Annotated in this window: 36 protein-coding genes (2 of these 36 cut by a window edge); 18 read left to right on the forward strand and 18 right to left on the reverse strand. The window is 71.5% G+C overall.

The features are described from left to right. From C3492_RS25415 to C3492_RS25430, 4 genes are all read left to right on the forward strand, one after another. Positions 1 to 5821 carry the 3' portion of a protein kinase gene (locus C3492_RS25415; RefSeq protein ID WP_103814368.1) on the forward strand. Its footprint begins 521 nt before the window's first position, so 5821 of the gene's 6342 nt are visible here — the last part of the coding sequence; its start codon lies beyond the left edge, outside the window; it ends in the stop codon at positions 5819 to 5821. Between the two features lie 41 nt (positions 5822 to 5862). Continuing rightward, positions 5863 to 8823, forward strand: coding sequence for a DEAD/DEAH box helicase (locus C3492_RS25420; RefSeq protein WP_103814370.1), 2961 nt, complete (start codon positions 5863 to 5865; stop codon positions 8821 to 8823). Continuing rightward, positions 8823 to 13010, forward strand: a complete 4188-nt coding sequence (locus tag C3492_RS25425; RefSeq protein ID WP_103814372.1) for an Eco57I restriction-modification methylase domain-containing protein — start codon at positions 8823 to 8825, stop codon at positions 13008 to 13010. The genes C3492_RS25420 and C3492_RS25425 overlap by 1 nt, the downstream gene beginning before the upstream one ends. Positions 13011 to 13141: 131 nt before the next feature. Next, entirely contained in the window at positions 13142 to 14788 is a 1647-nt protein-coding gene (locus tag C3492_RS25430; RefSeq protein ID WP_103814374.1) for a hypothetical protein, read from the forward strand. Between the two features lie 29 nt (positions 14789 to 14817). Here the strand turns inward: C3492_RS25430 and C3492_RS25435 are convergent, their stop codons facing one another. Together C3492_RS25435 and C3492_RS25440 are read right to left on the reverse strand one after the other, a co-directional pair. Continuing rightward, positions 14818 to 15009 (reverse strand): DUF397 domain-containing protein, encoded by a 192-nt coding sequence (locus C3492_RS25435; protein WP_103814376.1) that lies wholly within the window; start codon positions 15007 to 15009, stop codon positions 14818 to 14820. After that, the gene (locus C3492_RS25440) at positions 15006 to 15893 is read right to left on the reverse strand and encodes a helix-turn-helix transcriptional regulator (protein WP_103814525.1); all 888 of its coding nucleotides are present in this window, start codon (positions 15891 to 15893) and stop codon (positions 15006 to 15008) included. The genes C3492_RS25435 and C3492_RS25440 overlap by 4 nt, the downstream gene beginning before the upstream one ends. Before the next feature lie 310 nt (positions 15894 to 16203). On the opposite strand from C3492_RS25440, the gene C3492_RS25445 reads away from it, so the two are divergent. Beyond that, positions 16204 to 16653, forward strand: coding sequence for an ATP-binding protein (locus C3492_RS25445; RefSeq protein ID WP_103814378.1), 450 nt, complete (start codon positions 16204 to 16206; stop codon positions 16651 to 16653). A gap of 49 nt (positions 16654 to 16702) precedes the next feature. Here C3492_RS25445 and C3492_RS25450 read toward each other — a convergent pair whose 3' ends face one another. Together C3492_RS25450 and C3492_RS25455 are read right to left on the reverse strand one after the other, a co-directional pair. Further along, positions 16703 to 19276 carry a hypothetical protein gene (locus C3492_RS25450; protein ID WP_103814380.1) on the reverse strand — a complete coding sequence of 858 codons (2574 nt, stop codon included), beginning with the start codon at positions 19274 to 19276 and terminating at the stop codon, positions 16703 to 16705. 93 nt (positions 19277 to 19369) lie between these two features. Then, entirely contained in the window at positions 19370 to 20674 is a 1305-nt protein-coding gene (locus tag C3492_RS25455) for a hypothetical protein (RefSeq protein WP_103814381.1), read from the reverse strand. A gap of 185 nt (positions 20675 to 20859) precedes the next feature. Between C3492_RS25455 and C3492_RS25460 the strand changes: the two genes are divergently transcribed. From C3492_RS25460 to C3492_RS25470, 3 genes are read left to right on the forward strand one after another with little or no spacing between them, the layout of a single operon-like run. After that, on the forward strand, positions 20860 to 22677 hold the full coding sequence (locus C3492_RS25460; RefSeq protein WP_103814383.1) for an AAA family ATPase: 1818 nt from the start codon (positions 20860 to 20862) through the stop codon (positions 22675 to 22677). Further along, positions 22674 to 23927, forward strand: a complete 1254-nt coding sequence (locus tag C3492_RS25465; RefSeq protein ID WP_258055882.1) for an McrC family protein — start codon at positions 22674 to 22676, stop codon at positions 23925 to 23927. The genes C3492_RS25460 and C3492_RS25465 overlap by 4 nt, the downstream gene beginning before the upstream one ends. 37 nt (positions 23928 to 23964) lie before the next feature. After that, complete coding sequence (locus C3492_RS25470; RefSeq protein WP_103814385.1) at positions 23965 to 26100, forward strand: UvrD-helicase domain-containing protein; 2136 nt, start codon at positions 23965 to 23967, stop codon at positions 26098 to 26100. A gap of 15 nt (positions 26101 to 26115) precedes the next feature. Here the strand turns inward: C3492_RS25470 and C3492_RS25475 are convergent, their stop codons facing one another. Further along, a complete protein-coding gene (locus C3492_RS25475) occupies positions 26116 to 27771 on the reverse strand; it encodes a class I SAM-dependent DNA methyltransferase (RefSeq protein ID WP_103814387.1) in 1656 nt (551 codons plus the stop codon). Between the two features lie 84 nt (positions 27772 to 27855). On the opposite strand from C3492_RS25475, the gene C3492_RS25480 reads away from it, so the two are divergent. The 7 genes from C3492_RS25480 (at position 27856) to sbnA (ending at position 40207) form a co-directional block, all read left to right on the forward strand. Then, positions 27856 to 29553 carry a TIGR04141 family sporadically distributed protein gene (locus C3492_RS25480; RefSeq protein WP_258055883.1) on the forward strand — a complete coding sequence of 566 codons (1698 nt, stop codon included), beginning with the start codon at positions 27856 to 27858 and terminating at the stop codon, positions 29551 to 29553. Positions 29554 to 29718: 165 nt separating this feature from the next. Beyond that, positions 29719 to 30645 carry an LLM class flavin-dependent oxidoreductase gene (locus C3492_RS25485; protein WP_219822091.1) on the forward strand — a complete coding sequence of 309 codons (927 nt, stop codon included), beginning with the start codon at positions 29719 to 29721 and terminating at the stop codon, positions 30643 to 30645. Positions 30646 to 31171: 526 nt separating this feature from the next. After that, positions 31172 to 33745, forward strand: a complete 2574-nt coding sequence (locus C3492_RS25490) for a Pls/PosA family non-ribosomal peptide synthetase (RefSeq protein ID WP_181140544.1) — start codon at positions 31172 to 31174, stop codon at positions 33743 to 33745. Positions 33746 to 33758: 13 nt separating this feature from the next. After that, a complete protein-coding gene (locus tag C3492_RS25495; RefSeq protein ID WP_103814391.1) occupies positions 33759 to 37034 on the forward strand; it encodes an amino acid adenylation domain-containing protein in 3276 nt (1091 codons plus the stop codon). A 41-nt stretch (positions 37035 to 37075) separates the two neighbouring features. Then, positions 37076 to 38080, forward strand: coding sequence for a TauD/TfdA family dioxygenase (locus tag C3492_RS25500; protein ID WP_103814393.1), 1005 nt, complete (start codon positions 37076 to 37078; stop codon positions 38078 to 38080). Then, positions 38077 to 39147 carry a 2,3-diaminopropionate biosynthesis protein SbnB gene (gene sbnB / locus C3492_RS25505; protein ID WP_103814395.1) on the forward strand — a complete coding sequence of 357 codons (1071 nt, stop codon included), beginning with the start codon at positions 38077 to 38079 and terminating at the stop codon, positions 39145 to 39147. Before C3492_RS25500 ends, sbnB begins: the two co-directional genes overlap by 4 nt. A 37-nt stretch (positions 39148 to 39184) precedes the next feature. Further along, positions 39185 to 40207, forward strand: a complete 1023-nt coding sequence (sbnA, locus tag C3492_RS25510; RefSeq protein ID WP_103814397.1) for a 2,3-diaminopropionate biosynthesis protein SbnA — start codon at positions 39185 to 39187, stop codon at positions 40205 to 40207. 9 nt (positions 40208 to 40216) lie between these two features. Here the strand turns inward: sbnA and C3492_RS25515 are convergent, their stop codons facing one another. The 9 genes from C3492_RS25515 to C3492_RS25555 all read right to left on the reverse strand — a co-directional run bounded on the left by C3492_RS25515 (position 40217) and on the right by C3492_RS25555 (position 50218). Then, positions 40217 to 41392: an MFS transporter gene (locus C3492_RS25515; RefSeq protein WP_103814399.1), complete on the reverse strand. Its 1176-nt coding sequence runs from the start codon at positions 41390 to 41392 to the stop codon at positions 40217 to 40219. Then, positions 41392 to 41895 carry a GNAT family N-acetyltransferase gene (locus C3492_RS25520; protein ID WP_103814401.1) on the reverse strand — a complete coding sequence of 168 codons (504 nt, stop codon included), beginning with the start codon at positions 41893 to 41895 and terminating at the stop codon, positions 41392 to 41394. Before C3492_RS25520 ends, C3492_RS25515 begins: the two co-directional genes overlap by 1 nt. A 1-nt stretch (position 41896) precedes the next feature. After that, positions 41897 to 43096, reverse strand: a complete 1200-nt coding sequence (locus C3492_RS25525) for an alanine racemase (RefSeq protein ID WP_103814533.1) — start codon at positions 43094 to 43096, stop codon at positions 41897 to 41899. Further along, positions 43093 to 44382, reverse strand: a complete 1290-nt coding sequence (locus C3492_RS25530; protein WP_103814403.1) for a DUF6271 family protein — start codon at positions 44380 to 44382, stop codon at positions 43093 to 43095. Before C3492_RS25530 ends, C3492_RS25525 begins: the two co-directional genes overlap by 4 nt. Then, positions 44379 to 45410, reverse strand: coding sequence for a phytanoyl-CoA dioxygenase family protein (locus C3492_RS25535; protein ID WP_103814405.1), 1032 nt, complete (start codon positions 45408 to 45410; stop codon positions 44379 to 44381). The genes C3492_RS25530 and C3492_RS25535 overlap by 4 nt, the downstream gene beginning before the upstream one ends. A gap of 103 nt (positions 45411 to 45513) precedes the next feature. Beyond that, positions 45514 to 47025: a glycoside hydrolase family 3 protein gene (locus C3492_RS25540; protein WP_103814407.1), complete on the reverse strand. Its 1512-nt coding sequence runs from the start codon at positions 47023 to 47025 to the stop codon at positions 45514 to 45516. Positions 47026 to 47033: 8 nt separating this feature from the next. Beyond that, positions 47034 to 47864: a carbohydrate ABC transporter permease gene (locus C3492_RS25545; protein WP_103814409.1), complete on the reverse strand. Its 831-nt coding sequence runs from the start codon at positions 47862 to 47864 to the stop codon at positions 47034 to 47036. Then, complete coding sequence (locus C3492_RS25550) at positions 47861 to 48859, reverse strand: carbohydrate ABC transporter permease (protein WP_181140545.1); 999 nt, start codon at positions 48857 to 48859, stop codon at positions 47861 to 47863. The genes C3492_RS25545 and C3492_RS25550 overlap by 4 nt, the downstream gene beginning before the upstream one ends. A gap of 78 nt (positions 48860 to 48937) precedes the next feature. Next, positions 48938 to 50218 (reverse strand): extracellular solute-binding protein, encoded by a 1281-nt coding sequence (locus tag C3492_RS25555; protein ID WP_030645154.1) that lies wholly within the window; start codon positions 50216 to 50218, stop codon positions 48938 to 48940. A gap of 302 nt (positions 50219 to 50520) precedes the next feature. Between C3492_RS25555 and C3492_RS25560 the strand changes: the two genes are divergently transcribed. After that, positions 50521 to 51339: a GntR family transcriptional regulator gene (locus tag C3492_RS25560; RefSeq protein ID WP_103814413.1), complete on the forward strand. Its 819-nt coding sequence runs from the start codon at positions 50521 to 50523 to the stop codon at positions 51337 to 51339. A gap of 27 nt (positions 51340 to 51366) precedes the next feature. Here the strand turns inward: C3492_RS25560 and C3492_RS25565 are convergent, their stop codons facing one another. The 3 genes from C3492_RS25565 to C3492_RS25575 all read right to left on the reverse strand — a co-directional run bounded on the left by C3492_RS25565 (position 51367) and on the right by C3492_RS25575 (position 53651). Then, entirely contained in the window at positions 51367 to 51957 is a 591-nt protein-coding gene (locus tag C3492_RS25565) for a DUF6299 family protein (protein ID WP_219822092.1), read from the reverse strand. 168 nt (positions 51958 to 52125) lie between these two features. Then, a complete protein-coding gene (locus C3492_RS25570) occupies positions 52126 to 52524 on the reverse strand; it encodes a RidA family protein (RefSeq protein WP_103814535.1) in 399 nt (132 codons plus the stop codon). Further along, entirely contained in the window at positions 52521 to 53651 is a 1131-nt protein-coding gene (locus C3492_RS25575) for an acyl-CoA dehydrogenase family protein (protein WP_103814415.1), read from the reverse strand. Before C3492_RS25575 ends, C3492_RS25570 begins: the two co-directional genes overlap by 4 nt. Positions 53652 to 53857: 206 nt before the next feature. Between C3492_RS25575 and C3492_RS25580 the strand changes: the two genes are divergently transcribed. Both C3492_RS25580 and C3492_RS25585 read left to right on the forward strand, forming a co-directional pair. Beyond that, positions 53858 to 55450, forward strand: coding sequence for an AMP-binding protein (locus tag C3492_RS25580; RefSeq protein ID WP_103814417.1), 1593 nt, complete (start codon positions 53858 to 53860; stop codon positions 55448 to 55450). Positions 55451 to 55465: 15 nt separating this feature from the next. Further along, entirely contained in the window at positions 55466 to 56278 is an 813-nt protein-coding gene (locus tag C3492_RS25585; protein WP_103814419.1) for a PaaX family transcriptional regulator C-terminal domain-containing protein, read from the forward strand. 27 nt (positions 56279 to 56305) lie between these two features. Here C3492_RS25585 and C3492_RS25590 read toward each other — a convergent pair whose 3' ends face one another. Further along, positions 56306 to 57671, reverse strand: partial view of a bifunctional salicylyl-CoA 5-hydroxylase/oxidoreductase gene (locus tag C3492_RS25590; protein WP_103814421.1) — the 3' portion only. 902 nt of this gene lie beyond the right edge of the window; only the last 1366 of its 2268 coding nucleotides appear in the window; its start codon lies off the right edge, out of view — the gene reads right to left on this strand; it ends in the stop codon at positions 56306 to 56308.

Below are 57671 nucleotides of genomic sequence, written 5' to 3' on the forward strand. Positions count from 1 at the left end.
CTCCGTCGTCGACGATCCCGACCAGACCCGGCTGACCAGCACAGGGGTCAGCGTCGGCACGGCCCGGTACATGGCACCCGAGCAGTTCCGCGCCGAGCGGGTCTCGGCACCGGCCGACCTCTACGCGCTCGGCTGCATCCTGTACGAGCTGCTGATAGGACGGCCGCCCTTCTCCGCCAGAACCCCCTACGAGCTCTCCGAGCAGCACCAGAACGAGAAGCCGCCGCGGCTCACCCTGGTGCGCCCGGACCTGCCCGCCGAGCTGGTCCGGCTGGTGGAACGGCTCTTGGAGAAGGATGCCGAGAACCGGCCGGAGAACGCGGCGCTGGTCCGTGAGGCGCTGGTCCCGCTCGCGCTCGCACCGGACGACACGGCCGCCCTCCTGGCTCCGCACTGGCAGGCGATGGACCCGGTGGCACGGCTGCGCGCCCTGCTCCCGGAGCCTGCCCCGGCCGCCCCCACGCCCGCGCCACGCAGGGGGCCGCGCCTGCCCGAGGCGATGGATGTCTTCGGCATCCATGCCGACCTGATCAACGAGTACGAGAACTTCACCAAGAGCGCGACGGTCATCCGGGACGCCCGGATCGCCGGCTTCGTCGAGGACGACCTGCGGGCGAAGTCGCAGTGGCCCGACCCGTGGCTGTCGCTGAACCCGTTCTTCGCCGACGGCGGCCAGGTCACCGACCTCGTGCGGGACGGAGTGCTGCACCCGAAGTGCGCGGAGATCTTCCAGGCCGGCAAGAAGGAGACCTCTGCGCGCCCTGACGGCCGCCCGCTGACCTTCCACCTGCACCAGCGGCAGGCGATCGAGGCCGCGCAGGCGGGCGACTCCTACGTGCTCACCACGGGCACCGGTTCGGGCAAATCGCTGTCGTACATCGTCCCGATCGTGGACCACGTGCTGAAGGAGCGTCAGGCGGCGGGTCCGGACGCGGGCGGCCGGGTGCGCGCGATCGTCGTCTACCCGATGAACGCGCTGGCCAACTCGCAGCTCGGAGAGCTGGAGAAGTATCTGCGCCACGGTTTCGGCAAGGGCCGCGAGCCGGTCACCTTCGCCCGCTACACCGGCCAGGAGTCCGACGAGGACCGCCGGCAGCTGCGCAAGAACCCGCCGGACATCCTGCTGACCAACTACGTCATGCTGGAACTGATGCTGACCCGGCCGGACGACCGGTCCAGCCTGATCCGCATGGCCGAGGGGCTGCAGTTCCTCGTCTTCGACGAGCTGCACACCTACCGGGGCCGGCAGGGCGCGGACGTGGCGTTCCTGATCCGCCGGGTACGTGAGGCCTGCCGCGCGTCCGCGACCCTGCAGTGCATCGGCACCTCGGCGACCATGTCCACCGAGGGTTCCTGGGAGGACCAGCAGCGCGAGGTGGCCAGGGTGGCCGGCCGCCTCTTCGGTACGACGGTGCTGCCGAAGCGGGTCATCGGCGAGACCCTGGTCCGGGCGACCGAGGAGGCCCCCGAGTCCGTGCCCGCCGAGCGGCTGCGGGTGCCGGCGGCGCCCCGCTCGTACGAGGCGCTGACCAAGGACCCCCTGGCCCGCTGGGTGGAATCCCGGTTCGGTCTGGAGCGCGAGGAGGGCACCGGACGGCTGCGTCGTTGCGCACCGGGCACCGTGGAGGAGGCGGCGGCCGAGCTCGCCGCGCAGTCCGGAGTGTCCGAGGAGAGCGTGCGCGAGGCGATCCGCACGACCCTGGAGGCAGGCGCGCAGGCCAAGCATCCGGTCACGGAGCGGCCGCTGTTCGCCTTCCGGCTGCACCAGTTCCTCTCCAAGGGCGACACCGTCTACACGACGCTCGAAGATCCGCTGACCCGGCCGCTCACCCGCACCTACCAGCTGGAGCAGCCGGACAGCGACGGCAAGCCCCTGTTCCCGCTGGCGTTCTGCCGGGAGTGCGGCCAGGAGTACCTGACCGTGTGGCGCACCGAGGACGGCGGAGCGTTCCGGTACGAGCCGCGCCGGGACACCTCGGCCTCGGGGGGCCGCGAGGGCGAGGGCTACCTGTACCTGGGCATGCCCGGCGAGGACTACGAGTGGCCGGCCGACCCGCAGAAGGCCGTGGACGACCGGCGACTGCCGGAGTCCTGGCTGGAGACGGACGCGCAGGGCGTGAGCGTCGTCAAGAAGTCCTACCGGCCGCGGCTGCCCAAGCGGGTCGTCGTGGACGCCCATGGAAACGAGTCGGGCGAGGGGCTGGTGGCGGCCTTCGTCCCGGCGCCGTTCCTGTTCTGCGTGCACTGCCAGGTCTCCTACGAGCAGACCCGCGGCCGGGACTTCGCCAAGCTGGCGACTCTCGACCAGGAGGGGCGCTCCTCGGCCGCCTCGCTGATCTCCGCGTCGATCGTGAAGTCCCTGCGGGCGGTGCCGGAGGAGAGCCTGAGCAAGGAAGCGCGCAAGCTCCTCACCTTCGTGGACAACCGGCAGGACGCCTCGCTCCAGGCCGGGCACTTCAACGACTTCGCCCAGGTGACCCAGTTGCGCGGCGCCCTCTACCAGGCCGCGCTGCGGGCGGGTGAGGAGGGACTGCGCCACGACGACCTCGCCGAGGCGGTCACCGAGGTCATGGGCCTCTCGCCCCGCGAGTACGCCTCCGGCACCGACCTGCCCCCCTCCATGGAGCGGCGGGCGACGAAGGCCTTCCGGGACGTCGTCGGTTACCGCCTCTACCGCGACCTGGAGCGGGGCTGGCGCATCACCATGCCGAACCTGGAGCAGACGGGTCTGCTGCGGATCGACTACGAGGACCTGCACTGGATCGCCGCCCGCGCCGAGCGCTGGCAGTCCACGCATGCCGTGCTGCGCGACGCCGACCCGGCCCTGCGCGAGGAGGTGGCCCGTACCCTGCTCGACTACATGCGGCGTGAACTCGCCATCGACGTGCAGTACTTCCGCGACGACTTCGACACCCTGCAGCGGGCGAGCGAGGAGCGCCTGACCGGGCCGTGGGTGCTGAGCGAGAGCGACCGGCCGACCGTCGGAACCGTCTACCCGTACGGTTCGCGGCCCGGCATGGAGCGCTCCGCGAAGTTCCTGTCGGCACGGGGCAAGTTCGGCAAGTACCTGCGGCGGAACATGCCGGAGCTGCGCGAGCCCTCCGCCTCCCTGGACGACGTACAGGCCGTCATCGAGGACCTGCTGAAGGTGCTGCACCAGGCGGAGCTGGTGCGCGAGGTCGAAGCGACCCCGGAGCACTCCGGTCCGGCCTACCGCCGCCGCGCGGCGGAGAAGCGCACCGGTTACCGGGTGTCGGCCGCCGCCCTGATCTGGCGGGCCGGGGACGGCGAGCGGGGCGCGGTCGACCCGCTGGCGCGCACCTACAACAGCGGCGAAGGCCCGCGCGTCAACCCGTTCTTCCGCGACCTGTACCGCACCGCGGCCGCTGAACTGGCCGGCCTCTACGCGCGGGAACACACCGCGCAGGTCACCCCCGAGGACCGGCTGGAGCGGGAGCGGCAGTTCCGCGACGCCGAACTGCCCCTGCTGTACTGCTCGCCGACGATGGAACTGGGCGTGGACATCTCCTCGCTCAACGCGGTACTGATGCGCAATGTGCCACCGACCCCGGCGAACTACGCGCAGCGCTCGGGCCGGGCCGGCCGTTCCGGTCAGCCCGCGCTGGTGACGACGTACTGTGCGACCGGCAACAGCCATGACCAGTACTACTTCCGCCGGTCCCAGGACATGGTGTCGGGACAGGTGGCCCCGCCGCGCCTGGATCTGGCCAACGAGGATCTGGTCCGCTCCCACCTGCAGGGCATCTGGCTGGCGGAGACCGGGATGAAGCTCGGCACCGCGATCCCTGAGGTCGTCGACGTCGCCTACGACCCCGACGGCAGCGACCGCCCCGATCCGCAGATGCCGCTGCCGCTGCGGCACGACATCCTCGGCAAGTCGCTGGACGAGGACGCCCGCAGGCGGGCGGCCGTCACCGCCCGTACCGTCCTCGCCCCGCTGATCGCGGACTTCGAGTCGACCACCTGGTGGTACGACGAGTGGATCGAGGACCGCGTCGAGCGGGCCCCGCAGGAGTTCGACGCCGCCTTCGACCGGTGGCGCGAGCTGTTCCGGGCGGCCGTCATCGACCAGTACGAGCAGAACAAGCGCGTCGTCGACCACACCCTCTCCCCCGGCGAGCAGAGCCGGGCGCGCAGTCGTCGGCGGGAGGCCGAGACGCAGACGAACCTGCTGCTGAACCGCTCCGTCGACAGCAAGTCGGTGATGAGCGACTTCAACCCGTACCGCTACCTGGCGTCGGAGGGCTTCCTGCCGGGCTACAGCTTCCCGCGGCTGCCGCTGGCCGCGTACATCCCGCGCTCGGGCAACCGCCGCAACGCCGACGGCGACTACCTCCAGCGTCCCCGGTTCCTCGCGATCCGCGAGTTCGGCCCCGGCGCGCTCATCTATCACGAGGGTGCCCGCTACCAGGTCACCCGGGTGCAGCTGCCGCCGGACGCCTCGGGGGAGCTGGCGACGGCGGAGGCCCGCCGCTGCGACGGCTGCGGCTACCACTACGCCGTCAAGCCCGGCTCCGACACGTGCACGATGTGCGGTGAGGAGCTGCGCGGCAAGCGCAGCGGCCTGCTCCACCTGCACACCGTGTACACCACCCCGCGCGAGCGGATCTCCTCGGACGAGGAGGAGCGCCGCCGGGCCGGCTTCCGCCTGGAGACCTCGTACGCGTTCCAGGACCACGGTGCCCGCAAGGGACGGCTGACCTCGCATGTCACCGACGCCGACGGCTCGCCCGTCCTCGACCTGGACTACGGCGACTCCGCCACCGTCCGGATCACCAACCTCGGCCGCGTCCGCGCCAAGGAAGGGGAGCCGGACGGCTACTGGCTGGACCTCGGCGACGGCCGCTGGCTCAACGACCGGGCGGCGGCGGACGCCATCGAGGGCACCGGCATGCCGGTGGTCGACGAGGACGGCAACGAGAAGCGCCGCAAGAAGCGGGTCCTGCCCTTCGTGGAGGACCGTCGCAACATCCTCGTGGTCACCCTGGAGGAGCCGCTGCCCGAGCCCGTGGCCCTGTCGTTCCTGTACGCGCTGGAGCGGGGCATCGAGGCGGCGTTCGAGCTGGAGGACTCCGAGCTGACCGCGGAGCTGCTGCCGCCGGACGACGGCCCGCGCCGCCGCATGCTGTTCACGGAGGCCGCGGAGGGCGGTGCCGGTGTGCTGCGCCGGATCCAGCACGACAAGGACGCCCTCGCCGAGGCCGCCCGGACCGCGCTGGAGATCTGCCACTTCGACCCGGACACCGGCGAGGACGAGGGTGGTCCGGAGAGCGGCGAGAAGTGCGCCCGCGGCTGCTACGCCTGCCTGCTGACGTACGCCAACCAGACGCACCACCGCCAGCTGAGCCGGCACGCCGCCCGCCCGCTGCTGCTGCGGCTGGCCCGGGCCCGGACCCGGCGGGAGGACCGCGGCGAGTCCCGCAGCGAGCGCTTCCGCAGGCTCGCTCCGGCGGCCGCCTCCCGGCCCGCCGCCGCACCGACCCCGGTGGAGGCCGACCTGGCGGCCCTCGTCGCCGACGGTGATCTGCTCGGCTGGCTGAAGGCCAAGGGCTACCGGCTGCCGGACGAGGTCGACGTACTCGTCCAGGAGGCGGGCGCGTGCCCCGATCTGGTCTTCCGCCTGGACGGTGCGAATCTCGCCGTGTTCGTCGACGTCCCCGGCCACTCGCCCGACTCCACCCGGGACGCCGAGGCCGGGTACCGCCTGGAGGACGCCGGCTGGGACGTCCTGCGGTTCCCCACGGACGCGGACTGGGACACCATCGTCGAGCACAACGCCGCCTACTTCCGCCTGCGCTGACCGCCGCGCCCCTGTCGACTCCGAGGAAACCGAGACATTTCATGAGCCTCACGTACACAGCCGGCTCCCTGGTCGCCGCCCGTGGCCGGGAATGGGTGGTGCTGCCCGAGAGCGCCTCCGACATGCTGGTGCTGCGCCCCCTGGGCGGGAGCGAGGACGACATCGCGGCCGTCTTCCCCGCCTTCGAGGACGTCCGGCCGGCCGAGTTCGCGGCACCGAGCCCGGCCGACCTGGGCGACCAGCGGGCCGCCGGTCTGCTGCGCACCGCGCTGCGCGTCGGGTTCCGCTCGGGTGCGGGCCCGTTCCGCTCCCTGGCGTCGATCGCCGTGGAACCCCGCGCCTATCAGCTCGTCCCGCTGCTGATGGCGCTGCGGCAGCGCACCGTGCGGCTGCTGATCTCGGACGACGTCGGTATCGGCAAAACGGTCGAGGCGGGTCTGATCGCCAAGGAGCTGCTGGCCCAGGGCGAGGCGTCCGGGCTGGCGGTGCTGTGCTCCCCCGCTCTGGCCGAGCAGTGGCAGTCCGAGTTGCGGGAGAAGTTCGGCATCGACGCGGAACTGGTCCTGGCGTCCACCGTGACCCGCCTGGAGCGCGGTCTGGAGCTGGGCCAGTCCCTGTTCGACAAGCACCCGTACACGATCATCTCGACGGACTTCATCAAGTCGACCCGCCACCGCGAGGACTTCGTGCGGCACTGCCCCGACCTGGTGATCGTCGACGAGGCCCACACCTGTGTGGCTGCGGACGACACCGCGCAGGGCGGCACGTCGTCCGCGGCGAACCAGCTCCGCTACGAGCTGCTGCGCAGGGTCTCCGCCAAGGCGGACCGGCACCTGCTCCTGCTGACCGCGACCCCGCACTCCGGCAAGGAGTCCGCGTTCCGCAACCTGCTCGGCCTTGTGCGGCCCGAACTCGCCACGCTCGACCTGGACTCCCCGGCGGGGCGCGCGAAGCTCGCCGAGCACTTCGTGGCCCGCAAGCGCGCCGACGTCCGCGACTACCTCACCAAGGAGGACGGTCTCGCCGACGACTCCCTCGCGGAGCGGACCGCGTTCCCGTCCGACCGCTGGACCAAGGACGAGCCGTACAAGCTGACGCCCGCCTACCGGGCGCTGCTCGACGACGCCATCGCCTACGCGCGGGACCGGGTCGCGGCGGCCGGGGAGCAGGGCAAGCGGGAGTCCCGGATCGCCTGGTGGTCGGTGATCGCGCTGCTGCGCTCGATGGTGTCCTCGCCCGCGGCCGCCGCACAGACGCTGAAGACGCGTTCCGAGTCCGCGACTGCCCGCACCGCTCAGGAGGCGGACGCGCTGGGCGCCCCGGTGGCTGCCGACTCCGCCGAGAACGACCGGCTGGAAGGCATCGACGTCGCGCCGGGCGCCGCCGAGTCCGAGGAGGCGGGTGCCCGGCTGCTCGAACTGTCCGAGCGGGCCGCGCAGTTGATCGGACCGGCCGAGGACGCGAAGCTGAAGGCGCTCATCCGGCATCTGAAGGGTCTGATCGCCGACGGTTACCACCCGATCGTCTTCTGCCGCTACATCCCCACCGCCCAGTACCTCGCCGAGCAGCTCGACGGCAAGCTCGGCAAGAAGACGAAGATCGCCGCGGTGACCGGCACGCTCTCCCCGCAGCAGCGTCTGGAGCGGATCGAGCAGCTCGCCGCCGAGTCCGCCGAGGAGGCCGACGACCCCGCCGTCCGCCGGGTACTGATCGCCACGGACTGCCTCTCCGAGGGCGTCAACCTCCAGCACCACTTCGACGCCGTCGTCCACTACGACCTCGCCTGGAACCCCACCCGCCACGACCAGCGGGAGGGCCGCGTCGACCGCTACGGCCAGAAGCGCGAGAAGGTTCGCGTCATCACCATGTTCGGCGAGGACAACGGCATCGACGAGATGGTGCTGAAGGTACTGTTCAAGAAGCACCGGCAGATCAAGAAGGACCTGGGCATCTCCGTCTCCGTCCCCGACGAGACCGCCTCCGGCGTCACCGACGCGGTCGTGGGGTGGCTGTTGCTGCACGGACGGCAGGGCAGTCAGGAGAGCCTGTTCGAGATGGACGGCCACCAGGAGTCGTTCGACCGCGTCGAGCGCGAGTGGGCGTCGGCCGCGGAGCGGGAGAAGACCTCCCGTTCCAAGTACGCCCAGCGTGCCATCCACCCGGAGGAGGTGGCCCGCGAGGTCGCCGCCGTACGGGCCGCGCTCGGCGGCGCCGACGAGGTCCGCGAGTTCGCCCTGGAGGCGCTGCGCGACCTGGACGCGCTGGTCCGCACCGCGACATCCTCTGGGCGCGACGGCAGCGGGGACTTCACCGCCCAGCTCGGTGGCGCACCGGCCGGTCTGCGCGACGCGCTCGCCGCCGCCCTCGGCGGGCGGCTGATCGAGGAGGACCGGGAGATCCCGTTCCGTACGTCACCGGCGATCGCCCGGGGCGAGGCAGCGCTGGTCCGCACCGACCCGGCGATCGGCGCCATCGCCTCGTACGTCCTGGACTCGGCGCTCGACGCGAACACCCCCGGCCCCCGCCCGGCCCGCCGCTGCGGTGTGGTCACCACGGACGCGGTGGCGATCCGCACCACGCTCCTGCTGGTCCGCTACCGCTTCCACCTCACGCTGCCGTCCCGTACGGGCGATCGGCAGCTGGTCGCGGAGGACGCGCGGCTGCTCGCCTACGAGGGCGTGCCGTCGCGGGCCCGCTGGCTGGACGAGGACGCGGCCACCGCGCTCCTGGCGGCCCGCGCCAGCGCGAACACCCACGAGCAGCTCGCCCGCAACCAGATCATCCGCACGCTGGACGGCCTGCCGGACCTGTCCGCCCACCTCACCGAGTACGGCACGCGCCTGGCCGCCGAACTCGACGCCTCGCACCGCCGCGTGCGCAGGGCCAACGAGGAGATCGTCCGCGGCCTGAAGGTCGTACCGCAGGAGCCCGCCGACGTCCTCGGCGTGTACGTCTACCTGCCGCAGCAGCCCGCCTCTACCGTGTCCGGAGCCGAAGCCTGATGCCCGTCGCCGCCACCCGCACCGCCCTGGCCTTCACCGCCGTCACCACGGTCGGCGGACTGCTCCCCGCCGACATGCTGCTGCGCATCGCCGAGGCGCGGAACCTGCCGGGCACCAAGCCCGCCGACTACGGCCTTCCCGCGTCCGTCCCCGTACGCGACGAGGCGGAGCGCGCCTGGGAGTACCTCAAGCCGCTCTGGCGCGACCTGCGCACCGCTCTGCCCTCGGACCCGAACACCGGGGCGCCCGCCGCCGACCCGACCGGCCGGGCCGGCACGGACTGGCTGGCCCAGCTCTTCCGCAAGCTCGACTTCGGTGCGCTGACGGAGGTCGGCGCGGCGGGCATACCGGCCGACTCGGACCCGGAGAAGCGGTTCCCGGTCTCCCACCGTCACGGCCCGGCGCTGGTCCACCTGATCCCCTGGAACCAGGAACTCGACAAGCGCCCGGCCCCCGGCCAGGTCCCGGCCCAGTCCATGCTCCAGGACTGCCTCAACCGCACCGAGGCCCACCTGTGGGCCGTCCTCACCAACGGCCGCCGCCTGCGCCTGCTGCGCGACTCGTCGTCCTTCTCCACCGCCGCCTACGTCGAGTTCGACCTGGAGGCCCTGTTCGACGGCGAGCTGTTCAGCGAGTTCGTGCTGCTGTACAGCCTGCTGCACGCGTCCCGCTTCGAGGTGGCGCAGGGGGCGCCGGCTTCCGGGTGCTGGCTGGAGAAGTGGCGTACGGTCGCCATCGAGTCCGGCAGCCGGGCGCTCGACCACTTCCGCGACGGCGTGCAGGCGGCCCTCACCGTCCTCGGCACCGGGTTCCTGAGCCACCCGCAGAACAACAAGCTGCGCGAGAACCTGGACGTTCACGCCTTCCAGACAGCCCTGCTGCGGCTCGTCTACCGCATGATCTTCCTGTTCGTCGCGGAGGACCGGGGCGCCCTGCTGGACCCGGCGGCGGACGAGGTGACCCGCGACCGCTTCACCCGCTTCTTCTCCACGGCCCGTCTCCGCCGCCACGCCCTGCGCCGCCTGGGCACCGCCCACGACGACCGGTACCGCGCCCTGGAACTGCTGATCGAGGCGCTGGGCTCCGAGGAGGGCCGCCCCGAGCTGGGCCTGAAGGGACTCGGCGGCCTCTTCGACGACACCCCCGCCGACGAGCCGCTGCGCGGCGCCCGCCTGACCAACCGCCACCTGTTCGAGGCGGTCAAGCACCTGGCCCGCGTGCGCGACACCGGCTCCGCCCGCTGGCGCCCCGTGGACTACGAGCACATGGGCGCCGAGGAACTCGGCTCGGTGTACGAGGCGCTGCTGGAGCTGGTGCCGAAGCACAGCGCCGCCGACCGCACCTTCGAGCTGATCGACCGCATCGGCAACGACCGGAAGAAGACCGGCAGTTACTACACGCCCACGGCCCTCACCGAGGCGTTGCTCGACTCGACGTTGAACCCCCTGATCGAGGAGGCGGTCAAGCGCGGGGAGCAGAACGCGAGCGCCAACGGCCGTCCGGACCCCACCGACACGATCGTCGAGGAACTCCTCTCCCTCACGGTCTGCGACCCCGCGTGCGGGTCGGGTCACTTCCTCGTGGCGGCGGCCCGCCGTATCGCCAAGCGCGTCGCCGCCGTGCGCGGACGCAACCCCGAGCCCACGGCCGAGGCCGTGCGCCACGCCCTGCACGAGGTGGTCGAGCGCTGCGTGTACGGCGTGGACCTCAACCCCATGGCGGTGGAGCTGGCCAAGGTGTCGCTGTGGCTGGAGGCGATGGAGCCGGGCAAGCCGCTCAGCTTCCTGGACGCGCACATCAAGCACGGCAACGGCCTGATCGGCGCCACCCCCGCCCTGATGCGCGACGGCATCCCGGACCGGGCCTTCAAGAAGGCCGAGGGCGACGACGAGGGCTGGGCCCGGCAGCTGTTGAACCGCAACGCCCTCGAACGGCAGGGCCAGGGCGGCCTCTTCGAGGTCGAGACGGAGACGAACGTCGCCAACACGTCGTTCGCGCGCGGCCTGCGGCGGATCACCGCCGCCCCGGCCGACACCCTCGCCGACGTCCGCCGCAAGGAGGCCGCCTACCGCGACTGGACGACGTCGGCCGAGTACCTGCGCGCCCTGCACCTGGCGGACGCGTGGTGCGCGGCGTTCGTCTGGGTCAAGCGGGACGACGCGCCGCCCGCCGTCACGCACAAGGTGTTCCGGGACCTGGAGGACCCCGAGGGCGACGCGGCACCCCAGTCCACGCACGACGAGATCGTGCGGCTGCGGGACCAGTACGCCTTCTTCCACTGGCACCTGGAGTTCCCGGAGATCTTCCACGTGCCGGAGGACTCCGCACTGGCCGAGGCGGGACGGGTGTCCGAGGCGATCTCCCCGGTGACCGGCTGGGCCGGCGGGTTCTCCTGCGTGGTGGGGAATCCACCGTGGGACAAGGTCGACTTCGAGGACAAGAAGTACTTCAGCGTGGTCGCGCCCGAGATCGCGGACATCTCGGGGACGGCTCGGCGTACGCGGATCACCGAGTGGGAGAGGGAGCACCCGGAGGCGGGGAAGCGGTACCGGGAGGCGCGGCGGGCGGTCAAGGGGACGTTCCACTTCGCGGGGGACTCCGGGGTGTTCCCGCTGTGCGCGAAGGGGCTGACGGTCAAGGGAGTCAACTCCCTCCAGACGGACCAGCTCTTCGCCGAACGCATGGCGGGGGTGGTCGCACCCGAGGGACGCTGCGGTGTGATCCTGCCGACGGCGGTCGCGACGGGGGCGGGCTCGCAGCATCTGTTCGCGGACTTCACGCAACGGGGGGCCCTGGCGTCCCTGTACGACTTCGAGAACCGCCGCCCGAAGTCGCCGGCGCTGCCCAAGGGGGGCAAGTGGTTCGAGAGCGTGGACTCGCGGTACAAGTTCTGCTTGCTCTCCCTCACCGGCCGGGCCGCGCGCGCGGAAGCGAGCCGTATCGGCTTCTTCCTCGCGGAGATCACGGACCTGGAGGACCCGAACCGGGTGTTCGCCCTGGACCCGGAGGACCTGGCCCGGATCAACCCGAACACGGGCACGCTCCCCGTGTTCCGTACCCAGCGCGACGCCGACATCACGGCCGGCGTGTACCGGCGGGTACCGGTGCTGTGGCACGAGGGGCGCCGGGACGGCAACCCCTGGGGCATGGCCTTCAAGAACCTCTTCAACATGACCGACGACTCCGACCTCTTCCGCAGTCGCGAGCAACTGGAGGCCGAGGGGTGGGAGCTGCGGGGGAACGTCTTCGAGCGGGACGGGGAGAGGATGGTTCCGTTGTACGAGGCAAAGATGGTGGACTTCTTCAACCATCGCGCCGCCGACGTCGTCAAGAGCTTGACCGCCGTCAACCGCCAGAACCAGCCCAAATACCTCTCCACCGAGGAATTGCGGGACCCCGCACGCCTGGCCATGCCGCTCAACTGGATTCAGCGCGACGGCAAGATCCCGACACGACGCAACAACAGGGACGTGCACGTCAAAGGAGTCGAGCTGCGTCTCGCCGAGGAGGGCTGGGACCGCGGCTGGCTCTGCGGCTGGTGCGACGTCACCGCGTCGACCAACGAACGCACCGCCATCCCCGCCCTGCTCCCTCGCACAGCTGTCGGCCACACCTACCCCCTGATGCTTCCTCGCGTCGCGCCGCCACTCGTCGCGGCCCTGGTCGCCGCCCAGTCATCCCTGGTCTTCGACTACGTCAGCCGTCAGAAGATCAGTGACGCCCACATGAAGCTCTTCATCTGGAAGCAGCTCCCCGTCCCCACCCCCACCACCCTCGAACCCCACATCCCCTTCCTCCTCCCCCGTCTCCTCGAACTCGTCTACACCGCCTACGACATGACCCCCCTCGCCCGGGACCTCGGCGACGAGGGGGAACCGTTCCGGTGGGACGAGGACCGCCGTGCGCAGCTCCGCGCCGAGTTGGACGCGTACTTCTTCCACCTCTACGGGATCTCCCGTGAGGACACCGACTACGTCCTGGAGTCCTTCCAGTCGGAGTCGGGCGGACTGAAGAACAACGAGATCGCGAAGTTCGGTGAGTACCGCACCAAGCGGTTGGTCCTCACCGAGTACGACCGTATGGCCGCCGCCGGCCTGTCCCTGGAGAAGCCGCTCAGCGAGGGCGAGTCCGGCACGTACCGCTCGCTGCTCACCCCGCCGCCCGGCCACGGCCCCCGACACGCGTGACCGTGTTCGCCGGGTGGCCGAAGGGGAGGCCACCCGGCGAACACGGTCATGAGGGCCCGATGACGGGAAGGAGCCGCGCAGCGGGCCCTACCCCGCTCTCCCACATCCCCGCATCCCACCGAGGAGCGTGTATGCAACCACGCGGCTACCGCATGGTGGTCTCGACCGAACTCGACTACGTCCAGGCCTGCGGCGTCGCGGAGCGGCACCTGCTGGAATGGATCCGCGGCAAGGGGTACGACCCGTCGGGGCTGGACGAGGGACGCAACGACATAGCCCCGCACGCCACCCTCGACCGTGACTCGGAGTCCGGCCGCAAGGGCGCGCACAGCCGCTGGCGGATGCGGGAGACGCACTCCGCGACCGCCGGCACCTGGCAGTCCACGCTCATCGTGCGTTCCGGCCTGGAGGAGGACGAGGGCCGTACCTGGGTACAGCTCGACATCGAGCACCAGCCGGCCGGCGAGACCGAGATCCCCAGGCGTGCCAACACACCCAACATCGTCCGGTCCCTGCTGGACGACCTGAAGGCACTGGACGCCGACGGGGAGGTCACCGCCGGACCGGTCTTCGTCGAGGCCGAGGACGTCGACGACCTCATCGAGGAACTCTGCGACGAGAACCGCCGGATGCCCGTCGTCATCGCCAGCGTGCCGTACGGAAAGGATCCCGACGACTGGTCGAGCTCGGTCGTCGAACCCCTCTTCCGCTATCTGCACGGGCTGGCCGTGCTGTACGTGCTCACGCCGGAAGCACAGGTCAAGTTCAATGCCGCGCTGGAGTACCACCCCGTGTTCGGTGGCGGTGTCCGCACGTACCTCCCCGGGCTCGACCCGGCATGGAAGCCCGACGCCCAGCGTCACCCGGTGATGTCGCGCCGTACCATCGAGGCCGACCCGCGCCGCGCCGCCTCCACACTCGCCGCGCTCCCCCAGCGGCTGTCCTCCCGGCAGCCACTGCCCGCCGCCCTGCTCGCCATTCCGCGCCAGCGCACCCGGCCCCGAACCCCCCAGGACGGCACGGACGTCGTTCAGCTCCGCTCCGAGAACGCGGCGCTCACGGCCCTGCTGGACGAGGCCGAGCGTGCCGAGGCCATCCGGGTCGGCGAGATCAACGACCTGTACGCGGAGCTCGCGAAGGCCGATCAGGCCAGCAACGAACTGCGCGGCGAGAACGAGGAACTGTACGACAAGGTCCAGGAGTCCCAGCGGCTCATACGCTTCCTGCGGGAACAACTCCAGGAGGCGGGCCGGTTCGCCGTCGCCCACACGCCGTCCGTCACCGCGGACATCGCCTACCCGACGACCTTCGCCGAGTTGCTGGACCGCCTCGGCGAGCTGCCCGGCATCGCGTTCACCGGGAACCGCAAGACCACCCGGGCGCTCGACAGCCAGTCGGTGGACAACTGGCTGCGCGTCGCCTGGGACGGCCTGCTGGCCCTCGACCACTTCGCCCGGTCGTCCGCCGAGGGCACGACCTCCGGCGACTTCCTGAGCTGGTGCAAGTCAGACGGCTCCAGCGCGTTCCCCTTCCCCGCGGCCAAGGTGGCCATGCGCGAGTCGGACACGGTCGCCCGCAAGGCGAAACTGCGCGCCGAACGCATGCTCCCGGTCCCGCAGGCGGTGCACCCCGACGGCCAGGTCTTCATGCAGGCGCACCTGAAGATCGGCGGTGGAAACACCATCGCCCCGCGCCTGCACTTCTACGACGACTGCCCCCGCTCCGGGAAGGTGTACGTCGGCTACCTGGGCCCGCACCTGCGTAACACCCTCACCTGACGGGCCCTCGGGCGCAGTACGCCGCCCGCTCAGCCCTCCGCGGCGAACCGCACGAACCGTCCCCAGCCTTCGCGCCCCACAGCGAAGGCCGGGCGGGTCACGTCTTTGGAGTCCCGTACGTGGACGGCCTGTTCGGCAATGGCGACCTCCACGCAGTCATCGCCCTGGCTACCGCTGTAGCTGGACTTGAACCAAGCGAGTTCCGTCGTTCCGCTGCTCATAGCTCTCCTCGCAGTCGCTCCAGCAGGTCCCGGGATTCTTTGGGGGGCAGGGCCTGCGAGCGCAGTGTTTCATAGCGCTGGCAGAGCAGGCTCACCTCTTTCCTGTCCGAGATCAGCCGTCCGTTCTGCTGCCCTTCGGAGTAGCCGAGCCGCTGCCCCGCGGGAGTCTCCAAGATGCGCACCGGCCCGTCCAGGCAGGCGTGTAACCCCGCCTCCAGAGGGACCACCTGAAGGGTGACGTTGCGCGGAGCGCTCAGCTCCAGCACATGGTCGACCAGCCCGCGCATCACCTCCGCGTCCCCGAACCGCCGCCGGAACACATGCTCCTCCACGATGAAGCTGAACGGCACCTTGGGCCGCTCCCGCATCATCCGCTGCCGGTCCATCCGCGCGGCGAGCTGCACCTCCAGCTCCTCGTCGGTCCGCAGCGGGATCGTGCCCTCGAACACCGCCCGCGCATACGCCTCCGACTGCAACAACCCCGGCACCAACCGGCACTCGTACGTGCACAGGCTCACCGCCTCCCGCTCCAGCCGCGCCCACCGCCGGAACCACGCCGCGAGCCCCGCCTCCCCCCGCGTCAGGTGCCGGGCGGCCTTCCGCAGCGCGCCCGTGTTGCCCAGCGCCTGCTCCGCGCGTTCCACGAACGCCTCGTCCGGCATCCGGCGCCCCAGCTCCACCGACTCCACGGTGTGTTTGGAGTACTGGACCCGGGCACTCAGATCGACCCGGCTGAGGCCCGCGTGCTCGCGCAGGGCCTGGACGACGGCGCCGAACGTGCGCAGGCTGTCGGACGGGTGGGGCTCCCGTTCCCAGTCGGCCGCCGGAACCGCCCGCGCGCCGGCGCCCCCGGCCGCCTCCCCCTCGACTCCGACGCTCTCCATCCGCCGCCCCTTTCCGCCGAACCGCACCGCGGCGGCTCCTCACGCCGCCTCGCACTCATCGCCCAGCGTGACGGAACAGCGGTCGTACCGTCCACTCCCCGTGTCCGTACGCTGACTCAGCGTACGGGGTGCCGCACTCGTCCCCACCCCGTCCGACCGCCACTCTGACGTCAGGGACAGCGGTTTGGTTCGCCCTCACCCCCGGCTGTGCTGACGTGCGCCGTGCCGCCACCGCGACGACTCGTACTCCCACCCTGCGTACGGGGTGCGGCACTCGTCCTCACCCGCGTCCTGCCGCCACGCTGGCGTCATGAACCACGCGACACCACACGTCGGCGCCCCGGTCGGCACCTTCACGCAGCTGCTGTCGTCCACGCGGCGCGGCGCCCGTCTCGCCCGGTTGCTCGCCGTGACCGCACTGCGGTCATGGGGCGCCCCGGAGGACCTGACGGAGCGCGCCGAGCTCGTCGTCGCGGAGCTGGCCGCCAACGCCGTTCTCCACGGCCTCGTACCCGGCCGTTGCTTCCGGCTCACGCTCGCCTTCGACCCGCCGGCCGGGCACCTGCGCGTCGAGGTCACCGACGCCCGCGGGGAGCTCTACCCGCAGATCCTGACGGGCGCCGCCGGATCCGACGAGCCCCGCCCCGGCGGGCGCGGCCTCATGCTCGTCGCCGCGCTCGCCGACCACTGGGACTGCGTCCCCCACCCGCCCGGCGGCAAGACCGTCCGGGCGGTGCTCACAGCGCCGGTCGCACCCTGACGTGCGTGGTTCCGCCCACGCCCCGCCGCGCGCCGACCGGGCCGCCCACTCACCGCCGGTAGCGCCAGATCTGCCGCAGGCGCAGGGCCTCCATGGCCCGATGGGCCTCCAGCTCCGTGTCAGGGACGGGCTTCCGGCCGAGACGGACACGCACCTGGCGGTAGAGCCGGTGCGGGGCGGTGACGGAGCTGTCGACCAGCGTGGACAGGAGCGGCTCGTCAGCCGGGGTGCTCCGGTCCGCCGCGACGAGCAACGCGACCTTGTCGTCGGGGTGCAGGGACGGAAGCTGCCCGCCTGCCCTGAGGCGCAGGTCGCCCCAGCTCAGGGGGGTGCCGTCGGCGCGGGCCAGTTCCTCCAGGACGCCGCGGACGGTGCGGGCCAGCTTGTCGATCCGCTCGGCCGGCAGGCGGTCGTCCTGCGGCGGCTCGGCGATGCCGCCCGCCCCCGCCGATGTCTTCGGCGGAGCGGTCGCCGGCCGGGCGGACCGCTCGGCGGCCATCCGGTCCTCCAGCCTGCTCCGCCAGCCCTCGACAAGCCTGGTCTCCGCGGCCGGCAGCGGTCGGGCGAGCTGGGCGCGGTACGTCCCGATCTCGTCGAGGAGCCGCAGCAGGTCCTGGGTGGGCCGGTTCCTGTGGGTCGCATACAGCTCACCGAGCAGGCGGCGGATCTTCCTGAGCTGCGGGTCCTTCTTCGCGACCGGCTTCGGTTCGAGGGCCTTGGCCGGTTTCGGTCCGGAAACCGCGGTCCGGTGCTCCGTCCCGGCGGGATCGACCGTGATCGGGCGGCCGATCAGACGGTCGAGGAGGTCCAGGACACGGTCACCCTCCCGCAGCCACTCGCGCAGGGCCCGCCTGCCGGGACGGACCTCTTCGTACCTTCGGAGGTGTTCCTCTCCTTGCCGGATCGCCGCCGACAGGCGCTGTGCGCGCGTCCCCTTCGTCCGCGCCCGGGTCCTCGCCGCCTCCTCCAGCTTCTCCCTCGTCTCCGCGCGTCTGCGGTACGCCTGGCCCAGGTCGCTCTCGGAGGGCGCCTGTTCCCTCACGGCCGGCTGCTTCGCGGTGGGCTGCTGCACGGCGGGCGGCGGGGCGGCCGACACGTGTGCCGGACGGCTCCCGTACGCCGCGTGTGTCCTTCTGACCTCGACCGCCGTCCACTGCTGGAGGGCCGACTCCGAGGCCGGTCCGGCGACCCCGAGCCGTCTCAGTACCTGCCCCAGGTACGGAAGGGGTCTGCCCAGGTGGGTGACGATCAGCACGCTCAGCAGCGGACGGCCGGGCACCCGCGGCTTGTCCATCTCGACCAGCAGGTCCTGGCGCTTGGGGTTCGGCAGGTCGTGGACCCACCTGCCGAGCTGCCCGGCCAGCTCGCTCCACGTGATCGTGGCGCCCTTCGCCGCGACCTCCTCCAGCACCTTCCGCAGCCGGGCGGCCGGTTTCCCGGGTGCGCTCTCCGGCGCCCCGGGCCCACCGGGCGCGGTTTCGGCGCGTGGGGTTCGCTCACGAGTGCTTGAGACGCGGGGGGCCGGGACGTACTTCTCGTCGAGAGCCACGCTGGGACGCCACAGACCGGTGCGTTCCGCCTCCAGGCCGTTGAGCGGTACCAGCGCGTCGGCCCGGACCGCCCAGGAGGAGCCGTTTCCCCCGGCGACATCCGTGACCAGCAGCCGGACCGAGCCGGCGAGGTGGTAGACGTACTGGTCCGTGGGCGCCGGCACGGTGTCGGGCAGGGACAGGTGGGCCCGTACGATGCGGCTTCCCGCCGGCTTGACGAAGCCGGGAATCAGGCGTCTGCCGGGCACGTCCAGGGGAGATGGGGGCGGGGTGGCCGCTTCCGTGTCCACCGCGAACACGACCTGTCCGCGGGGAAGGGCCACGCTGCTGGGAAACGGCTCGCAGCCGATGCCGTCGTCGCGGACCGTTCCCTCGGCACGCAGCTCCTCGACGGCGGGGGTGACGAGGCCGCTCTCGGTCATCCGGCAGTGCTCCAGGGGAGCCCACGCCGTCTTCTTCCCGTCGGTCAGGGTGCCGATGTACACGCGACGGTCGTTGTCCTCGGTCTCGCACCGCACGAGCAGCGCGTACCCCCGACGCGCCATCATGTCCCGTGCGAGCGCGTCGTCCCGGCCGAAGACCCACTCGATACGGCCTTCCTTCGCGCCCAGGCTGTCCGCCGCCCTGCGCCAGCCGCGGTAGTCCTCCGGGTGGAGTTCGAACCGGAGGTGCGTCTTGGTACGACGCAACCAGAAGTCCACGGCGTCGCCGTGGCAGTGCCCGAAGGTGCGCAGTTCACCCTGGGCGGCGTGCCCCTGCGCCGCCAGCCAGCGGGTGACGTGGGCCTTGACGAACAAGTGGTCGGCGCCGTCCGCGCTGTGGGTGGTCCGATGGCATTCCCCACGGCCGGGGTCGGCTTCGTGGGCGAAGTGACAGACCCTCGTCACATACCGCTTGGGACGCAGCGGTTCGCCACAGCCTCCGAGAAGCGTGCCGCACCAGAAGTCGTCCCTTCCGAACTGGCGGAGGAACTCGTCGAGGTTGTGGGGCTGTTCCGGGAGGATCACCGGCTGGTCCGAGTCGCGGCCTCCGATGACCGCGGTCTGGATGAGACGGGTGTCGATCTGCCTCAACTCGGGAACCTCCGACGAGCACGTGGAACGCCCCCTGGAGGGGCAAGGGACGCAAAGGAGCAGAGAGTCCGGCAGAGGGCAGGCGCCCCACGCCTACGCGGGCAGCGCGGGGAACACCACCACCGAGCCGTCCTTGTCGCGGGCCATCTCGATCGCCACGTCCATCGCGCGGCTGTCGGCCACGGCGCCGTCGCCCAGCCGGTGAATGCGGTGGGCCGCGCTCATCAGGCGGTCGACCTCACCGGTGGTGAAGACGGGGCGCAGACCGTTCGGTCGTGCCAGCTCCAGCGCCGACAGGCGTCGCAGGACACCGGCGATACCCGACTCCAGCGCGTCGAGGCGCTCCTGGTCGACCTTGAGTGCGCGGACGAAGTTCTCGAACAGGTTGCCGGGGTCGCTCTGGGCGTGCTCGACGGCCTGGAGGATGTTGACCCGTCTCTTCAGCGCGACGGCCAGGGTGGCGAGTTCCAGGTGGGCGCGGAACGTGCCGCCGTCCTCGTCGAGGCCGGGGAAGGACTTGGTCAGTGTGCCGATCTCCACGGCCTTGCCGTCGGGCAGCTTGTCGAGCGCGTGCTGCCACTTGGCGAGGCGGCGGTCGGCGGAGCCCAGCGCGGTGTTGATGGCGTGCACGGCCGAGTCCAGTCCCAGAGAGGCACCGATCTTGCCCTGGTCGAGCAGAACGGCGGTGGCTTTGGCGATGGCGTCGCGGCAGCCGTCGAGTGCGCTGTACTCCTTCTCCAGCTCCTGTTCCTGAAGTTGCTCCAGCAGCTCCGTGATGTGCTCGATGGCCTGTTGACGCTTGTGGTCGGCGTGCGCGCTCACGCCCACCGCCACGGCCATGAGCACGAGCGGCGCGGCCACGGTGAGCGCGGTTCCGCCGACAGCCGCGGCACCGGCCGTCGCACCGGCTCCACCGGCCGCGCCCGCCGCCGCGTCGACTCGCACGAACGTCGGCTGGCCGACGATGCGGCCCGACGAGTTCACGAAGGCACCGCGGATGCCACCGGTCGCCGCCTTCGACGCCATCGGGCTCACGACGCCCTGCCCCAACTGGGCGGCCACCTTCGCCGGCACCACCATGCGGTACAAGCCTTCGCCGGCGGCCGTCGCCCTGGCCGCCGTGGAGGAGCTGCGCGCGGACTGCGTGATGAGCTGAGACAAGTGCTGAGCCAAGGGGCTCGCGGCATCCAGGGAGATGCCTCGGCCGCGGTCGAGCTCGTCGGGCAGCGGATGTGCCTCCAGCGTGGCGATCGGCTCGTCGGCCAGGGCGGCCAGCACGCCGCGCAGTTCGGCCACACGCTCGGCCGTCATCGGCCCGTCTCCGGTCACGTCGGGCACCCGGACGTCACCGGTCGCCAGCGTCCAAACCGGAACGGTCGCCTTGCGGTAGTCGATCATCGTCTCCCCTTGTCTCCCCGGGACAGCCTACGGCTGGACGCCCGACAGCACTGTAGGGTGAGTACGTTTACACGGTCAACAGATTCATCGGGTCCGTTTACTCTTATGATTGGGGTCATTTGACGGCGTCAACAGGTAGGGTGAGGCAGCATTGGAGCAGGCCTCGCACTCCCGGAAGGTCACCCGTGTCGCAGCCCGAACTCCTCCCCGGTGCTCCCGAGTTCCGCATCAAGCTGCCCAAGGACGGCGGTGAGGCGCGCGGGCACCTGCTCGCCGAGTTCGGCGGCAACGGCACCCACAAGTTCCTCCTGCGGAAGGGCTCCACGGTGGCCGCCGAGGCGTGGCCCGGGCTCGGCGACCACGCCCGCCGCAACCGCGCGGACCTGCGTGCGAGCGGGGCCCTCATCGACGCTCCCCACGATCCCGGTCTGCCGCAGACACCGTCCCGTTGGGTGACGGCCCGGGACATCGAGTGCAACTCCTCCTCGGCCGCCGCGGCGCTCGTGTACGGCTACGACGCTTCCGGCCCTGAGTCCTGGCGCACCGCGGAGGGCCATCCGCTCGCCGACTACCTGTCCACCGGCTGGCGCCCTCCGCGCAAGGCGTGGCTGGTGCGCGGCTCCAACGTCTCGGGGCACAACCTGGTGCGTCGGCTGTGGCTGAAGGAGGGCTTCGTCTCTCTCTCGGCCGCGCATCTGCCGCCTCTGGAGGAGACCGATCCGACCAAGAGCACGCTGCGCCGCTTCGTGGAGGAGGGGTACGAGGGCGCGGCCTCGTACAACCAGAAGCGCGGTCTCGTCGACGAACTGCACGCCTTCCTGACGCAGATGCGCGTCGGCGACACCGTCGCCACCATCGGCGACGGGTGGCTGCACATCGGGCGGATCACGGGGGAAGCCGTGCAGACCTCGTCGCCGGGCGGGTTGTCCAATCTGCGAAGGACCGTCGACTGGCTGCCGCGGCGCCATGCGTACGAGGAACTGGCGGAGGAAGTGCAGCAGAAGCTGTCCGTCCAGCACGACGTCGTCGACCTGACCGGTGTGCTGGAAGCGCTCGACGAGCTCACCACGCAGCAGGACCGCACGGCCGCGGCGGCAGCCGGTGAGGACCTCGCCGTGGAACGGCCGGCGCAGCGGGAGCTGTCGCTGCCGCACATCACCGAGGCACTCGCCGCGGAGCTCCTCGTCCATGACCGTGGCTGGCTGGAGGAGGTGCGCGAACTCCTCCTCGACGAGCGGCAGATCGTTCTGTACGGCCCACCGGGCACGGGCAAGACCTATCTGGCGATGAGGCTGGCCGAGTACTTCGGTGGCGGTCCGGAGCAGGTCAAGATCGTGCAGTTCCATCCCTCGTACGCCTACGAGGACTTCTTCGAGAGCTTCCGGCCCGTGGAGGACCCCGAGACGAGGGAGGTGGCCTTCCGGCTGACGGCGGGTCCGCTCCGGGAACTCGCCGATCTCGCCTCGCGTGAGGGCAACCGGCACATCCCGCACTTCCTGATCATCGACGAGATCAACCGTGCGAATCTGGCGAAGGTCTTCGGTGAGCTGTACTTCCTCCTGGAGTACCGGACGAAGTCGGTCCGTCTCACCTACTCCGGGGACGACTTCGCGTTGCCGCCCAACCTCTTCGTGATCGGCACGATGAACACCGCCGACCGGTCCATCGCCCTGGTGGACGCGGCGATGCGCCGCCGTTTCGCCTTCGTGGAACTGTCCCCGCGCACCGAGCCGACCGCCGGCCTCCTGGCCCGTTGGCTACGGCGCGAGGGACGGGACCTGGAGCCCGCCCGCCTCCTCGACGTCCTCAACACCCGTATCGGCGACGCCGACTTCGCCATCGGGCCGTCGTACCTGATGAAGCCGGGCGTGTACCGCGACGGCGGCCTCGACCGGGTCTGGCGCACGAAGATCCTGCCGCTGCTGGAGGAACACCACTACGGCGAGGGCCTCGACATCGAGGCCCGCTACGGCCTCGGCTCCTTGCGCGAGCAGCTCCCGTGACGGTGTCCGTGCCCGAGGTGTGGCTGCGCGAGTACGGGCCGGCCGTCTCCGTGCGGCTGAGTGCGGAGGCGGGGCGGGCGCTGGCCGCCTCCGGCATCCTGCACAGTGCGACCCCCGACCCCGCCCGGAGCGGGCACTGGCTGCTGCGTGCCGGCAGCCGGGTCGGCGCCGTACGCGTGCCCGGCGGCCCGGTCGTACGGATCACGCCCAAGACACCGGTGAGCCGGCTGTTCTTCCTCCTCGGGTTCAGCCTCGACCCGGCCCGCGCCTGGCGTGACGGCGCGGAGGGCACGGTCGAGACCGGCGCGTACGACGACGTCGTCCCGGCGCTCGCGCACGCCGTGGAGCGGCAGATCGACCGGGCGCTGCGGCTGGGGGTCCTCCAGGGCTACCGGGAGGTGGAGGAGTCCGCGCTCGTGATGCGCGGCAGACTGCGTGAGGCCGAGCAGATCCGACGGCACTTCGGCCGTATGCCGCCCGTGGAGATCACCTACGATGCGTACACCGCCGACACCGCCGAGAACCGCATCCTGCGCGCCGCCACCGAGCGGCTGCTGCGGCTGCCGGACGTTCCCGGGACCGTGCGGCGCCGTCTCGCTCATCAGCGCGTCCGTCTGGCCGACGCCCAGCCGTTGGTACGGGGTCAGGAACTGCCCCGTTGGCAGCCGTCACGTCTCAACTCCCGTTACCAGGCGGCGCTTCGGCTCGCCGAGGCCGTGCTCCGCGGCACCTCGCCGGAGCACCGGCCGGCCGGGGCCGACGCGCTCGCCGTGGACGGCTTCCTCCTCGACATGAACAAGCTGTTCGAGGACTTCGTCACGGTCGCGCTGCGTGAAGCCCTTCGGGAGCACGGCCTGTCCGCGCGCCTCCAGGACTCCCATCACCTCGACATCGCGGGTCTCGTACGGTTGCGTCCCGACCTGGTCGTCCGCACCGGCGACGGCCGCACCCCGCTCGCCGTCGTCGACGCCAAGTACAAGGTGGAGAAGGGCGACGGGCTCCTCAACGCCGACCTCTACCAGGCCCTCACCTACGCCACCGTGCTCGGTCTGCGCGAGGCACACCTGGTGTACGCGGCCGGGCGGCAGCCCGAGCGCTTCCACGAAGTCCGGGGAACGGCGGCGGGACCGGACGGGCGGGGAGTGCGGCTCCACCAGCACAGCCTCGATCTCTCCCGCGACCCGGGACAACTCCTCACCGCCCTCCGGGAGATCGCCGGGCGGCTGGCCGGGGGCTCCCCGCATCCGTGATCATGGGACATCACCTGACAGGAAGGAAGGGGACCTCATGCCCCGGCTCGCCTTCGCCCAGAGCTTCTGGGACGGCTACGACACCCTGGAGAAGCCGGTCCGAGCCGGAGTGCGCAAGGCCATGGCCAAGTTCCAGGCCATGAGCGCCGCCGAACTCAACGCGGACAAGGGGTTGCACCTGGAGTCCGTGGAGAACGCCCGTGACCGGCGGATGCGCACCATTCGCATCACCGACTTCTGGCGCGGTGTCGTCCTCGCCCCCGACGACGGCAGCGACACGTTCCTGCTGGTCAACGTCCTGCCGCATGACGACGCCTATACCTGGGCAGCGAAGCGCCTGTACAGCGCGAACTCCGCCACGCGGGCCCTGGAGGTGCGCAACGCCGTCGCCCTGGACGAGCTGACGCCGCTGTACGAGACCGCCGCACGCACCGCTCCCCGGCTGCTGTTCGCCGATGTCTCCGACGGCACGCTGCGCGAGCTCGGTATCGACGACCAGGTCCTGCGCGCCGCGCGTTCCATGGTGGACAAGGCCCAGTTGGAGGCGTTCTCCACGCTCCTGCCGGAGGACCAGCTGGAAGTGCTCCAGTACCTCGCCGAAGGGTTCAGCCCGGAGGAGGTCTACCGGGACGTCGTGGCCGTCCGCCGTCCCGCCGACGCGCCCGCCGAACCGGTCGAGGACCTGGCCACGGTGATCGGCAACACGCCCGCGCGCATCCGGCTGGTCACCGGACCGCAGGAGCTGGAGGAGATCCTGGAGAAGCCCTTCGCCGCCTGGCGGGTCTTCCTCCACCCGTCTCAGCGCCGTGTCGCCTACCGCGCCTCGTACGGCGGTCCGGTCCAGGTAACCGGCGGGCCCGGCACGGGCAAGACGGTGGCCGCCCTGCACCGGGTCAAGCACCTGCTCGGCCGCTCCGAGGACGGTCGCATCCTGCTCACCACCTACACGAACGCGCTCGCCGCGGGACTGCGCGACATGCTCGGCCTGCTCCTCGACGAGGACGAGAAGCTGCTGGCGCGGGTGGACGTGACAACGGTCGACGCCTTCGCGAACGGCATCGTGCGCGCCGACTCGGCTGTCGCGCCGAAACCGATCGGGGACCGGGAACAGCGGCAGCTGTGGGAAAAGGCGGTCAAGCAGCTCCATCTGCCGTTCACCGCCCAGTTCCTGGCCCAGGAGTACCGGCACGTCGTTCTCGGCCAGAACCTCCGTGATCTCGACGCCTACCTCGGCGCGAGCCGCCGTGGCCGCGGCACCGGCCTCGGTCCCGCGCGCCGCCGCGAAGTGTGGCGGGGCGTGGAGCGGTTCGAGCAGCTCCTGCGGGACCGCCGTGAGACCACGCACCTGCGCATCTGCGCCCGGGCGGCGGAACTCCTCGCCGGCCGGCCGGCCCCGTACGCCCATGTCGTCGTCGACGAGGCACAGGATCTGCATCCGGGGCAGTGGCGGGTGCTGCGCGCCGCCGTCTCCCCCGGACCCGACGACCTGTTCGTCACCGGCGACCCGCATCAGCGGATCTACGACTCCCGGGTCTCGCTCGGCTCGCTGGGGATCACCACGAGTGGCCGCAGCTTCCGGCTGCGTGTCAACTACCGCTCCACCGAGGAGATCCTCGCCTGGTCCACCCGCCTCCTCGCACCCGTCACCGTCGACGCGCTCGAGGGCGAGGGGACGGACTCGCTGTCCGGGTACCGCTCCGTCCTCCACGGCCGCCGGCCCCAGGTGCAGGGGTACCGCACCCAGAAGGAAGAGATCGAGGGGCTGGTGGAGCGGGTCCGAGCGCTGCTGGAGGAGGGCCTCGCCCCGCATGAGATCGGCGTGTGCGCACGCTTCAACCTCTCCCTGGACGCGGCGGAGGAGAAGCTGACCGCCGCCGGCGTCCCGGTGCTGCGGGTCAGGGGTCAGGCCGCCCAGGGGACCGAGGGGGTGCGGCTGGCGACGATGCACGCGATGAAGGGGCTGGAGTTCCGCGCGGTGTCGGTGCTCGGTGCCGCCGAGGGGACCGTCCCGTTCGCCCGGGAGATCACCCCGCGTGAGGCCGACCCGCTCCAGCACGAGGCCGACCTGCTCCGGGAGCGCTGTCTGCTCTTCGTCGCCTGCACGCGTGCTCGCGAGGCTTTGAGCGTGACGTGGAGCGGAACGGCGAGCCCGTTCCTTCCGCACGTCGCCTGACCGGCCGCCCGGCCCTCAGTCCTCCGGTGCCAGGGCGCCCGTGGCGAGACCGTCACGGGCGACCTCGGCGAGCCGCCGGCTCAGCTCGTCGACCTCGCGCATCCCCTCCTCGAACGCGGACAGGGCGCGGAAGGCGGAGCCGTACCGGCGCTGATCGTCGATGCCCATACGGGGGATGCGCGCGCCCCTGCCGTCGAAGCGGTAGGTCCCGCTCGCGCTCGTCGATCTGCGGGCGTTGGCGGAGCTGCGCAGGAAACCTTGCAGATAGTCGGTGTCGAGCTGCTCGCTGGCCGAGACCGGCTCCTGACCGTCGTAGGCCACGAGCCCGGCTCGGGCGAGATCCGCGACGCTGGTGGTGGCGGCGTCCAGCGAGCCCGGCCCGCCACCCGCGGCGAGCTCCGGCAGGAGGGCGGCGAGGCGACGGATCCGGTTCTCGAGTTCCTCGCGCAGGGCGGCGTACTCACCGGGGTAGTCGCGGTGCCGGTGCAGGAGGTGGCTTCCGGGTGTCAGATCGACCGTGTCGTCGAGGAGTTCGATCAGCGGGACGTCGGCAACCTGGTCGGGGCGTGGTTCCAGGTCGGCGTCGGGGCTGTTGTCCGTCAGGTCGATCATGCGCACGGTGTGGTTCGTGTCCGCGCCCGCCGTGCTCTCGGGACGCTGAAGACACCACAGATGGACAGGCAGGGCGTGCGAGGTCGCCGTACCCGGTGGCAAGGCGACGACTTGGCGCAGGATGCCCCGGCGTACGAGCTCCGCCCGGATGCGGCGACCTGCTTTGCGGTAGGCGACCGAGGCCGGCATGACCATGAGGACGTGACCGCCGGGTACGGTGTGCGCGTAGGCGTGCTGGAGCCATGCGAGCTCGCCTTCGGCCTTGGACGGGGTGCCGAGGTCCCAGCGGGAGTCGAGCAGCAGTTCCTCCCGCCCCCATTCGGTCACGCCGGCCGGAGGATCGCAGACGACCAGATCAGCCTTGAGGTCCTGCCATTCATCCGCGCGCAGTGAGTCACCCGCCACTATGCGCACGCCTGATCGGCCCAGGAGGTCTGCGCGGAGCTGTGCGAAGCGGGCGCTGTCGGCGTCCATCTCCTGTCCGCGGCACCGCATCCCGCCTTCGGAAGCGACGGACAGGAGCAGCACCCCGATTCCGCAAGCGGGATCGAAGACGGTGGCGTCGGACGTCAGTTCGGGAGCGAAGTGGCGCACTGCGCGCACCACCCGCTCAGGCGTCACCTGGTCAGAGCCGGCGCGCCGAGCGGAGTCCATGAATCGTTCGGTCAGGCCGTTCACGAGGTCGGCTGGGGATTCGGCGCGGACGAGTCCCTGTACGCGGGTGGCGATGTCGTCCGGCACTCCGGTTCCGGCTTCTCCGGTCAGCACCGCGGCCACCTGCGCCAGGCCTGCGATCATCTGTTCCCCGTACACAGCCCGCATCGCCTGCCACAACTCGACCTCGGGGGAGACCTCCTGGCCTTTGCGTTGCTTGTCCAGCCATTCCTGGACCTCCGCGAGCGCGTAGAGCGGACTGTTGGCGGCGCCCCCCGCCGGCAGGGGGAAATCGTCGTAGCGCCGGCGCCAGTTGGAGACAGCAGCCCGGGTGACTCCGGCCAACCGAGCGATCTCGGCGCCGGTGACCAGTGGTCCGACCGATGAAGCGGCAGTGTCCGTCATAGCCCCAGCGTACACGGGCGGTTACAGTGTTTCCAGAGACGATTCTGTTGACAACGTACACAGATAACGTCCATCATCAGTGGTGTGAACACCGCGGTACGCACTGTTTACCGACTGTCCGGCGTCTCCCCGGCCACGGAGGCCATGCTGGGTGCTCTGGACATCGAGCTTCTCGACGAGCTGGGTGCCGAGCTGCATGTGCCCGAGGTACTGGGGGTCCCGGCCGTGTACGTCACCTGCGCGATGGAGCGCACCGAGGCCCCTTGGTGCGCACCCATGTCGCGCACCACCGGCATCACCGTCAGTGAGAGCGTCCGCCGCACCGCTGCCCTGCTTCTGCTCGCCGTCGACGAGACGGTGTACGCCATAGGCTGTGACCAGGGGTACCGACTGATCCCGGACCACCTCAAGGACAAGCGCTTCGGCCTCTCGTTCGCCATCCGGCAGATGGACCCGAACATGATCCGCGGGGCTGTGTCGAGATCCCTCGGACAGGCCCGCACCGACATCTCCCTGGTCCCGCGGGGCGCGTCCGTCCCGCTGCTGGGGATTCGTGACCACTCCCGCATCGTGCGGAGCCTGGGCGGATACCTCGACGACCTGCCGCTCACCCGGTCGCGGTACACGCGTGGCAAGGCGGTCAGCGCCCAGGGCGGATGCGGGCTGAGGATCGCTCTCGGAGTCGAGCCCGCGGCCCTGGTCTCCGACCTGCGGGCCATCGCAAGGATCTGCCGCGAGGACATTCCGCACCAGGAGCTGGAGTTCGTCGACCACATCGTGCCGGTCAGCGACACGAGGACCGTCGACACCCTCGACCAGGCTCTGGACGACCGTCTCGGCCGGCCCGCGGACGGGCTGATCTCCGTCTCCGTCCCCTCCGAACACCACGAGGCGTACGCGGAGGCCACCACGTACCTGACGCGGATCAACAGCACGGGTGCCTTGCGGTCCGATGAGTTCGACCTCGGATACGTTCTCACCCGGGCCCGGCTCGCACCGCGCGGCCGACGCCTCAGGGCGCTGCGCGAGGGCACCGTGACCCTGGCCAGGGACCGCCGGGCGGGGGCCGCCGACACGCTCGCCGTCACCAGCGCGCTGACCTGGCTGGAGACGGGCGTCTCGCTCGGCTCCCGGCGGTTCTTCCTGATGGACGGCGAGTGGTACGAGGCCGGGGCGGCCTACACCGAAGAGTGCCGGGTCACCGTGAGCGCCCTGTTCTCTCCCTCCCCCTCCGTCGCCCTCCCTGCCTGGGTGCCCGGTGAGTCGGAGCACGACTACAACAACAGGGTGGCCGATGACCGGCCCGGCTGGCTCTGCCTCGACACCAAGAACGTCGCCAACCCGCTCCGGCCCAGGGACCAGGTCGAGATCTGTGATCTGCTCACGCCCGACGGCACTCTGATCCTCGTCAAGCGCGCGGGCGGTTCCGGTCCGTTGAGTCACTTGTTCAGCCAGGCCAGGGTCGCGGTGGAACTGCTCCAGGAGTCCGCCCGAGTCCGTGCGGACTTCACCGCGAAGGTGGCCCGGCTCAGCGGCGGCGCACACCTCCTTCCGGAGGACTACACGCCCAAGCGGATCGTCCTTGCGATGCTTCTCAAGAACCGCGGGAGCCTGACGCCGGACTCCGTCTTCGGCTTCTCCCAGATCACCGTCGCACAGACCGCGAAGGCCCTGGCAGCACGAGGGGTGACGGTCGAGGTCATCGGCATCCCGGAACGCGGCACCGACGCGGTTGCCCTCCCGCTGCCCGACGTGGCCACTGGTGCGGCGGTCCCCGGCTGAGCCGGCCGGTACCCGGCGGTGGATGGCCGTGCCGCATCACGTGACCGACGTGGTCCAACCCTGGCCGGAATTCATCGGCCGGGACACGGGGCCGTGCGGTAGTTGTGGTCTTCAACCGCACGGCGATCACCGCCCTGCTTCTCTCACACAAGGACGCACGTTCACATGAGTGAGCCCAGACGCGTGACCTTCGGTCTCAAGACCACACCCATGCACGTCGAGTACGACGACATCCTCCGGGTGTGGCTGGAGGCCGACGAGATACCGGAGATCGAACACGCCTGGCTGTGGGACCACATGCTGCCGCTGGCGGGACCGAAGGACGGGAAGATCTACGAGGGCTGGACGCTGCTGGCCGCGCTGGCCGCGCAGACCCGGCGCCTCCGGCTGGGGCTCCTGGTCACCAGCAACCGCATCCGCCGGCCGGCCGTCCTCGGGAAGATCGCGACCACGGTCGACGTGGTGTCCCGGGGCCGGCTGGTCATGGGACTCGGGGTGGGCGGTACGCACCAGCCCGCGGGCGCCGGCGGCGTCGCCGGTGACAACCCGGCGATCGCCGAGTACGAGGCGTACGGTCTCACCCTCGTGCCGCCCGCCGAGGGCATCGCGCGCCTGGAGGAGACGATCACCATCCTCAAGCGCATGTGGACCGAGAAGGAGTTCGACTTCGAGGGCCGCTACTACAGGCTGAAGGGGAACCGCAACGAGCCGAAGCCCGTGCAGCCCTCGGGCCCGCCCCTGCTCATCGGCGGCTGGGGCAACCGGACGCTGCGGCTGGTGGCGGAACACGCCGACATCTGGAACATCCCCGGCCCGCCGCACAATCAGCTCGACCGCATCACCGACCGCGCCCGGGTGCTCGACGAGCACTGTGCGGCCATCGGCCGGGATCCGTCCGAGATCAGCAGGTCGGTGCAGGTCGTCATCTCCTACGACGACATCGCGGCGTCCCGCCGGACCGTGCTGGAACTCGTCCACGCCGGTCTCGACCACATCGTCCTGAGCCTGCCGCGCGGCTACCCGCAGGGCGTGGCCCGGTGGCTGACGGAGGAGATCATCAAGCCGGTACGGGCGGAGCTCCCCGCGCCCTGACGCCACGTCGTGCGGGGCCCGGCCCACTCGGCAGGGCGGCCCCCGGACGGACCGTCTGAAGGGCGGGCGACCAGGGACACCGGGTTCCGGTGGCTCCGGTCACCACACGCCGCTGAACGGCGAGTCGGATCCGTGCCGCCGCCAGGCCGTGCCACCGGTCGTCCTCGCCGGTCACGGCGGAGGTCCCGCGCCCACGAAGTCGGTCGCGTGCCCCTTTAACAAGACCCCGCCCCGGTGCCCGGCAGGACCCGGGTGTACGCGGGTCACCGGACCACGGGGCATTCCCCGGCGGCGCCCTTTGAGGATGCGTAGGCGATTCGGGGGCGCCGCCGTTCGGGTGAGGCGTGGTGGGGGCCGCTCCGCGCGGAAACCAAGGAATAAAGAGCCGTCGGCGTCTTCCGGGCGGAACGAATGGGCCGATGCGAAGTGGCAGCCTGCTGTCCACCTCGCCAGACTGAAACCGATGGTTCCTGATCAGGAACCGTCCGGCCGGCCATTGGCGATCCATACGTCCTCAGGAGATGTAATGGTGGAGCAGTCCTCCGAGGTCCCCATATCCCGGCCCCCCGAACCCGCCGTCACCCTGAGCGACATGGGGTCCGACAGGGTACGGACCGAGCGGAAACTCGCGGAAACACTGGCCGAGGTCACCGGCTGCGACGACGTTCCGGCCGAAAGTAACTTCTTCACCGACCTCGGCGCGAATTCCCTGGTGATGGCCCAGTTCTGCGCGCGGCTGCGGAAAAACCCGGATCTCCCGTCGCCGTCCATGCGGGACATCTACCGGCACCCCACGATTCGGAGTCTGACGGCGGCCCTCATGCAAGCCGCGCTCGATACGGCGGTGCCCTCACCGGTACCCACGCGGTCCCCCGCTCCGGTGACGCGCGCGCACCCCGCCCACCATCTGCTGTGCGGGACGGCCCAGCTGCTGATCTTCCTCGTCTATTCCCTCGTCTGGGGATTCGTCACCGCCCGGGGGTACGAGTGGGTCGCCGCCGGTTCCGGATTCGTCGGCATCTATGTGCGGTCGGTGCTGTTCGGCGGCATCGGTTTCCTCGCCCTGTGCATATTTCCGGTCACCGCGAAATGGCTGCTCGTCGGCCGCTGGAAACCCGGCGATTTTCCGATCTGGGGGGCGGCTTATCTGCGCTTCTGGTTCGTGAAGGTCCTGCTGCACGCGAATCCGATGGTGTTCTTCGTCGGGACCCCGCTGTACGTGCTGTACCTGCGGGCGCTGGGCGCGCGGATCGGCAAGGGTGTCACGATCCTCTCCCGCTCCGTCCCGGTCTGCACCGACCTGCTGACGATCGGCGCCGGGACGGTGATCCGCAAGGACGCGTTCCTCCTCTGCTACCGGGCCCACGCGGGCCGGATCCAGACCGGCCGGGTCACGCTGGGCCGGGACGTGTACGTCGGCGAGAAGACCGTCCTGGACATCGACACCTCGCTGGGCGACGGAGCCCAACTGGGCCATTCCTCCGCGCTGCACAGCGGCCAGGCGGTGCCGGACGGCGAGCGCTGGCACGGCTCCCCGGCGGAGCCCGCCCAGGTCGACTACCTGCGGGTCCCGCCGGCCAGGTGCGGCACCGCGCGCCGGGTCTGGTTCGGTGGCCTCACGCTGTTCCAGACGATCTTCCTGTACCTGCCGCTCACCCTCGGCGGCGTGTACATGCTGTTCACCGAGGTCCCGGCGATCGGCAAGCGGCTCGATCCGCAGACGGCGGTGCTGACCCGGCCGGAACTGATCCCGGACGCGCTCGTCGTCTCGCTCGCCCTGTTCTCCGGCTTCCTCGTCCTGGGCGTCGTCGTCCTGTACACCGTTCCCCGCCTGCTGGGTCTGTTGGTGAAACCCGACCGGGTGTATCCGCTGTACGGATTCCACTACACGCTGCACCGGACGGCGGCGCGCATGACGAACATCAAGTTCTTCGCCTGGCTTTTCGGCGACAGCTCGTACATCGTGCATTATCTGCGCGGGCTCGGTTACGACCTGTCACGGGTGGAGCAGACCGGCTCGAATTTCGGCACCGAGATGCAGCACGAGACGCCTTTCATGGTCAAGGTCGGCAGCGGAACGATGGTGGCCGACGGACTCTCCGTCATCAACGCCGACTATTCCAGTACGTCCTTCCGCGTGTCCCGGGTGGAGATCGGAGCGCGTAATTTCCTGGGGAACAACATTGCCTATCCCGTGGGCGGCAGGACGGGTGAGAACTGCCTTCTCGCCACCAAGGTGATGATTCCTCTCGACGGCGAGGTACGGGAAGGCGTGGGCCTGCTCGGTTCGCCGTGTTTCGAGATTCCCCGCTCGGTGGACCGGGACGCCCGGTTCGACCATCTGCGGGAAGGCGACGAACTGCGCCGCCACCTCAGTTCGAAGAACCGCTACAACCTGCGCTCGATGGCCCTGATGCTGTGCATGCGCTGGTTCCTCGTCTTCGCGCTCACCCTGTTCGGACTCGCCTCCGTGGACTTGTACGGCGTGGCCGGTCACGTCGTGATCGCCCTGTATCTGGCCATGACGCTCGCGTTCTCCACCGGCTATTACGTCCTCGTGGAACGCTGCCTGACGAGGTTCCGCCCGCTCACCCCCCAACTGTGTTCCATCTACCACCCGATTTTCTGGTGGCACGAGCGCGTGTGGAAAATGCCGAGCCAATATCTCAACATCTTCAACGGGACTCCTTTCAAGGCCCTGGTCTGGCGACTCCTGGGAGTGCGCATCGGCCGGCGGGTGTTCGACGACGGCTGCTACATCACCGAACGCACCCTGGCCACCATCGGCGACGACTGCACCCTCAACGCGGGGAGCAAGATCCAGTGCCACTCCCAGGAGGACGGCACGTTCAAGTCCGACCGCAGCACGCTGGGCGCCGGCTGCACGCTGGGCGTCGGCGCCCATGTGCACTACGGCGTGACCATGGGCGACGGCTCGGTGCTGGCACCCGATTCCTTCCTCATGAAGGGCGAGGAAGTCCCCCCGAACGCTCAGTGGGGCGGCAACCCGGCCGTGGACATGCCCGGGGCCGGCGACCGGCCCGGCGCCGCGGCCCGGGCCCTGGAAGCAACCGACGCCCCCGCGTCCGTCACTAGGTGAGGAAGGCCATTCGATGGGAACGCGCGTGGAAGCGGTGGAGGCGGTGGAAGCGGACCGGGAGTTCTGGAGCCGTGTGCTGACCGCGGGCGGCAGCACCGCCGTGCCGCGGTGGGTCCGGGAGCCGGTTCCGGGAGCGTCGGAGCTGGAGACGCCGGTCCCGGACGACGTGGTGACCTCGGTGCGCGCGCTGGTGCGGCGGTCGGGACTGCCGCTGAGCGCGCTGCTGCTGGCGGCGCACGCCAAGGTGCTGGCCGCGCTGTCCGGCGAGCGCGAGGTGGTCACGGGGTACGCCGCCGGAGTGCGCGGCGAGCCGCTGCCGTGCCGGCTGACCGTGCCCCCGGGGTCCTGGCGGGCCCTGGTGTCGGCCGCCGAGCGCGCCGAGGCGGAGGTGCTCGCGCACCGGGAGTTCCCGGTGCCGGAACTGCGGCGGGAGCTGGGGGTGACCGAGCCGTCGTACGAGGTCGTGTTCGGCCCCATGGACGCCGAGGACGAGCACGCCGACGACGGTGTCCTGCACGTGCGCTGGTGCGACCGGGGTGGCCGGCTGATGCTGCGCGTGCGGTACCGCACGGACGTGCTGGACGCCGAGAGCGCGGACCGTATCGGCGGCTACCACCTGAAGGCGCTGCGGCTGCTGGCGGCCGATCCGGACGCCGACCACACGCAGCAGAGCCTGCTGTCGGCCGTGGAGGTCCGGGAGCAGTTGGAAGGGCTGGCCGGGCCGCACCGGGCGCTGCCGGACGCACGCGCGCACGAGTTGTTCGAGCAGCGGGTGCGGGCGCATCCGCGGGCGGTGGCCGCGGTGCACGGCGAGCGGCAGTGGACGTACGGCGAGCTGAACGCGCGGGCCAACCGGCTGGCGCGGGCACTGCTGGCCCGCGGGGTGGGCCGGGAGGACGTGGTCGCCGTCGTCACCGAACGGAACCTGGACTGGCTGGCGGCGACGCTGGCGGTGTTCAAGGCGGGCGGGGCGTACCTGCCGATCGAGCCGCACTTCCCGGCCGGCCGTATCGCGGCGACGCTGTCGCGGGCGGGGTGCCGGCTGGTGCTCACCGAGTCCGGCAGTACCGGGACCCTCGACCAGGCGCTGGCCACCGTACCGGACGCCGAGAAGCTGCTGGTGGAGACGGCGTACGCGGAACCGCACGCCGACGACGACCTCGGGGTGCGGGTCGAGCCCGGTCAGCTCGCCTACATCTTCTTCACCTCCGGCTCCACCGGCGAGCCGAAGGGCGCGATGTGCGAGCACGCGGGCCTGCTCAACCACCTGTTCGCCAAGATCGACGACCTGGGGCTCGCCGAGGGGTCCGTGGTGGCGCAGACCGCCCCGCAGTGCTTCGACATCTCCCTGTGGCAGCTCGTGTCCGCGCTGCTGGTCGGCGGGCGGACCCTGCTGATCGGCCAGGACGTGGTCGTGGACGTGGAGCGGTTCGTCGACACGCTGGTGCGGGGCCGGGTCGCCGTGACCCAGCTCGTGCCCTCCTACCTGGAGGTCGTGGTCTCGTACCTGGAACAGCGCCCGCGGGAGCTGCCGGACCTGCGGTGGGTGTCGGTGACCGGTGAGGCGCTTAAGCGGGAGCTGGCGCAGCGCTGGTTCGCGCTCCAGCCGGGCATCAGGCTGCTCAACGCCTACGGGCTGACGGAGACCTCGGACGACACCAACCACGAGGTCCTGGACGGCGTACCCGATCGGGTGCTGCTGGGGCGCGCGGTCAACAACGTGCGCGTGTACGTCGTGGACGAGCAGCTCGCGCTGGTGCCCCTGGGCGCTCCCGGGCTGATCGCGTTCTCCGGGGTCTGTGTGGGCCGGGGGTACGTCAACGACCCCGAGCGGACCCGGGAGGCCTACCGGACGGACCCGTACCGGCCCGGGGAGCGGCTGTACCTGGGCGGCGACTGGGGGCGCTGGCACCCCGGCGGCAAGCTGGAGTTCCTCGGCCGCCGGGACAGCCAGGTCAAGATCCGAGGCTTCCGGATCGAGATCGGCGAGATCGAGAACACCCTGCTGCGGGTGGACGGGGTACGGGACGGTGCGGTGGTCGTCGTCGAGCGGGGCGGCGGGAACACCCAGCTGATCGCCTTCCACTCCGGCCGGCGTCACGAGCCGGACGTACTGCGCGAGGCCCTCGCGGCGGCGCTGCCCGCCTACATGGTCCCGGCGGCCTTCCACTGGCGGGAGAGCCTGCCGCTGACCGCCAACGGCAAGATCGACCGCAAGGCGCTGACCGCGGAGGCCGCGCGGACGGGCGCCGGACCCGACGCGGCGGACAGCGCGGACCGGGACGCGTTCAGCCCGACCGAGCGGCGGCTGGCGGCGGCCTGGGCCGAACTGCTGGGGGTGCCCGAGCACCGGATCGGCCGGACGGACCACTTCTTCGACTCGGGCGGCACCTCCCTGTCGGCCGTCAAGCTCAGCATCGCGCTCGACCGCGCGGTCTCCCTGCGGGACATCACCCGGCACCCCGTGCTCGCCGATCTGGCCAGGCTCCTCGACGGCGCCGCCCGGCAGCGCCCGGAGCTGCTCCAGCCCCTGTCGGACTCGGACGGCGCCCCGGAATGCGCGCTGGTCTGCTTCCCGTACGCGGGCGGCAACGCGGTCAACTACCGGCCGATGGCGGCCGCGCTGGCGGGCAGTGGTCTCGCGGTCCTCGCGGTGGACCTGCCGGGCCACGACCTGGCGGCGCACCGGGAGCCGTTCGCGTCGATCGAGGACGTCGCGGCCCAGGTCGCCGACGAGATCACGGCACGCGGCCTGACCCGGGTCATGCTGTGGGGCCACTCCTCGGGCGCCGCACCGGCCCTGGAGACGGCAAGGACGCTCCAGGAGCGCGGTGTGCGGGTCACGCGGGTGTTCCTCGGGGCGCAGCTGCTCGGCACGGCCGAGGACCGCGGTGCCGCCGTCGCCGAGCTGACGGGCCTGAGCGACGCGGAGATCGCGGCGCGGCTGACCGCGGACAGCGGCTACACCGAGCTCGCCGAACTGAACGCGCGGCACGCCGAGCACATCGGTGCCGCCTACCGGCACGACTGCGTGTCCGCCCACCGCTACTTCCAGGCGGTCCTGCACGCCCCGCCGCCGGTGAAGCTGGCCGCGCCGGTCTCGGTAGTGGTCGCCGCCGACGACCCGCACACCGCCGGCCACGCCGACCACCACCGCGACTGGCTGCTCCTGGCCGAGCACGTGGACCTGCACGAACTGGCCGACGGGGGCCACTACTTCCTCCGCACCCGCCCGGCCGAGGCCGCGCACGCCGTTCTGAGCGCGGCCGTCCCCCTGGCCTCCACCTGACCCGTACGCCCATGCGACGGGCGACCGAAAGGAAAACCGAGATGCCGTCCTCATCCCTGGCAGCACCGCTCGACGTGGAGCTGCGGCCGGACAGACCAGCGCTGCTGCGCGTGGACCGGCCCGCCGACGTCGCGAGCTGGGCGGCCGAACACCGCGAGGCGTTGCGGGCACAGGTCACCGAGCACGGGGCGCTGCTCGTGCGCGGGCTCGGCCTGAAGGACCCGGACCAGGTCGGTGCCGTCTTCGCACGGCTGGCCGGGACGCTCATGCCGGAGCGGGAGGCCTTCGCCCCCCGCGAGGACCACGGCCACGGCCTGTACTCCTCCATGCCCTGGCCGGCCAACCAGCCGATGTGCATGCACCACGAGCTGAGTTACCCGCTTCAGGTGCCCGGCCTGCTGCTGTTCGCGTGCCTGACCGCGCCCGAACAGGGCGGGGCGACCGCGGTCGCCGACGCCGAGCAGATCCTCCGGGCCCTGCCGGCCGAGCTGACCGAGCGGTTCGAGCGGGAGGGCTGGATGCTGACCCGCAGTTACAACGAGGAGATCGGGGCGTCCCTGGCGGAGTCGTTCGGCACCGACGACCGTGCCGCGATCGAGCAGTACTGCCGGGCCAACGCCATCGACTTCCGCTGGCAGGACGACGGGTCGCTGCGCACCGAGCAGCGCCGCTGCGCCGTCGTACGGCACCCGGTCACCGGCCGGAAGTGCTGGTTCAACCAGATCGCATTCCTCAACGAGTGGACCCTGGCCCCGGAGGTGCGCGAGTACCTGGTGGACGAGTACGGCGCCGACAGCCTGCCGTTCAACACCCGGTACGGCGACGGCAGCCCGATCGGCGAGGACGTCGTCCAGCTGCTGAACGCCACCTACGAGGAGCACACCCGGCGCGAGCCCTGGCAGGCCGGTGACCTGATGCTCGTGGACAACATCGGCTCGGCGCACAGCCGGGAGGCGTTCACGGGCGACCGGCAGGTGCTGGTCGGCATGGCCGAGCCGCGACGCCTGGCCGACTCCTGCCCGACGGGGGAGGCGAGCCGTCGATGACCGACACGCTGTCGACCGCCACCGAGGCGGACACGCCCCACCCGGGATCGGCGCCCTCCTTCGCGGTGATCTCCGGCAGGCAGGTGGAGCAGGCCCTCGGCGGGCGCGAGCAGGAGCTCGTGGACCTGGTGGAGGCCACCTACCGGCTGCACGGTGCCGGGGACTCGGTCAACCCGCCCTCGTACTTCCTGCGCTTCCCCGACCGTCCGACGGCCCGGATCATCGCGCTCCCCGCCTCCATCGGCGGCCCCGCGCGGGTGGACGGCCTGAAGTGGATCTCCAGCTTCCCCGACAACGTGCGGACCGGGCTGCCCCGGGCGTCCGCGGTGCTGATCCTCAACGACCACGACACGGGCTACCCGTTCGCGTGCCTGGAGAGTTCCGTCATCAGCGCCACCCGGACCGCGGCCTCCGCGGCGCTGGCGGCCGACTGGCTCAGCCGGACCCGGAGCCGCCCCCGCCGCGTCGGGTTCTTCGGCACCGGCCTGATCGCCCGGTACATCCACACGTTCCTGGCCGGTTCCGGCTGGACCTTCGACGCCGTCGGCGTGCACGACGTGTCCCCGGACAGCACCGCCGGCTTCTGCGGCTACCTGCGCCAGGCGGGCGCCACCGGTGAGGTCACCGTCCACGACAGCGCCGAGGACCTGGTCCGCTCCAGCGACCTCGTGGTCTTCGCCACCGTCGCCGGCCGGCCCCATGTCACGGCCCCCGGCTGGTTCGCCCACAACCCCCTGGTGCTGCACGTGTCGCTGCGCGACCTCGCGCCCGAGGTCCTGCTCGCCTCGGCGAACTTCGTGGACGACGTGGAGCACTGCCTGAAGGCGGACACCTCCCCGCACCTGGTCGAGCAGCGCACCGGGAACCGCGACTTCCTCAACGGGACCCTGTACGACGTGCTGCAAGGACGGGCCGCCCCGCCCCACGACCAGCCGGTGATCTTCTCGCCCTTCGGCCTGGGCGTCCTCGACCTGGCCGTCGGCAAGTACGTCTACGACCAAGTGGCCAGGGCGGGAGAACTCCGCCTCATCGACGACTTCTTCCACGATCTGCGCCGGTACGGCTGAGGCCGTTGCCCTCAGCCCTGGGACCAGGAGGCCTGCCGTGCCCGTCATCTCCGCTCCCCACGCCTTCAACGAAGGAAGTCTCTTCATCGATCTGGAATCGATATTCGGACACCGCCTCTACCTCAAGTGCGAGGGCTTCAACTTCGCCGGCTCCATCAAGTTGAAGGCCGCGAAGGAGATGGTGGAGAGCGCCGAGCGGGAAGGATCCCTGACGCCGGACTCCATCCTCGTGGAGTCCTCGTCCGGAAACCTGGGCGTCGCGCTCAGCATGATCGCCGCCAGCAAGGGCTACCGGTTCCTGTGCGTGACGGACTCCCGGTGCAACCTGTCGACGAAACTGCTGATGGAAGCCCTCGGCAGCCACGTGCACGTCGTGACCGACCTGGACGCGGGCGGCGGCTTCCTGGGCACGCGGCTCGAATACGTCCGCTCGCTGTGCGCGTCCGACGACCGCTACGTGTGGCTCAGCCAGTACACCAACGCGGGCAACTGGCGGGCGCACTTCCGCACCACGGCACCGGAGATCGCCGTCCACTTCCCGCGCCTGGACGTGCTGTTCGTCGGGACGGGCACCGCCGGGACGCTGATGGGCTGCGCCCGCTACTTCCGCAAGTGGCACCGGCCGGTGCGGATCGTCGCCGTGGACAGCGTGGGCTCGGTGGCCTTCGGCGGCACGCCCGGCCGCCGGATGATCCCCGGCCTGGGCATGAGCATGCGCCCCCCGCTGCTCGACGAGGAGTACGTGGACGAGGTGATCCGGGTGGAGGAGGCGGACACCATCCGCACCTGCCACCGGCTGGCCCGACGGGGCTTCCTGTTCGGCGGCTCCACGGGGACCGTGGTGAGCGCCGCGACGGACTGGCTGGCCCGGCACGGCACCCGTGACCTCACGGCGGTGGCGATAGCCCCCGACCTCGGCGAGCGCTACCTCGACACCATCTACCAGAGCAACTGGCTGCAGGATCTCTACGGCGAGCACCTGCTGGACTCCGCCCAGATCCACACCGCCTGGGAGGAGAACTCCGCGTCACGCGCGCCGGGGCACCGCCGAAGAGCCTAGCGACCCGCGTCAGCCGACCGGCTCCGGTTCCGGAGCGGGGGCCCGCCACGGGATCCGGAAGGCGGTCGCCGTGACGATCAGTGCGGAGGCCGCCACCGTGGCCATGCCCACGGTCAGGTTCGCCGCGCCGGCGACGAAGCCGATCAGGGCGGGACCGGCCAGCAGGCCCGTGGTGCCCATCGCGGCGACCAGCGCCAGCGCGTCCGCGCCACGGCCGGCCGCCGCCACGTACACGCACGGGGTGACGGCCGCCGCGCCGAGGCCGACGCAGGCGAAGCCGAGCAGGGTGGGCACCACTCCCCCGGCGAGCAGCGCGAGGGCGAGCCCCACCGCGGCCACCGCGCTGCCGGCCCGCACCACGCGTCCGTCGCCCCAGCGGGTGCGCCAGCGGTCCGCCCAGGCGCGGGCCAGCAGCATCATCACCGAGACGACCGCGATGCCGAGCGGGGCGACGGTCGCCGACGCCTTCACGACGTCCTTCATGTAGAGCGTCGACCAGTCGTTCATCGCGCCCTCGGTGATCGTGCCGAAGGCCATGGCGCAGCCCATGAGGAGGGTCGTGCCGGAGGGCAGGCCGCGGCGGCCACGGCGCTTCGGCCCCTCCGGGGCCGCGGGGTCCGGCTCCCGGTGGGTCAGCAGCCCCGGGCGGGCGCCGGCGAGCAGGAGCAGCAACAGGATCCCGGCCACGGCGAAGTGCCCCGGAACGGACGCGGTCAGCGTGGTCACGCCGGAGGCCAGCAGGGCGGCGGCGAGCAGCCCGCCGCTGAAGGTGGCGTGCAGCTGGGACATGGCCGTACGCCCGTGGGTGCTCTCCAGCGCGGCGCCCTGCGCGTTCATGGCCACGTTGAGGCAGCCGACCGCGACACCGTCGGCGCACACGGCCAGCAGCGCGAGCGGGTAGTCCGGTACGGCCGACAGGGCGGCCAGGACGGCGATCAGGGCCGCGGCGGACAGGAGGGACAGCAGGCGGGAGCCGAGCCGCCGCATCAGGACGGCCACCAGCGGGAAGGAGGCCGCCGCGCCGGCCCCGCAGGCCATCAGCAGCAGACCCACCTCGCCGGCGCCCAGGTCCAGCCGGGTCTTCAGCGCGGGCAGCCGGGACACCCAGGTGCCGTACTGGAAGCCGAGGAAGCAGAACAGCGCCGCGATCGACCACTTGGCGCGCCGGAAGGACGGTGCGGTCATCAGCTCGCCTTCCGCAGGGCCGCGAGCTGTGCCGACATGTACACCGCACCGCTGCCGTAGCCGGCCGGCACACGCGCCTCATGGTGGGGGCGGTAGCCGTTGGCCCGCCAGAAGGGTTCCTTGCCGGCGACCGCGACCAGCGACATGGTCGCGAAGCCCCGGGCGCGGGCGGTGTCCGTGAGGTGCCGGACCAGCCGGGTGCCCAGGCCCCGGCGCCGCAGCGGCGCGCTGACCACCAGGTCGTGCAGATGGAGGTTGGTGGCGTGGTGGGCGACCCGTTCGGGGCCGGTCAGGTCGGGACAGCGGAACCGCGGGTACGGCAGGGCGAGGACGTAGCCCGCGATCCGGCCGTCGAGGTCCAGGACGAAGCCGGTGCCCGCCGAGACCCGGGACCGCAGGGCGGCCTCGCCCTCGGTGAGCGAGGTGTCCGCGTACGCCCCGGCCTCCAGGGCGGCGACCTCGGGCCAGTCGGCCTCGGTGATGCCCCGTATGAGGCCTGTCATCTCAGTGGTGTCCTTCCTGGCCACGGGTGCACTCGGCCGGCAGCGGGCGGATGCCGTTGAAGCCCTGGGTCATGTAACTGCTGGCGTAGGCGCCGGCGGCGAGGATCCGGACCGGGTCGCCGGAGCCGACGGACCGGGGCACGCGCACCGGGTACCGGCCCTCGCCGTAGGCGTCGTCGCTGTCGCAGGTGGGTCCGGCGACGATCGCGGGGACGTGCTCCTCCGTCTCCCGTCCCGGGAAGACCAGCGGGTGGGTGACCTGGTCCATCTCGTACAGGCCGTTGTACTTGCCCACGCTCAGGTACAGCCAGCGGGTCCGCCCGCCGTCCGGCTGCGTCCGTTCGGTCAGCCGGACCACGTGGGCGTGGATCACGCCGTGGTCGGCGACCAGGTGACGCCCCGGCTCCAGCACGAAGTCGAGCGGGGCGGCGGCCAGCGCGTTCAGGCGTTCCATGCCCTCGCGGAGCACGGTGAAGATCTTGTCCAGCGGAGGGTCGAGGGGGTCGCCGCGCCGGTCGAGGTAGCCGAGCGCGGGCAGCCCGCCGCCGAGGTTCACATGGTCGGGTACGATCCCCCGCCCGGCCAGCGTCGTCAGGGTTCCGGCGAGGGTGTCCAGGGCCTGCTGCCAGGCCTCGCCGGTCATCTGCTGGGAACCGACGTGCACGGACAGGCCCGCCGGGACCAGGCCGGCGGCGCGGGCCGCCCCCAGGACGCGGACGGCGTCGTCCGGTGCGCACCCGAACTTGCGGTTCAGGCCCCACAGGGCGCCGTCCCCGCTGGTGGCGAGGCGGCAGAACACCCGGGCGCCGGGCGCGTGCGCGGCGACGGCGGTGACGTCCTCGACGCTGTCGGTGGCGAACGTGCGGACACCCAGGCGGTGGGCCTCGGCGATGTCGTGGTCGGACTTGATGGTGTTGCCGTAGTGGACGTGGTCGGGGTGCGCGCCGGCGCGGAGGGCCTGCTCGATCTCGGCGGGGCCGGCCGCGTCGAAGCCGGCGCCTGCGGCGGCCAGTGCGCGGAGGACTTCGTCGACCGGGCAGGCCTTGAGGGCGAAGCGGATGTGTGTTCCGGGCAGCTCGCTCAACAGGGTGTCGTATTGGTGCTCTATGCCGGTGAGGTCGTAGAGGAGGCGGTCCGTGGTGCTGGTGCGGGTTCGTTGTGGTTGATCGCGCCGTTCCCCGCGCCCCTTCGGGGCGCTCATGTGCGGGCCGCCCTGATCAGTACCGGCCAGCATTCGGTCAAGTGAGCGAAGTCTTCAATGTCCCGTTCGGCCTGGTCGAGTAACCCTTCGCGTTCCGCCCAGAGTTGGTCCGCGAATTTCGCGTACCGGCCGCCCAGTTTGCGGTACGCCGTGTCCACCCGGTCCAGGCGCCAGATGTTCTCGGCCCGGTCCAGACCCGTGCTCTCGCGGAGGAAGCCCACGATCCGGTCGGGGCGGACCCGCTGCCGCTCGTCCAGCAGGCCCGCGCCCTCGGCCGCCATCCGGGCGTACACGTCGTGGAAGTACAGCATCGACAGCAGGAACTTCACGAAGCGGCGCTGGTAGGCCGGGAAGCCGGTGTCGGTGCGGCGTTCGGGGGTGTGGAAGTTCTCGATGTGGCGGTTGTGGAGGATGCCGGGCAGGCCCGCGTCGTGGACGAGGTGGAGGAGGAAGTAGTCGCTGCCGATGGTGTCGGTGGCGGGCGGGAGGGGGACGCGCTCGTACACGGCGCGGTCGAAGGCGACGTTGCACATGTCGACGCGCATGGGGTCGACCAGGGTGAGGGTGGAGTGGTCCCCGGTGAAGGCAGTGGTGCCCGCGCCGGTGAAGGACTCCTCGACCAGCGCGCGCCTGCGGTCCTCGGGCCAGTCGCCGGGCGCCCAGAGTCCGACCACGTCGTGGTAGACCGCCTCGTCCAGGCGTCGTATCTCGCCGATGTCCACGGAGAGTTCGCCGATGAAGGAGGCTCCGGCCAGGGAGACCGGGCGGTGGGCCAGTGCCGGGTCGAGGTCGGTGCGGGTGACGGCGGCCGAGGCCTCGGCTGCGGGGCGGCCGAGCCAGGGCAGCTCGTGGTGGACGGGGAACACCGGTCGGCCGGCGTGGAGTTGGTAGGTGCTGTCGGAGTCGCGGCGGTGCACCGAGTCGCAGCCGAGGGCGGCGGCCAGCAGGAAGGCGCGGTTGGTGCAGGCGCCGTAGGAGACGGCGGGCGGGAGCATGAGACGCAGCAGCCGCTCCGGCTCGGGCACGCCCGCCTCACGGATGACCCGGCGCAGGAAGTCCCGCTGGGCCTCCTCGTCGTAGTGGCGGACGGTCACGCCCTGGTGTGCGGGCAGGGCGGCGACCGTGCGGGTGTGCTCGGTCCGGGTGCGGTCGTCGGCGGAGTCCAGGATCAGCAGCTCGACCTCGGCGCCGAAGTGCCGGGCGGCGTAGGCGGCTTCCGCGTGCAGGGCGGTGATGGTGGCGGAGCAGGCCCGGTTGGTGGGCAGGGTGAGGCAGACGCGGTTCACCGGGCACCTTCCGCGGCGGCCCAGGGGTCGAGGCCGAGCAGCCTGCGTCCCAGGTCGTTCAGTCCGGCGGGGCCGTAGCGGAGGGCCTCGGGCTCGCGGGCGTCGCCGAGCAGGGTGGCGTTCCAGTCGGGGGTGGCCAGGGTGCGCCAGGATTCCACGCGGGAGTCGCGCAGGGCCGTGTGCTCCTCCAGCGCGGGCATCATCGACAGGTACTGGACGGCTCTGACAGCGTTGTCGGAGACGTTGGGCGCGACGCCGTGGGCGAGCAGCCCGTTGAAGATCAGCAGGTCGCCGGCCTGGAGTTCGGGGCGGACCACCGGGAACTCGGCGCGGTCGGTGTTGGGGCGGACCGGGTCGCGGCCGGACGGCTGGGCGAGACGCCACTCCTCGAAGCGGCGGAAGAGTTCGGGCGCGCACTGGAAGCCGCCGAGTTCGGGGCGGGTGTCGGTGAGCGCGATGATGCCCTGCACACGCTGCGGCAGGACGGCGAGCGTGGTGTCGACGTCCCAGTGCAGCTCGATGTCGAAGCCCTCGTCGGTGGGTTCGATGTGGGAGCGGGACCGGGTGCGGACGTTGGGCGGGTTGAGGTTGAGGCGGTCCAGGGTGACCCACAGCTCCGGGCTGTCCCAGACGTCCACGAAGGCGTCGTAGACGCGCTGGTTCTGCCGGCTGTCCCAGATGAGCTGGTGGTGGTAGGCCTCGACGAAGCCGTAGATGAACAGGTGCCGGTCGAGTTCGGAGCGGAACTCCGGCTCCTCGTACCAGGTGTCGGGGCGGTCGGGGTCGAGCCCCTGGAACTCCCAGGCGAAGTCGAGGAGTCCCTTGGCCTCGCCGGGGGTGATGGCCTCGCGCACGATGACGTAGCCGTACGTCTGCCAGAAGGCGAAGTCCTCCTCGGACAGCACGCGCAGCGGCTGGGTCTTCTGGAGGTCGCGCAGGGGGGTCGGGGCGAGGTAGGTCTCGCCGTCGGCGCTGAAGTAGGGGCGGCCGGTCGCCGCGCGGTGCAGGAAGGGGTGGGGCGTCTGCATGCGATTCCTCTGGAACTGGAACACGAAGTGCGGTGGAGATCCGGGAAAACAGCACGATCGAGTGGGCCGCCCGCTGCGGCGGGCGGCCGGTGAGCCCGTCGGGTCAGCCCGCGAGGACGGCTTCGGCCGCGGCCACACCGCAGACCCGGGCGGCGCCGTAGGTGGCGATGTGCAGGGCGCCGCGCGGCGGGGCCTGGGGCAGGCCCATCTCGACCACGACGGTGTCGGGCCGGGCGGCGAGCAGGGTGTCGAGCGCGGAGCGCATCCAGTCGTGCCGGTGTTCGTCGCGGACCACGGCGACGATCCGGCGGCCCTCGGCCGCGGCGAGGACGGCGGCGCCGGCCCCGTCGCCGGTGAAGGAGCCGGAGGCGCTGCCGGGCAGCAGCCGCTCCAGTTCGTCGGCGACGCCCCAGGGGGTCTGGTCGCCGACGGCGATGTTCGGCGCGGGGTTGAACTGGGCGACGTACACCGGCCCGGTGACCGGTGCCGCGGCGCCCGCGCGGGTCACGGTCAGCGCGCGGCGGGCCGCGACCAGGCCGATCTCCGGGTCGGCCGGGGTCCTCCCCGCGTCGCCGCGGGCGGCGACGGTCCAGGCGGCCAGGTCACGGACCCGGGCCGCCGCGTCGGCGAGCCGTTCCTCGGGCAGTTCACCGGAGCGTACGGCGGCCACGAGGGCGTCCCGGAGCTTCAGCACGGTGCCCTCGTCGCACAGTCCGCCGCCCACGCAGATGGCGTCGGCGCCGGCGGCGATGGCGAGGACCACGCCGTGCTCCAGGCCGTAGGTGCCGGCGATCGCCCGCATCTCCATGCCGTCGGTGACGATGAGGCCCTGGTAGCCGAGTTCGTCGCGCAGCAGGTCGGTGAGGACGCGCCGGGACAGGGTGCCGGGGCGGTCGGGGTCCAGGGCCGGGACGAGGATGTGGGCGCTCATGATCGCCCGGGTGCCGGCGGCGATGGCCGCGCGGAACGGGGGCAGTTCGCGCGCGTGCAGGGTCTGGGCGTCGACGTCGATGCGGGGTACGGCGTGGTGGGAGTCGACGTTGGTGTCGCCGTGGCCGGGGAAGTGCTTGGTGCAGGCGGCGACGCCGGTGGACTGCAGGCCCTCCACCCAGGCGGCGGTGTGCCGGGCCACCAGGTCGGGGCTCGTGCCGAAGGAGCGGACGCCGATGACGGGGTTGTCGGGGTTGGCGTTGACGTCGGCGGAGGGAGCCCAGTCGAAGGTGACGCCGCAGGCGGCCAGGCGCCGGCCCAGTTCGCGGGAGACGGCCCGGGTGAGATCGGGGTCGTCGACGGCGCCGAGGGCGTGGTTGCCGGGGAAGGCGGAACCGGTGCGCACGTCGAGGCGGGTGACGTCGCCGCTCTCCTCGTCGATGGCGACCAGCAGGTCGTCGCGTTCGGCGCGCAACTGCCGGGTGAGGGCGGTGACCTGCTCCTCGCTGACGACGTTGCGGCCGAACAGGGCGACGGAGGCGAGGCCCTCGCCGATGCGGCGGCGCACCCAGTCGGGCGCGGTGGTGCCGTCGAACCCGGGTTGCAGCACCGCGAGGGCGTCCCGGGTCAGGGCGTCGCCCGCGGCGGAGCCGCTGCCGGACGCGGTGGTGGCGATGGTGGTCATCGGGGGCGTCATCCCTTCACGGCGCCGTCGGTCAGACCGCTGACAGCCTTGCGTTGCAGGAAGATGAAGAGGATCAGGATGGGCAGCGCGAACAGGGACGAGGCGGCCATGGTGGCGCCCCAGTCGTCGCCGAAGGCGGTCTGGAACTGGGACAGCCACAGCGGCAGGGTCTGCTTCTCGATGTCCTTGTTGAGGATCAGGACGAGCGGGAACTCGTTCCAGGCGGTGACGAAGCCGAACAGCGAGGTCGCCATCAGGCCGGGCGCGAGCAGCGGGAAGATCACCTTGACGAAGGCCTGGGTGCGGGTGCAGCCGTCGATCATCGCCGACTCCTCCAGCTCCTTGGGCACGGCGGCGACGTAGCCGCGCAGCGTGAGCAGGGTCAGCGGGAGCACCATCACCGTGTAGAACACGGTGAGCGGGACGAGGCTGTTGAGCATGTCGTTGTCCCGGACGATCAGGTAGATGGCGATGATCATGACCTCCCAGGGGGCCATCTGCGCCAGCATGAACGTCACGATGAGGCCGCGCCGGCCCTTGAACCGCATCCGTGCGAGGGCGAAGGCGGCGCACAGGGCGATGACGAGCGAGAAGACGACCGACAGGACCGTGACGGTGACGGAGTTGACCACCAGGGTCCAGAAGTGGTCGGCGTCGACGGCCTTCTTGAAGTGTTCGAGGGTGGCGTCGGTCGGGAACCACACCGGGTCCTCGGAGATGATGTCGCCGGTCGGCTTGAAGGCGGTGGCGAACATCCAGTACACGGGGAACACGAAGCCGACGAAGAGGACGACGGCGGTCGCGTTGGGCCAGAAGCGGCCGAAGAGCGAGCGCTTCACAGCTCGTCCTCCTCTTGCTTGAGCACCATGCGCAGGTAGTACGAGGTGATGACGAGCAGGACCAGGATGGTCAGGAAGGAGATGGCGGCGCCGACTCCGAAGTGCTGGTTGCCGACGCCCTCGACGTAGGCGTAGATCGGCAGGGTCTCGGTGAGGTGGTCGGGGCCGCCCTCGTTCATCGCGAAGATCTGCGGGAACGCCTTGAAGATCCAGATGACTTCGAGGAAGGTCGTGGCGTACAGGAAGGGCCGCAGGAAGGGCAGGGTCACCGAGGTGAAGCTCTTCCAGGCTCCGGCGCCGTCCAGGGAGGCCGCCTCGTACAGCTCCCGGGGGATCGTGGTGGTCGCGGCGTAGAGGTTGATCGCCACGAAGGGTATGGACTGCCAGACGAGGAGCAGGGTGATCACGGCGAAGGTGGAGAACTGGGTCTGGAGCCAGTTGTGGTCGGCCATGGAGTGCCAGCCGAGCTTGTCCAGCACCCAGTTGACGACGCCGAAGCGCTGGGCGAACAGCCACTGGTAGACGGTGGTGGCCGCGATGACCGGCATGGCCCAGGCGAGGACGAGACCGATCATCAGCAGCAGCCGCATCTTGCTGCCGAGCCGGGCCAGCAGCAGGCCGACCAGGGTCCCGAGCACCATGATCAGTGCGACGTTGACGGCGGTGAAGAAGACGGAGCGCTCGACGACGCGCCAGAAGTCCCCGCCACTGAGCACCTCCTGGTAGTTGTCGACGCCGTTCCACTCGGTGAGGTGCTGGATGAGCTGGCGCGGGTTGAGGTTCTGGAACGACAGCAGGCCGTTCTTGACCAGGGGCCAGCCGAGCAGCACCAGGGTGGCCAGCAGCGCGGGCAGCAGGAGCAGGTAGGGGGCGGCGGCTCGGCGCCGGGACGGGGCGCCGGTGGTGCGGCTGTCACCGCGCGGCGGGGCCGGTACCCGGGCCTTGCGGACAGCGGGCTCCCCGGCCGTGTCCGTGCCTTCGGTCTGCACTGACATGAGTTGCCATCTCTTCCGTGGCCGTACGGACGACACTGGTGAGCCGGGGGCGCCGGCGCGGCGCCCCCGGCGCGGTCATCAGTTCTGCTGGGCCAGGCGCTTGTTGATCTCGCCCTCGACCTGCTTGGCGGCGTCCGCCGGGGACTTGCCGTTCAGCACGGCCGTCATGTACGACTTGATCGGGTTCGGGTTGTTCTCCACCGCGCCCCACTCGGGGATCAGCGGGGTGGTGCCACCGACGGCGGCACCGGGGGCGGCGGCCTCGGCGACGGCGTTGCCCTTGAGGTTGGACTCCAGGGACGTCTTGTTCGGGATGACGCCGTTGAGCTTGGCCAGTTCGCCCTCGTACTGGTCGGACAGGGCGATCTTCAGGAACTCCTTGGCCAGGGCCTGCTTCTTGCTGCCCTCGGCGACGGCGAGGTTGGAGCCGCCGAGGAAGACGCCCTCGGGCTTGTCCGCGGTCTCGCCGGGGATGGTGAAGTAGCCGAGGTCCTTCTCGATGGCCTTGTTGGCGGTGACGGCCGTACCGGCCTCCCAGCCCATGCCGATGAAGGCGCCGGTCTTGCCCTTGGCGAAGACCTCGGCCTGCTGCGGGGTGGCCTCGTCCTTGTCCTTGGGGGCCTTGGAGTAGGAGGCGTACTTCTTGTAGATCTCCATGGCCTTGGCGACCTTCGGGTCACCGAGGTTGGAGACGTACTTGTCGCCCTCCTTCTTCACCAGGTCGGCACCCTGGCCGATGGTCAGGCCGTCGAAGAAGTACCAGTTCTGGCCGGGCAGGTAGATCGGCTCGGCGTCGGTCTTCTTGCCGATGGCCTCCAGGTCCTTGAAGAACTCGTCCCGGGTCTTCGGGGTGTCCTTGATGCCGGCCTTGGCCCAGATCTTCTTGTTGTAGATGACGACGCGGTTGGCGAAGTACCAGGGGGCGGCGTACTGCTTGCCGTCGTAGACGGAGGACTGCGAGACCGACGGCGTCCAGTCGGCGCCGATCTCCTTCTTCAGGTCGCTCAGGTCGGCGAGGCCGCCGGTGGCCGCGTAGGCCGGGGTCTGGGTGTTGCCGACCTCCAGCACGTCCGGCGGGTTGGACTCGGAGAGGGCGGTGGTGATCTTCTGCTGGATCCCGTCCCACTTCTGCGTCTCGAACTTCAGCTTCGCGCCGGTCTTCTTCTCGAACGCGGCCGTGACGTCCTTGACCCACTGGTCCGGCGTGGAGCCGTCCATCGCCCAGACCGTCAGGGTCTGGCCCTTGAAGCTGTCCGGTCCCGCGTTCTTGCCGCTGTCGTCGCCGTCGTCCCCGCCGCACGCCGACACGGACACCATCATGCCCGCGATCACGATCGCGGCCGCAAGCTTGCGCTTCACGCCACCCTCCTCAGGGATGCCACTAACCCCCCACGCCCTCGGCGGTGACCTGCGTACGACGCTGTTGCACGTAGGGCTCGGGACCTGGCCACTAATGGTGTAGACCAGTACGGTGGAGCTTGGCCTAGACCTTTTGGAGTGTCAAGGGTGGTTCGGAAAGCCGGTCCGGGCCGTTACGAGAAAGTCACCGGAGTGCGTCCGTCCGCATTCCGTCCCTTTCGCCCGGACCGTTCAGTTGGACTAGACCATAGGGCAGTTGGTCGCTATAACGGGAGACCGTCGACACAGCCGGGAAGGCAGGCATGACCACCGACGTCAGCAGCGCCCAGCCGCACAGGGGGGCGTCCGGCCGCACCGCGCGCGTGCCGAAGTACTACCGGATCAAGCAGCAACTGCTCTCCATGGCCGAGGCGCTGCAGCCCGGTTCGGCCATGCCCGCGGAACGTCTGCTCGCCGTCCGGTTCGACACCTCACGGACCACCGTCCGGCAGGCGCTCCAGGAACTCGTGGGCGAGGGCCGGCTCGACCGGATCCAGGGCAAGGGGACCTTCGTCGCCCAGCCCAAGCTGTACCGCACGCTGCAACTCACCTCGCACACCGAGGACATGCGGGCCCAGGGCCTCACACCGGCCTCGCAGACGCTCGACATCGGGGAGGCTCCGGCGGACGAGAAGCTGGCGGGCCTGCTGGGCATCGGGATCGGCGAGAAGGTGCTGCGCATCGAGCGGCTGAGGCTCGCCAGCGGCGACCCGATGGCGATCGAGACGACCCATCTGTCCGTCCGCCGCTTCCCCGGCCTGCGCCGGTCCCTCGCCACGTACCCCTCGCTCTACACGGCGCTCGCCGAGGTGTACGGCGTCCATCTCGCCGAGGCCGACGAGACCATCGAGACCTCGCTGTCGACCCCGCGCGAGGCGCAGTTGCTCGGCACCGACGTGGGGCTGCCGATGCTGCTGCTGTCCCGGCACTCGCGGGACGCGGCGGGAACCCCGGTCGAGTGGGTGCGCTCGGTGTACCGGGGTTCCCGCTACAAGTTCGTGGCCGCCCTGCGCCGGCCGGGCGCCCCGGTGGTCCGGTGCAGGACGGCCCCGCCGGAACCGGACGGGACCGGCCGCGTCTGAAGCAGGGGACGCGGGCTGAGCCGTGGATCAGCGAACGGGCACGGCGGGCGTCTTCGCCGACGACTTGCCCGGCGCCTTCGGTGACGACTTGGCCGAGGGCTTCGCCGGCGCCTTGGATGACGACTTGCCCGAGGACTTCGCCGGCGCCTTCGACGACGACTTGCCCGAAGCCTTCTCCGGCGTCGAGGGCGCGTCGGACCGAGCGAGCTCGATGTCCTGGTGCGAGACCGCGTGGAAGGACGGCAGCACGATGATGCCGGAGGGACGCAGCTCCGTCAGGGTGGCCTCCACGTGCGCCGCCCCCTCCTTCAGCACCTCCGGAGAGGCCTTGCCGGAGTGCTCCCACCGGTGTTCCGCCCCGTCGCACTGGGCGACGCTGCCGCCGATGCCGTGGTGGAGGCCGGGGTCGCCCTGGCTGACCGAGGAGCTGACGAGCACCGGTCCGGTGCCGCCGGTGCAGCGGTAGGTGCCGGAGAGCGTCACCGTGCCGTCGGACGTGATCCGGCCGACGTGGTCCACCGTGATCAGCTCGGAGGGGTCGGCGGCGACCGGGCCGACGGCTGTGCACAGCAGGGCGGCGGCGCCGAGGGTCGTGACGACGACGGGGCGTAGGGGCATGGGATACCTCCGGGTTCCAGGGGTTCGAGGGCTTCCACTGGTACCGGGCGGCCGGGTCGGCGGGCGTGACCGTCACTCCTTCGGTGGCGCGTCATGACACCGTCCGGGCCGCTCACGGCGGGGCCCGGGCCGGTCACGGCAGCGTCCGGCACCACGCCCCCGGCCCGGCTACGGCAGTACGGCGAACCCGTCCAGCTCGACCAGCGCCCGCTCGTCCCACAGGCGTACGACCTCCACGACGGCCATCGCCGGATAGTCGCGGCCCGCCGACTGGCGCCAGATCCGGCCGAGTTGCCGCGCGTGGGCGCGGTACGCGGCGACGTCCGTGGCGTAGACGGTGACCCGGGCGAGGTCGGCTGGGGTGCCGCCGGCCGCGCGCAGGGCGGCGAGGAGGTTGCCGAGGGCCTTCGCGAACTGCTCGGGCAGCGTGTCGCCGGTGATCTTGCCGTCGGCGTCCAGGGCGGTCTGCCCGGCGAGGAACACCACGCGGGAGCCGGCCGCGACGACGGCGTGCGAGAAGCCCGTGGGCGGGGACAGTCCGGGCGGGTTGACGCGCTCGGTCGTCACCGTGCCTCCTTCTGTGCCGTGGCGTACAAGTCCTTGGCGATGATGCCGCGTTGTACCTCGCTCGCCCCCTCGTAGATGCGGGGCGCGCGCACCTCGCGGTAGAGGTGTTCGAGGAGGTGGCCGCGGCGCAGGGCGCGGGCGCCGTGCAACTGGACGGCGGTGTCGACGACGTACTGCGCGGTCTCCGTGGCGAGCAGCTTGGCCATCGCGGCGCGCCGGGGCACGTCGGCGGCACCGGCGTCGTGGGCCGCGGCGGCCGCGTACACCATGAGCCGGGCCGCCTCGGTGCGCAGGGCCATCTCGGCGACCTGGTGGGACACGGCCTGGAGGTCCATCAGTCTCCCGTGGAAGGCCTCGCGCCGGCTGGTGTGGTCCACGGTGGCGTCCAGCGCGGCCTGGGCCATGCCGACCGCGAAGGCGCCGACGCTGGGACGGAAGAGGTTGAGGGTGCCCATGGCGACGGCGAAGCCGCGGCCGGGCTCGCCGAGCAGATCGCCGGCGGTGACCGGCACGGCGTCGAAGCCGAGGGTGCCGATGGGGTGCGGCGAGATCATCTCCAGCGGACTGCCGGTGAGTCCGGGCCGGTCGGCGGGGACGAGGAAGGCGGTCACCCCACGGGCGCCGGCGCCGGGCGTGGTGCGGGCGAAGACGGTGTAGAAGTCGGCCTCGGGGGCGTTGGAGATCCAGCACTTGGCGCCCGTGAGCCGCCAGCCGTCGCCGTCCGGTTCGGCCGCGAGGGTGAGCGCCGCCGCGTCCGAGCCGGCGCCGGGCTCGCTGAGCGCGAAGGCCGCCACCGCGCTGCCGTCGGCGACCCGGGGCAGCCAGCGCTCCCGCTGGGCCGGGGTGCCGTGGGCGTGCACCGGGTGGGCGCCGAGCCCCTGGAGGGCGAGGGCGGTCTCGGCCTCCGTGCAGGTCTGGGCCAGGGACTCCCGCATCAGGCACAGGTCCAGCGCACCGGAGTCGAACAGCCGCGCGAGCAGGCCGAGCCGGCCGAGTTCGGCGAGGAGCGGCCGGTTGACGCGGCCGGGTTCGCCTCGATCGGCGAGCGGGCGCAGCCGTTCGGCGGCCAGCTCGCGCAGCTCGGCACACCAGGCGGTCTGCTCCGGTCCGAGTGAGAATGCGGACACAGCCGGTCCTCCCTCCGGGGCGGGTCCGTGGCCGTCCCCACGTCCTTCCCTGCCCACCGCCCGACGTTATCGCGCACAGTTGACTGCCGTCACCAACACGATACGCTGGGGGTCCCCCTCTGGGGGAGCGCGAGCCCACCAGGAAGCCCGTCCGGACATCCGTCCCGGATGTCGCGGACCTCTGCCACGGCAAGGGGGCGGCCGCCATGCATCGCTCGGCCCACGTCGACACCTTCGCGCGCGACCATCTGCCCCCGCCGCACGAGTGGCCCGAGCTGCGGTTCGACCTGCCGGAGCTGCGGTACCCCGACCGGCTCAACTGCGCCGCCGAACTCCTGGACCACGCCGACCCGGCCCGCCCGGTGTTCCACACCCCGGACGGCCCCACCTGGACGTACGGAGAGCTGCGCGCGCGGGTCGACCGCATCGCACACGTGCTCACCGGCACCCTGGGCGTGGTCCCGGGCAACCGCGTGCTGCTGCGCGGCCCGACCACGCCCTGGCTCGCCGCCTGCTGGCTGGCCGTGCTGAAGGCGGGCGCGGTCGCGGTCACCGTGCTGGCCCAGCAGCGCCCGTACGAGCTGGCGACCCTGTGCGAGATCGCCCGGGTCGGGCACGCGCTGTGCGACATCCGGGTGGTGGACGACCTGGCGAAGGCCGCGGTACCCGGGCTGCGGATCACGACGTACGGCGGTGACACCCCCGACGACCTGCTGCGCCGGCCGGCCCCCGCCGACCCCTACCCGGCGGTGGACACCGCCTCCGACGACGTCGCCCTGATCGCGTTCACCTCCGGCACGACGGGTCGCCCGAAAGGGTGCATGCACTTCCACCGGGATGTGCTGGCGGCAGCCGACACGTTCTCCCGGCATCTGGTGCGCCCCCAGCGGGACGACGTCTTCACCGGAAGTCCCCCGCTGGGCTTCACCTTCGGCCTCGGCGGACTGGTGATCTTCCCGCTGCGGGCCGGCGCCAGCGCCCTGCTCCTCGAACAGGCGGGCCCCCGGCAACTGCTCCCCGCGATAGCCGAGCACCGCGTCTCGGTCCTGTTCACCGCGCCGACCGCCTACCGCACCATGCTGGAGGAGCTGGACACGTACGACGTGTCGTCCCTGCGGCGCTGTGTGTCGGCCGGCGAGAACCTGCCGACGGCCACCTGGCGGGCCTGGCACGAGCGCACGGGCCTGCGGGTCATCAACGGCATCGGCGCCACGGAACTGCTGCACATCTTCATCTCCGCCGCCGACGAGCGGATCCGGCCCGGGACCACGGGCCTGCCGGTGCCGGGCTGGCAGGCGCGCGTCCAGGACGCCGACGGCAGGCCAGTGCCCGACGGCGAGCCCGGCCTGCTGGCCGTACGCGGCCCGGTCGGCTGCCGCTACCTCGCCGATCCCCGGCAGCGGCACTACGTCCGGGGCGGCTGGAACATCACCGGCGACACCTACGTCCGCGAGGCCGACGGCTACTTCCGCTATGTGGCCCGCGCCGACGACATGATCATATCCGCCGGGTACAACATCGCGGGCCCGGAGGTGGAGGAGGCGCTGCTGCGCCATCCGGACGTGGCCGAGACGGCGGTCGTCGGCCACCCCGACGAGGCCCGCGGCCAGGTGGCGATCGCCTACACGGTGCTGCGCGCCGGGGCCCGGCGCGACCCGGCGGCCCTGCGCGCGTTCCTCACCTCCCAGCTGGCGCCCTACAAGTGCCCGCGCGAGTTCGTCTTCCTCGACGCGCTGCCCCGCACGGCCACCGGCAAGCTGCAGCGGTTCAAGCTGCGGACCGGAGGTGACCAGCAGTGATGCCGACGACCTAAAATGATCAACGTGTCCGAGCAGCACGCCCCCAGGTCCCTCATCGTCACGCTCTACGGCGCGTACGGCCGCTTCATGCCCGGCCCGGTGCCCGTCGCCGAGCTGATCCGGCTCCTGGCCGCGGTCGGCGTGGACGCTCCCTCCGTACGTTCCTCGGTGTCCCGGCTCAAACGGCGCGGCCTGCTGTCACCGGCCCGCACCGAGTCCGGCGCGGCTGGATACGAACTCTCCGCCGAGGCCCGGCAGTTGCTGGAGGACGGCGACCGGCGCATCTACGCGGGCGCGCCCGTCGCGGACGAGGGCTGGGTGCTCGCGGTGTTCTCGGTCCCGGAGTCGGAGCGGCAGAAGCGGCACGTGCTGCGCTCCCGGCTGGCCGGGCTGGGCTTCGGCACGGCGGCCCCCGGGGTGTGGATCGCCCCGGCCCGGCTGTACGAGGAGACGGAGCACACCCTGCGGCGGCTGCGCCTGGACGCGTACGTGGACTTCTTCCGCGGCGAGCACCTGGGCTTCGCGGCCACGGCCGAGGCGGTGGGCCGCTGGTGGGACCTGGCCGCGATCGCCAAGGAGCACGAACGTTTCCTGGACGCGCACGCGCCCGTGCTCCAGGCCTGGGAGCGCCGGCCCGGCACCCCGCCCCAGGAGGCGTACCACGACTACCTCCTCGCCCTCGACTCCTGGCGCCACCTCCCCTACACCGACCCGGGCCTGCCCACCCACCTCCTCCCGGCGGACTGGCCGGGCGTCCGCTCGGCCCAGGTATTCCGCCGCCTGCACGAACGGCTGCGCGACGCGGGCGCGGAGTTCGCCGGGCTGTGACACCCGGCGTTCCACGGGCAGTGGATCTCAGCCGTTGAGGGAGAGGCGGGGGCGGGGGGCGTCGGTACGGCCGGTGCGCGGGCGCCGGCTGCCCGCGCGGTAGGGGGCGGGCCAGACCGCGCCGGGTCCCTCGTAGCCCTGTTCGGCCGCCGCGTGCAGGGTCCAGTGCGGGTCGTACAGGTGCGGCCGGGCCAGCGCGCACAGGTCCGCGCGGCCCGCCAGGATCAGCGAGTTGACGTCGTCCCACGAGGAGATCGCGCCGACCGCGATCACCGGGACGCGGACCTCCTGCCGGATCCGGTCGGCGAACGGCGTCTGGTACGACCGCCCGAACTCCGGCCGCTCCTCGGCCACCACCTGCCCGGTCGAGACGTCGATGGCGTCGGCGCCGTGCGCGGCGAAGGCGCGGGCGATCTCGACGGCGTCCTCGGCGGTCGTCCCACCCTCCGCCCAGTCGGTCGCCGAGATCCGCACCGTCATCGGCCGCTCGCCCGGCCACACCTCGCGGACGGCGTCGAAGACCTCCAGCGGGAACCGCAGCCGCCTCTCCAGGGAGCCGCCGTAGGCGTCGGTGCGGTGATTGGTGAGCGGGGAGAGGAAACCGGAGAGCAGATAGCCGTGTGCGCAGTGCAGTTCGAGCAGGTCGAAGCCGGCCCGGGCGGCCCGCCAGGCGGCCGCCGCGAACTGCTCGCGGATGTCGGTGAGCTGGGCGCGGGAGAGCCCGCGCGGTATCTGGCTGCCCGGCTTGTACGGCAGCGGGGAGGGGGCCACGACGGGCCAGTTGCCGCTGGGCAGCGGCTCGTCCATGCCCTCCCACATCAGCTTCGTGGAGCCCTTGCGGCCGGAGTGCCCGAGCTGTACGCCGATCGCGGCGCCCGGGGCCTGGCGGTGCACGAAGTCGGTGACGCGCCGCCACGCCTCGGCCTGCCGGCCGGTGTAGAGGCCCGCGCAGCCGGGGGTGATGCGCCCCTCCTCGCTGACGCACGCCATCTCGGTCATCACGAGGCCGGCCCCGCCGAGGGCGCGCGCGCCCAGGTGGACGAGGTGGAAGTCGCCGGGGACCCCGTCGGTGGCGCAGTACATGTCCATCGGTGACACGACGACCCGGTTGCGCAGGGTGAGGCCGCGCAGCCGGAACGGCGTGAACATCGGGGGCGTACCGGGCGGGCAGCCGAACTCGCGCTCCACGGCCTCGGTGAAGCGGGCGTCGCGCAGCCGGAGGTTGTCGTGGGTGACCCGGCGGCTGCGGGTGAGCAGGTTGAAGGCGAACTGGCGGGGCGGCTGGCCCAGGTACAGCCGCAGGTTCTCGAACCACTCCAGGCTGGCCCGGGCGGCCCGCTGCGTGGAGGCGACGACGGGCTTGCGCTCCTCCTCGTAGGCCGCCAGCGCGCCG

This window comes from Streptomyces sp. Ru62 (assembly GCF_002920615.1).
In the GTDB taxonomy this organism is placed as follows: Bacteria; Actinomycetota; Actinomycetes; order Streptomycetales; family Streptomycetaceae; genus Streptomyces.

Bases quoted from the DNA above. Each gene is read 5' to 3' on its own strand.
- C3492_RS25490 (WP_181140544.1), top strand. From the start codon at position 31,172: ATGGTGGAGCAGTCCTCCGAGGTCCCCATATCCCGGCCCCCCGAACCC.
- C3492_RS25435 (WP_103814376.1), bottom strand. From the start codon at position 15,009: ATGAGCAGCGGAACGACGGAACTCGCTTGGTTCAAGTCCAGCTACAGC.
- C3492_RS25420 (WP_103814370.1), top strand. From the start codon at position 5,863: ATGAGCCTCACGTACACAGCCGGCTCCCTGGTCGCCGCCCGTGGCCGG.
- C3492_RS25585 (WP_103814419.1), top strand. From the start codon at position 55,466: ATGATCAACGTGTCCGAGCAGCACGCCCCCAGGTCCCTCATCGTCACG.
- C3492_RS25525 (WP_103814533.1), bottom strand. From the start codon at position 43,096: ATGAGCGCCCCGAAGGGGCGCGGGGAACGGCGCGATCAACCACAACGA.
- C3492_RS25425 (WP_103814372.1), top strand. From the start codon at position 8,823: ATGCCCGTCGCCGCCACCCGCACCGCCCTGGCCTTCACCGCCGTCACC.
- C3492_RS25440 (WP_103814525.1), bottom strand. From the start codon at position 15,893: ATGGAGAGCGTCGGAGTCGAGGGGGAGGCGGCCGGGGGCGCCGGCGCG.
- C3492_RS25550 (WP_181140545.1), bottom strand. From the start codon at position 48,859: ATGTCAGTGCAGACCGAAGGCACGGACACGGCCGGGGAGCCCGCTGTC.
- C3492_RS25535 (WP_103814405.1), bottom strand. From the start codon at position 45,410: ATGCAGACGCCCCACCCCTTCCTGCACCGCGCGGCGACCGGCCGCCCC.
- C3492_RS25445 (WP_103814378.1), top strand. From the start codon at position 16,204: ATGAACCACGCGACACCACACGTCGGCGCCCCGGTCGGCACCTTCACG.
- C3492_RS25485 (WP_219822091.1), top strand. From the start codon at position 29,719: ATGAGTGAGCCCAGACGCGTGACCTTCGGTCTCAAGACCACACCCATG.
- C3492_RS25455 (WP_103814381.1), bottom strand. From the start codon at position 20,674: ATGATCGACTACCGCAAGGCGACCGTTCCGGTTTGGACGCTGGCGACC.
- C3492_RS25520 (WP_103814401.1), bottom strand. From the start codon at position 41,895: ATGACAGGCCTCATACGGGGCATCACCGAGGCCGACTGGCCCGAGGTC.
- C3492_RS25565 (WP_219822092.1), bottom strand. From the start codon at position 51,957: ATGCCCCTACGCCCCGTCGTCGTCACGACCCTCGGCGCCGCCGCCCTG.
- C3492_RS25580 (WP_103814417.1), top strand. From the start codon at position 53,858: ATGCATCGCTCGGCCCACGTCGACACCTTCGCGCGCGACCATCTGCCC.
- C3492_RS25470 (WP_103814385.1), top strand. From the start codon at position 23,965: ATGCCCCGGCTCGCCTTCGCCCAGAGCTTCTGGGACGGCTACGACACC.
- C3492_RS25515 (WP_103814399.1), bottom strand. From the start codon at position 41,392: ATGACCGCACCGTCCTTCCGGCGCGCCAAGTGGTCGATCGCGGCGCTG.
- C3492_RS25540 (WP_103814407.1), bottom strand. From the start codon at position 47,025: ATGACCACCATCGCCACCACCGCGTCCGGCAGCGGCTCCGCCGCGGGC.
- C3492_RS25500 (WP_103814393.1), top strand. From the start codon at position 37,076: ATGCCGTCCTCATCCCTGGCAGCACCGCTCGACGTGGAGCTGCGGCCG.
- C3492_RS25560 (WP_103814413.1), top strand. From the start codon at position 50,521: ATGACCACCGACGTCAGCAGCGCCCAGCCGCACAGGGGGGCGTCCGGC.
- C3492_RS25430 (WP_103814374.1), top strand. From the start codon at position 13,142: ATGCAACCACGCGGCTACCGCATGGTGGTCTCGACCGAACTCGACTAC.
- sbnB (WP_103814395.1), top strand. From the start codon at position 38,077: ATGACCGACACGCTGTCGACCGCCACCGAGGCGGACACGCCCCACCCG.
- C3492_RS25495 (WP_103814391.1), top strand. From the start codon at position 33,759: ATGGGAACGCGCGTGGAAGCGGTGGAGGCGGTGGAAGCGGACCGGGAG.
- C3492_RS25475 (WP_103814387.1), bottom strand. From the start codon at position 27,771: ATGACGGACACTGCCGCTTCATCGGTCGGACCACTGGTCACCGGCGCC.